The sequence below is a fragment of the Xanthomonas sp. LF06-19 genome, assembly GCF_034105425.1.
GTDB lineage: Bacteria > Pseudomonadota > Gammaproteobacteria > Xanthomonadales > Xanthomonadaceae > Xanthomonas_A > Xanthomonas_A sontii.
Map to the genome: position 1 here is coordinate 281,577 of NZ_JAXGGH010000007.1, position 57,671 is coordinate 339,247.

Sequence of the window (57,671 nt, forward strand, 5' to 3'; positions counted from 1 at the left end):
TTCGGGGGAAGGTGCCCCGAACGGGCGGATGAGGGTACGGGCGAAGCCTCGCAATGTCAGATCGGGCTAAGCGCTTCGCGCGCCGGACCCTCACCCCAACCCCTCTCCCGGCGGGAGAGGGGCTTTACGGCTCACTTCGCGGCCGGATTGAGGCTGTAGGTGCCGTGCAGGCTGGCTTCGGCCAGCACGTGGCCCTGCATCGCGCGCAAGGCGTCGGCGGCGGTGAAGCGTGCCGGCACGTCCAGGCGCGCCACGTCCAGGGCGAACAGGCGGAAGAAGTAGCGGTGCACGCGCAGGTCGTTGGCCGGCGGATACGGGCCGTCGTAGCCGTGGTAGTCGCCGCCCATCGCCGCGTCGCCGGCGAACCAGTCGGTGTAGCTGTTCAGCCCCTGCCGCGCGCCGTCCAGGCCGGGCGGTTGCTGCTTGCCCTTGGCCACTACGCCGTCGCTGGCGCTGCCTTCGGCGATCTCGCGCAGGTCGGCCGGCAGGTCCACCGCCACCCAATGCACGAATTCGGTGCGCGGTTGTTCGACCGGGATCTGCACGTCGTCGCGGCCGACCATCTCGGCCACGGTCGGCACGTCCGGATCAACGCACAGCAGCACGAAGGACTGGGTGCCGGCCGGCACCGCGTCCCAGACCAGGTGGGGGTTGCGGTTGCCGCCGAAGCCGTCGGCCTGGCCCATCGCGTAGGTCGCGGCGATGGGCTGACCCGGCTGGATGCTGTCACTGCGAAGACGCATGCGTGAATCTCCTTGGGGAATCAGGTTTCAGGGTAGCCAAGGCGCACCGCCACCGGCGTCAGCAGCGCGAACGCCGCGGACAGCGGGGCGGCGTAGGCGCGCCAGTGGCCGGCAGCCAGGCGTGGCGGGCCGACCGTGGCGATGGTCGGGAACGCCACGCCGAACGCCTGCTCCAGCGCCGCCGCCACGCCGGCCGGATCGTGCTCGGTCCCGTCCAGGCGCACCAGGTGGTGCGGATACAGATCCTGTTCGTGCAGGTCGGCGACCTGCGCCAGCACCGCCGCCAGCCACTGCGCACCGGTCTCCGGCGAGGCCAGGCCCAGCGGCGCCGGGGCACCGTTGGCCAGCCAGTCCAGCAGCATGTCGCGCGGGTCGCGCAGTACCACCAGCAGCCGCCCTTCCGGCAGGTGCGGGCGCAGCGCGCGCAGCAGCGCGTTGTCCCACCACAGCAGCCAGTCGACGATGTTGCCGTCGCCGACGCCGCGTGCCGGCAGTTGCGCGCGCCACTCAGCGACCAGCGCCGCACCGTCCAGGGCGCCGCTGTCCAGTTCCTCGACGCTGCGGAAGCGCTGCAGGCCGTCGGTCGGCGGCTGCGGACCGAAGCGGTCGCCGCGCAATACCGGGCTGGCCGCGTCGATCACCGCGATCACCCGCTCCACGCCGCTGCCCGGCGGACCCCAGACGAACAGCGGGCGGGCCTGGTTCTGCGGGTCGACAGTGCCCAGCGGCGGCCACTGCGCCGGGGCCTGGCCCAGCGGCGGCAGCGGCAGGCGGTGCGACAGCTGTTCCTCCTGGAAGGCCACCCAGGTCACCAGCGCGTCGTCCGGGCGCCCGGCCGCATCCTGCACCGCCGCCAGCCAGGGCCGCACCACGGTGCGGTCGCGTTCGGGCATGCGCTGCATCAGGCCGTGCACGTGGGCGATGGCGGCGTCGTGCTCGCCGCGCTCCAGCAGCGCCTCGACCAGGCGTTCCTCGCCGCTGAGCCGGCCCGGTTCCAGCGCCACGATGCGCTGCGCCACGGCCTCGCCCTGATCGCGCTCGCCGGCCATGTCGTGCACCCGCAGCTGCGCTTCCAGCGCCGGCACGTGCGCCGGCATCGCCGCCTGCCAGCGCGCGATCAGCGCGCGTGCCTCGGGGCCGCCCACCGGCTCCAGCGCCAGCCGCGCCAGCCACAGGTCGTGGGCGTCGGTGGTGGTGGCCAGCGCCGCTTCCAGGGTGGCGCGGGCATCGTCGATCGTGCCCAGGCGCTGCCAGGCGATCAGCGCCGCATGCAGGGTGCGGCGGTCGGCCGGGGCCACCGCCAGGGTGCGGCGCAGGTGGTCCAGCGCCTCGGCCGGGCGGTCGGCCTGCAGGGCGTACTCGCCGGCCAGCCGGCGCATGTTGGCGGTATCGCCGGACGGATCGGCCAGCACCGTCTCCAGCGCGGTGATGGCGTCGTCCAGGCGGCCCTGGCGGTAGGCCAACTGCGCGACCAGCGCCATCATCGCCGCGCCGGTGCCCGGAGTGAGCGCGGCGACGCGGCGGAATGCGGTCTCGGCGAAGGCGAAGTGCTGCTTGTCCAGATAGGCGAAACCCAGCGCGTAGAGCAGGCGGGGATCGTCCGGCAGCGCGTTGCTGGCGCGCGAGAGCAGCGCCAGCGCGCGGTCGGCGTCGCCGCGGCGCAGCGCCAGCATGCCGTCCACGCCGAGCAGTTGCGGATGCTCCGGCTGCAGGCGCGCGGCGGTGCGGCTGAGCCGCTCCACTTCGTCCAGGTCGCCGCGGCCCAGCGCCAGGTGCGCGCGCATCACGTAGGCGAGGAATTCGTTGGGATCCAGCGCCGCGGTCTGCGCCAGCGCGTTCTCGGCCTGGGCCAGGTCGTTGGCGCTGACCAGCATGCCGGCGTGCAGCAGGTGCAGGCTGGCGTCTTCCGGCGCCAGCGCGATCGCGCGGCCGATGCTGTCGAGGGCGGCGGCAGTCTCGCCGTGCTGCTGCTGCGCCAGCGCCAGCCAGCGGAAGGCCTGCGGGTCGTCGGCGGCCTCGGCGGCCCAGGTCTGGGCGAGACGCAGCGCGTCGGCGGTGTCCTGGCGGCGCAGGGCGTCGAGAATGGGCTGGTGCATGTAGGTCCGGCGTTGGGGCAAACCCGCATTGTAGCGGGAGCGCCCGGCCGCCCTGCGCGGGCACCTGCGTCCGCGCGGCGGGCACATCGGGCGCATCGGGCCTCGCTGGGAGCGGCCGTGTCGCCGACGCTGCCGGGGGACTGAGGCGACGCGCCTGCGAGGTTTGCCGAGCATGCCGGCCGCGTAGATGACCCGTGCGCCGGGCAGCGCTACGTGGTGGCGGCGGTGATGGTGCGGGAACGGCGGAAGGAGCATCGACGCGTGCCGCACCCGGGAATCCCGGTGCGCCCACCTTGCTGACCGCCTGCCGCACGCCGGCGCGGGCGAGATCGCCCGCCGGCCTGCGCGCAACGCCGGTCAGGCCTCCACCAGCCCCTCGGTCAGCCGTTCGGCCACCCAGCGTTCGGCGAAGCCGTCGCCGCGCGCGTTCTCGATGAAGCCGCAATGCCCGCCCCAGCGGGCGATCTCCAGCCGCGCGAGGTCGGGCAAGCGCCAGCTGCGGAAGTCGTCCAGCGGAATCACCGGATCGTCCTCGGCCATCAGGATGTCGGCCGGCACGCGCAGGCCTTGCAGGCGCTCGCCGGCGATGCAGTAGCTGTCGAAGTAGGCGTCCAGGCTGGCGAAGCCGGCGTGGCGCTCGGCCAGCCAGGCCATCAGCCCACGCATGTCCAGCGCCAGGGTGGCGTCGTCGTAGCCGTGGCGGTCGGGGAACAGTTCGCGCTTGCGCAGCAGCGACTCGCGCCACTTGCGGCGGAAATACCAGTCGTAGAACTGCGGGCCGTTCTCGATCCGCTGCATGGTGGTGGCCGGGTCCAGCAACGGGCACACCGCGGCCACGTGCTGCAGCGGCAGGCCCGCCGCCGGCGCGCGCAGCGCCAGGCGCAGGGCGAAGTTGCCGCCCAGCGAGTAGCCGGCGGCGAGCAGGGTCGGCGCCGGGAAGCGCCGCCACAGGTCGCAGGCGGCGTTGACCACTTCGTCCAGGCGCTCGGAGTGGAACAGGTCCACGTTGAGGTGGTGGGTGCCGCCGTGGTCGCGGAAGTTGAGCCGGAACACCTGGTAGCCCAGCGCCAGCATCTTCGCCGCGGTCAGGCGCATGTAGCTGGAGTCGGCGCTGCCTTCCCAGCCGTGCAGCAGCAGCACGGTGCCGCGCGGCGCTTCCCCAGCCGGCACGCTGAGCCAGCCCTGCAGGCGCACGCCATCGCCGCCGTCGAGGATGTGCGAGGTGGTGGTGGCGCCGCTGGCGGCGAGCAGTTGTTCGCCACGGCGCACGCGCAGCAGGCTGGAACCCAGTACCGATTGGACGTGCGGGTTGCGCAGCCAGCGAGGGGGGGAGTAATCGGTTGCGTTCATGGGCAGCGAGCTTGCACCCGTCGACTGGAGTAATCGGTCAGGCGCGGCGTGGTCGGTGTCCCGCTGTTCAGGGTTGTGCCATCGCCGTGACGATGCGCGCGCGCGAGATCTCGGCGATGCGCCGGCGCCCTTCCACGTCCTGCAGCCGGATCGGTTCCAGGAAATGCACCTCGGCCACCCGCCCCGGCTCGCCGAGCAGGCGCAGGAAGTTGGCGAAGAAACTCTCGTGAGGACCGAACGCGACGATCTGCTGCGCAGAGCCGCCGGCACCGTAGCGCAGCGCCACCGGCTGCACCGCCACCTCGGCCTCGACCGCGGCCTGGAAGATGCGCGCATGGAACGGCCCCACGTCCTGGCCGCCGCGGGTGCGCCCTTCCGGGAACACGCCGACCGAGCACCCGGAGCGCAGCCGCTCCAGCATCGCCTGCAGCACGCCGCCCAGCGACTCGGTGCTGCCGCGCTGGTGGAAGATGGTCTGCCCGCGCGCGGCCAGCCAGCCGACCAGCGGCCAGCCGGCGATCTCGCGCTTGGCGACGAAGCCCATCATGCGCTGGCTGTGCAGCATCACGATGTCGATCCAGCTGACATGGTTGGCGACGAACAGCACCGGATTGGGCAGCGGCGCGCCGATGCGGCGCACGCGCAGGCCGAAGATGCGCAGCAGCCAGGTCGACCACCAGCAGACCATGCGGTCGCCGAAGGATTCGGTGCCGGCGCGGCCGGGCGACAGCGCCATGCACACCAGCAGGAACGGCAGCGACAACAGCACGTGCAACGCCAGCAGCGGCACGCGGTAGCCGTAACGAACCCAGCGCAGCGCCCCACCGTATTGGCGCATGGCGGGTGGGGAGAACTCGCTCATTCGAACAAGGGTACCGGAAGCGGGGGCCTAGCGGACAATTGTGTCACCCCGAAGACGCGGCCGCAGACACGTCGCCCGTGACCGCCGAGGCAGGGTTCAGCCCGGGACCGGGCTCAGCCGCGGTCGACCACCGCCAGGGTCAGCCGCGACACGCACACCGGCTTGCCGGCCGCGTCCTCGATGTGGATCTCCCACACCTGCGTGGTCCGGCCCACGTGCAGCGGCCGCGCGGTGCCGGTGACCACGCCGCTGCGCGCGGCGCGCAGGTGGTTGGCGTTGATTTCCAGGCCAACGCAGATCCGCCCCGGCTCCACGCACAGGTTGCCGGCGGTGCTGCCCAGGGTCTCGGCCAGCACCACCGATGCGCCGCCGTGCAGCAGCCCGTACGGCTGCCGCGTGCGCGCGTCCACCGGCATCGTCGCCCGCAGCCAGTCCGGCCCGGCCTCGGTGAAGACGATGCCCAGGTGCGCGATCAGGGTGTCGCGGCAATCGGCGTTGAGGACGGCGAGATCGGCAGGTTCGCGGAAGGGCATGTGTTGGACTCCATGCAGGGGGAAGAATGTCGAAGTGCCGGGACTCGGGGCCCGGGACCCGGAACCCGGGAGAAGCAAGCGCCAAGGCATGCGCCGCATCCGGGCCGACTCCCCCAACCCCCGACGCACTGCACAGTGATGCGCCCGGCGTCCGCTTTTTGCTTATCCGGGTCCCGGGCCCCGGGTCCCGACCTTTCAGAGAATCGGCACCAGCCCCGAGCCGAACGCGGTCAACATCCGCACCAGCAGCCACTTCGGGCCGACGTTGACCTCGGGGAAGTCGCCGACCGCGCTGTAGCAGCGGTGGAAACCGGGGTCGCGCCGGGTCAGCGGCGCCGGGCAGTCGGGGCCGGGCTGGAATTCGTAGTCGGTGGCGTAGCGCCATGGCCAGAAGTCCAGCACCGGCAGCGCCTCGGAAACCTTGCCCATGCTGTAGTTCAGGCCCGACAGCACCGGCGGCTTGACCCGCGGCGCCACCACCCAGGAGTTCTCCGGCTCGATGTCGCGGCCGATGCTGGCCGCCAGCGCCTGCGCGAACGCCGGATCGTCGACGATCACCGCACCCTCGGTGTTGTAGGTCTCGCTGCGCGGGTCGAAGTTGTGGGTGCCGATCACGCCGACGCGGCGGTCCACCACCAGCGACTTGGCGTGCAGGCCCATGCGCGCGCCCTCGCGGGTCACCGGCAGCGGCCGGTTGGCGATGCGCCGGCTCAGGTACGATGGACGGGTCTCGGTGCGCAGCACGCGGCGCGCGACCTGGCTGCCGTCGCCGCGGCTGCCGGACGGCCCGCCACTGCCGCTGCCCAGCAGCGAACTGCGTCCGGCCGCGCTGCCGCCCAGCAACGTGGTGCGGCCGCGGCCGGGATCGCCGGCGCTCTCGCCTGCGTTGTCGCCGCTGGCCGGCGTGGCCGGCACCTCGCCCTGCAACGGCGCCGGCAGCAGGTTGGCGTAGTCCACCGGCGCATCCAGCGGGAACGGCTTGTACTCGTAGATGTCGAAGCCCAGTTCGCGCAGGTTGCGGCGCTTGTACTTGTAGGACAGTGCATACACCACCGGGTTGTCGGTGGCGGCCAGGCTGTTGGTGGCCACCACCACGCGCGGTGGCGGGGTGCGCTTGCGCAGGTCGCGGAAGATCTCCTGCGCGGGGTCCGACAGCACCAGGTACGGCGTCTGCAGGATGATCTCCTGGCGTGCGTCGGCAATCAGCCGGTCGAGCTTGGGCGCGGTGGAGATGGCCTTGGGGCCGTGCTCGCGGCGGTGCTTCTGCGGCAGGTCGGCGACGTAGTCCACATGCTTCACCGGCAGCGCCGGCAGCACGAAGGCGTTCTCCACGAAGGCCGGATCGGACGCCTCCTCGCTGACCCGCTGCACCCGCTCCGGGCGCAGGAACTGCGCCGGCGGCATCGCCGGCACGCCCTGGCGCAGCAGCAGCTTGCCGACGTCGTTGAGCCGCGCCACCGGCACGCTGCGCCGGGCCGCCCAGTAGGCGTCGAAATTGGCGGCCATCGACCGCGCCACCGGGCCGGCGACCAGCACGTCGCGGTCGCGGAAGTTGTACTCGGCGTCCCAGTCGAAATAGTCGTCCTGGTAGTTGCGCCCGCCGACCACGCCGATCGCATCGTCGATCACCAGCAGCTTGTTGTGCATGCGCTGGTTGAAGCGGCGGAAACAGCACAGCACGCTGGCGGCGTAGTGGAAGTAGTTGGGCTTGGCCAGGCCGAAGGTGGGGTTGTAGATGCGCAGCGAGAAGTTCTCGTGCGCGCCGGCCAGCGCGCCGAGGATCTGCAGGTCGGAGATCGCCGAGAGCTGGTCGATCAGCACGCGCACCTGCACGCCGCGCCGCGCCGCGGCCAGCAGCTCGTCCATCACCAGCCGCGCGCTGTCGTCCTTGTCGAAGATGTAGGTCTGCAGGTCGATGCTGCGGCTGGCGCTGCGGATCAGGTTGACCCGCGCCACCAGCGCTTCTTCGCCGTGGTCGAGGATGGTGGCGTAGTGGCGCGGCGCGCCGTCGCCGGACTGGGCGAAGGCCTTGCCGGCCAGCCCGCGCAGCGGCGAGGCCAGCGCGCAGTGGTCCCCGCGCGTGCAGTCGACCTGGCGGTCGCGCGCGGCCTCGGCGATCGCCACGGCGCGGCCGTGCTGCGCCTGCGACAGGCTCGCGCAGCCGCTGCCGAGCAGCAGCGCCACCACCACCAGCACCCGCATCAATTTCGATATCACCGAGTGGCCGCCTCGGTCAGGCGTGCGCGCAGCACGAAGGTGACCCGGTCGCTCAAGGCCAGATCCCACTTGTCCATTCCGTAACGTCCACGCAATACCGTACCGCGGCTGATGACGTCGCAATCATAGCCTGCGCGGGCGCATGCGGCCGGCATGACGGTCAGCGTCTCGGCGTGGCTGATCCCGCGGATGCTCAGGATGCCGGGGATCGGCCCGCCCTTGCCCAGCACCTGCGGCGAGAACGGCTGCGAGTCGAAGGACACGGTGGGGTAGCGCGGCGCGTCGAAGAAATCCTCGCCGCGCATCCAGCCGGTGTAGCGCGGCTTGCCGGGGATTTCCACGTAGGCGGTGAACAGGCGCAGGTGCACCTGATGGCGGCCGTCGGGCAACACGTGCACGGTGCCCTCGTAGCGCGGGAAGAAGCCTTCGATGCGCTGGCCGAAGCGGGTGCGGATCTCGAACCCGAAGCGCGACTGCGCCGGGTCCAGGGCGTATTCGCCGGGCGCCAGCAAGGCCGGCGTCACCTGCGCGTGGCCGACGGCGCACCACAGACACAACGGCAGCAGCGCGGCGCACAGCGCCGGCCGCAGGAGCCTGCGCAGCGGGCTCAGGGCCACCAGAACGCGGTCAAGCGCGCCACGCCCGGCTCGATCGCCGCGTCGTGCGGGACCCCGAGTACGGCGACGCTGGCGGTGGGCATGCCGCGGTAGTCGCCGGACTGGCCGCTGTGCATCAGTGCCGCCAGCCGCTCCAGGCCCGGGTTGTGGCCGACCAGCAACAGCCGCTCGACGTCGCGGTGGCCGTCCAGCAGATCGGCCAGGGTGCCCGAGGTCGCCTCGTAGATGCGCGGCTCCAGGCGCTGCTCGACGTAGCCGGTCAGCTCCAGCACCGCCTCCAGGGTTTCGCGCGCGCGCCGCGCCGGCGAACACAGCACCCGGTCCGGCACCAGCCGCTGCTCCAGCAGCCAGCGCCCGGCGGCTTCGGCCTCGGCCAGGCCGTGCGGCGACAGCGGCCGGTCGAAATCGGCCTGGCCGGTGTCGGCCGGTTCGGCGTGGGCATGGCGCAGCAGGATCACTTCTCGCAAAACGATGGTCATCGGTCAGGCCTTCTTGAGCCACTTGAGCAACGGTTCCCAGTCCTGCTGGTGGTCGCGGACCTGGACGGAGTGGTAATCGAACAGGCTGCGGCCCAGCCCCACCAGCACCACGTAGGCCTGGCTGTCGCGCAGTTGCGCCACCACCGGGTAGGGCCATTCGGCGAGCATCTGCAGCGCCTGCTGGGTGGCATTGGTCCAGGGCTTGCTGCGGTTGAGCACCAGCCCGACCGGCAGCTTGCGCTGGTGCACCCGCGGCACCTTGGCCAGGGTGTTGAGGAAGCCGACGGTGGCCTCGATGTCCAGCGCCGAGGGCATCACCGGCACCACCACTGCGTCGGCCTCGTCGAGGAAGTGGGTCAGGTCCTCGGCCATGGCGCCGGCGGCGGCGTCGACGATCACCCGCTGCGCGTCGTCGGGCAGCGCCGCGCGCCAGCTGCGCTTGCGGCTGGCGTCGATCGGCAGCACCGCGCTGTCCAGGCCGGCACGGCGTTCGGCCCAGCGGGTCGAGGAGCCCTGCGGATCGGCATCGGCCAGCACCGTGCGCTTGCCTGCCAGCGCGTAGGACGCCGCCAGGTGCGTGGCGACCGTGGTCTTGCCCACGCCGCCCTTGGAGCCGGCCACCAGGATCGTCTTCATGCACGCCTCGCTTCCGGGGGAAGAAGCCGGAGCGTACACCGGCCCTACGTCAGCCGGTAGTCAACGCGCAGCACGCCGCCAGCCGCCGGGCTTGCTATCGTGGCGGCCCCCTTCGCCTTCCGATGCCATGAGCGAGCTGCAGGACCTGGTCGCGCTGATCCGCGCCAACACGCCCCTGATCGTGATCGAGACGCAGGAGGAGGCGCGCATCGTCGACCTGTTCCGGCAGGCATTGATGCAGGTCTGGCGCGCCCTGCACCGCTGGTCGATCACCGAGGGCCTGCGCCGCATCGACCTGGACCGCGAGGACCCGCCGAGCGGGCCGCCGGACGCCAGCGCGGTGCTGCAGGCGATCAAGCAGGCCGATCAGCGCGGCATCTACCTGCTGCTCGACGTCACCCCGTACCTGGGCTACGCCAGCCACCAGCGCCTGCTGCGCGACATCGTCGAGCGCCGGCACTGCCAGCCGCACGTGCTGGTGCTGATCGGCACGCGGATCGAGCTGCCGGCCGAGCTGGAAGCGCTGGCGACCCGCTTCAATCCGCGCCTGCCCGACGCCAACGCCCTGCTGAAGATGGTGCAGGAGGAGGCTCTGGGCTATGCGCGCGAGTTCGGCGGACGCCGGGTCGAGGTCGACGGCGACGCGGTCAAGCAGATCCTGCGCAACCTGCGCGGGCTCAGCCTGATCGACGCGCGGCGCATCGCCCGGCAACTGATCTACGCCGACGGCGCGCTCACCGCATCCGATCTGCCGCAACTGGCCAAGCTCAAGTTCGAACTGCTCAACCGCAGCGGCCACCTGCAGTACGACAACGATGCCACGCGCTTCGAGGACGTGGCCGGCGCGCGCCGGCTCAAGCAATGGATCGCGCAGCGCCGCGCGGTGTTCGCCGGCACCGCGCCGCCGGGGCTGGACCCGCCCAAGGGCGTGCTGCTGCTCGGCGTGCAAGGCTGCGGCAAGTCGATGCTGGCCAAGGCCACCGCGGCGGGGTTCGGCGTGCCGCTGCTGCGCCTGGACATGGGCGCGCTGTACGCCAAGTATCACGGCGAGACCGAGAAGAACCTGCGCGACGCGCTGGCCGCGGTCGAGCAACTGGCGCCGTGCGTGCTGTGGATGGACGAGATCGAGAAAGGCCTGGCCAGCGGCGGCGAGGACGGCGGCGTATCGCGGCGCGTGCTCGGCACGCTGCTGACCTGGATGGCCGAACGCGGCAGCGCCGACGGCAGCGCCGCGGTGTTCATCGTCGCCACCGCCAACCAGGTGCACGAGCTGCCGGCGGAACTGCTGCGCAAGGGCCGCTTCGACGAGATCTTCTTCGTCGACCTGCCCGACCCGCAGACGCGCGTGGAGCTGTTGCGCCTGCACCTGACGCGGCGGCAGCTGCATGCGGACGCGTTCGCGCTACCGGCCTTGGCTGCCGCCGCCGACGGGTTCTCCGGTGCCGAGATCGAGCAGGCGATCGTCTCCGGGCTGTATGCCGCGCACGCCGAACAGCGGCCGCTGGATACCGAGCTGCTGATGCAGGAGATCCGCACTACCCGACCGCTGTCGGTGCTGATGGCCGAACAGGTGCAGGCGCTGCGCAGCTGGGCCAGCGGGCGGACGGTGCCGGCGGATTAGCGGCGGGCGGTTGGTGACAACGGGCGATGCCGCTATGCGAGGCTGCGCCCGACCCTCACCCCAACCCCTCTCCCGGGGGGAGGGGCTTTGATTTCTCCCTTCTCCCTCCGGGAGAAGGTGCCCCGCAGGGGCGGATGAGGGTACGACGCGCACGCCATGCCAGATCCCACCGGTCCAGGTACCGCGCCACGGCGCAGGCTCAACGCAACGCCCCCAACAACCACGCCCAGGCCGGCAAGGTCGCCAGCGACAGCAGAATCCCGTAGCCGACCAGGGCCGCGGCCAGGCGCGGCGCCAGGCGATGCGAGATCGCCAGCAGCGCGGCGGTGATCATGGTCGGCATTGCCGATTCCAGTACGTTGGCCTGCAGCGCCTGCCCGCGCAGGCCCAGCACCCACGACAACGGCCAGGCCAGGGCCGGCAGCGCCAGCAGCTTCAGCACCAGGCCGGCGGCCAACGGCGCCAATTCTTCGCGCGGCAACCGCAACTGGATCGAGAATCCCACCGCCAGCATCACCAGCGGCAGCATCGCATCGGCCAGGTGTTGCAGGCCGGAGGCGATCCACGCCGGCGGCTGCGCCGGCATCAGGGTCAGCGCGAACAGCAGCGCCCACAGCGGCGGGAACCGCGCCATGCGCAACAACGTCTGCCGCGGCGATGGCGGCGCCTCGCCGCTGTAGCGCGCCAGCACGTACAGGCCGAAGCTGGACAGCAGCACGAAGGTGCCGAACTGGTCGTAGACCACCGCATACGGCAAGGCCGCCTCGCCAAGCAGCGCGCGCACCATCGGATAGCCGATGAAGCTGGAATTGCCCAGCGCCACGCACAGCAGCAGCACCGCCTGCTGATCCCGGCGCAGCCGCAACGGCCGGCGCAAGCCCAGCATCGCCAGCGCGCTCACGCCGGTCAGCAGCCACGGCGTCAGCATCAATCCGAGCAGTTCCAGATTGAACTGCAGGCGCGGCACGTAGATCAGCACCGAGGCCGGCAGGCACAGGTACAGCACCACCCCGTTGAGCACCTCGGTGGTGTTGGCCGGCAGGACGCGCTGACGCGCGAACAGCTTGCCGAGCGCCAGCATGACCAACATCAGGGCGAACGCATCGAAAGCCATCGGCACAGCACGAAATCAGCGGGTACGCGGCATCATCGCATGGCATGTGCACGCAGGCCGTCGAGGCGTCGGCGACCGAAGCCGCACCTGGCCTGCGCCCAGCACGCGCCGGCGCTCCGCGCAGGCGCGACGACACGGTGCGCTGTGCGACCGGGCACACCCGGACCCTAGATTGCGCCGGCCACCCGCGCAGGCCGCGTCGTGCTCCTGGACCCGCGTGCCTCAGGGCCAGGCCGGCGGCGCGGCCTTCCAGGCGGCCTGCACCTCCGCCAGGGTCGCGCGCTCGTCGTCGCGCCAGGCCGGCAGCAACGCCGCGAAATCGGCATTGGCGCCCCACTTGTCCGGCCAGGTGCGCGCCGCCGCGGCGTACCACTTCACCGCCTCGTCCTTGCGCTGCAGGCGCCACAACGTCAGCGCCAGGGTCGGCGGCAGCCAGTCCGGCGCCGCCGGGCGGCCGTTGACCAGTGCGCTCCACTGCGCCAGCGCGCGCGCCGGATCACCCGCGCGCAGCAGGTCCCAGCCATAGTTCCACTGCACCTGGCGCCGCTGCACGCCGGCGGGCAGCCCGTGCAACGCGGCCTGGTACAGCTGTTCGCCCAGTTCCTGGCGGCCGCCGGCCATGGCGATGCCGGCCAGCTGCGCGCGCGCCTCGTTGGCGTTGGGATCGCGCTGCACCGTACTGGCCAGACGATCCACCAGGGCCTCGCCGCTGCCGGCGATGGCGGTGACCGGACGGGTGGTGCCGCGGTCTTCGTCGAAGTAGAACTCTTTCGGTGCCGGCAATGCCTGCGCCCGCACGCTGGCCGCGGTGGCCAGGCCGATGCAGGCCAGCATCGCGGCCACTGCGTATGTGTATGCCTTCACTGCTGCAATCCCCTGGAGTGATCCCCTCACCCGGGTCCCATCCTACCCCGCCACGGCCGGCGTGGACGAGAACGGGCGCAAAAATCGCCGCTGATACAATCGGGGCGATCGCGCGCGGCAGGCGCTGCGCGCCCGCCAGCCTTCCATTTCCGGGCAAGCCATGAACCGCATCGTCGATCCGCGTCCGTCGTCCTCCCTCGCCGCAGCGGCCGCCGACGGCGTGGACACCCGCTATACGCTGGAAGACAAGTACACCCGCACCGATGGCCGCATCTATCTGTCCGGGGTGCAGGCGCTGGTGCGGTTGCCATTGATGCAGCAACTGCGCGACCGCGCCGCCGGGCTGAACACCGGCGGCTTCGTCAGCGGTTACCGCGGCAGCCCGCTGGGCGGTTTCGACCTGGAACTGTGGCGCGCGCGCAAGCATCTGGACGCGGCCAACGTGGTGTTCAAGCCCGGACTCAACGAGGACCTGGGCGCGACCATGGTCTGGGGCACGCAGCAGACCAACCTGTTCCCCGGCGCGCGCGTGGATGGCGTGTATGCCATGTGGTACGGCAAGGGCCCGGGCGTGGACCGCTGCGGCGACGTGTTCAAGCACGGCAACGCCGCCGGCACCTCGCGCCATGGCGGCGTGCTGGCGCTGGCCGCCGACGACCACGCGTGCCGCAGCTCGACCCTGCCGCACGGCTCGGAGGACGAGTTCGTCAGCGCGATGATGCCGGTGCTCAACCCGGCCGGGGTGCAGGACATCCTCGACATGGGCCTGCTCGGCTGGGCGATGAGCCGCTACACCGGGCGCTGGATCGGCTTCAAGACCATCGCCGAGACGGTGGAGTCCTCGGCCTCGGTGCAGGTGGATCCGTTCGCGCGGCAGATCGTGCTGCCGGAGGATTTCGAGCTGCCGCCGGGCGGCCTGAACATCCGCTGGCCGGATCCGCCGCTGGACCAGGAAATGCGCCTGCATCGCTACGCGGTGCGCGCGGCGCAGGCCTTCGCCCGCGCCAACGGCATCGACCGCACGGTGATGGATGCGCCGCAGGCGCGGCTGGGCATCGTCACCACCGGCAAGAGCTACCTGGACGTGCTGCAGGCGCTGGAATACCTGGGCCTGGACGCGGACGCCTGCGCGCGCATCGGCATCCGCGTGTACAAGGTCGGCATGACCTGGCCGCTGGAGCCGCTGGGCATCGCCGCGTTCGCGCGCGGGCTGCAGGACATCGTCGTGGTGGAGGAGAAGAAGGCCTTCATCGAGCGGCAGATGAAGGAACAGTTCTACAACTGGCCGGCCAGCGCCGGCCCGCGCCCGAGCATCGTCGGCAAGTACGACGAGGCCGGCGAATGGATCCTGCCGTCCACCGGCGAACTGACCCCGGCCACCATCGCCGGGGTGATCGGCCGGCGCATCCTGCGCCTGCCGCAGTCGGCTGCGGTGAATACCGACTCGATCGAGCAGCGACTGCGCTGGATGGAGGCCAAGGAAGCGGAGATGGCGCTGCCGCGCGCCAATTTCCCGCGCGTGCCGCACTACTGCTCCGGCTGCCCGCACAACACCTCCACGGTGGTGCCGGAAGGCTCGCGCGCGCTCGGCGGCATCGGCTGCCACTACATGGTGACGTGGATGGACCGCGCCACCGACACCTTCACCCACATGGGCGGCGAAGGCGTCACCTGGGCCGGGCAGGCGCCGTTCACCGACACCCCGCACGTGTTCCAGAACCTGGGCGACGGCACCTATTTCCACAGCGGCTCGCTGGCGATCCGCCAGTCGATCGCCGCCGGCGTCAACATCACCTACAAGATCCTCTACAACGACGCGGTAGCGATGACCGGCGGACAGCCGGTGGACGGCACCCTCAGCGTGCCCGACATCGCCCGGCAGATGCGTGCCGAGGGCGTGCACACCATCGCCCTGGTCAGCGACGACATCGGCAAGTGGACGCGGCGCCGCGAGCTGTTCCCCAGCGACGTGGAGTTCCACGACCGCAGCGAGCTGGACGCGGTGCAGCGGCACCTGCGCGAGGTCAAGGGCACCAGCGTGCTGATCTACGACCAGACCTGCGCCACCGAGAAGCGGCGCCGGCGCAAGCGCGGCAAGCTGCCCGATCCGCCCAAGCGCGTGCTGGTGAACTCGCTGGTCTGCGAAGGCTGCGGCGACTGCGGCGAGAAGAGCTTCTGCGTGTCGTTGCTGCCGAAGGAGACCGAATACGGGCGCAAGCGCCAGATCGATCAGTCCAGCTGCAACAAGGACTACTCCTGCGTGTCCGGGTTCTGCCCCAGCTTCGTCACCGTGCACGGTGGGCAGCCGCGCAAGGGCCGCAAGGCCGACGCTGCGGCGCTGCTGGAGCAATTGCCGACACCAAGCTTCCGCAGCGACCTCAGCCAGCCCTGGAACATCCTCATCACCGGCGTCGGCGGCACCGGCGTGGTCACCATCGGCGCGCTGCTGGGCATGGCCGGGCACCTGGAGGGCAAGGGCGCCAGCGTGCTCGACCAGACCGGCCTGGCGCAGAAGGGCGGCGCGGTCACCACGCATATCCGCATTGCGCGGCAACCGGAAGACCTGCACGCGGTGCGCATCGCCGCCGGCGAGGCCGACCTGGTGCTGGGGTGCGACATGGTGGTGGTCAACGACTACTGGGCGCTGTCCAAGGTGCGCGGCGATCGCTCGCAGGTGGTGCTGAACAGCTACGAAGCGATGCCGGGCACCTTCACCACGCACCCGGACATGCAGTTCCCGGCCGCCGAGATCATTGCCGGCGTGCGCCTGGCGCTGGGCGGACGCGATCCGCTGTTGCTCGACGCCACGCAGCTGGCCACCGCCCTGCTCGGCGACGCCATCGCCAGCAACCTGTTCATGCTCGGCTACGCCTGGCAGCAGGGCCTTGTGCCCTTGTCGCACGCGGCGCTGATGCGCGCGATCGAACTCAACGGCGCAGCGGTGGCGATGAACCAGCAGGCCTTCGCCTGGGGCCGCCTGGCGGCGCTGGACCTGCCGGCGGTGCGACGCGCAGCGGGTCTCGCCGATCCGGCTGCGGACGAACGCGAACGCCAGGCGCCGGGGCTGCAGCAGCTGCCACCCGGCGAGTGGGAAGGCCACGAGGCCGGCGCCAGCGCCGCGCCGCGCAATCCCGCCAATCCGCGTCCGGCGCGCGAGCTGCCGGCCGCCGCCGACAGCGGCGAGGCCGGGCACGCGCCGCTGGACGACAGCCGCCTGTCGCGCTCGCTGCCCGAGCTGGTCGCGCGCCGCCACGCCTTCCTGGTCGACTACCAGGACGCCGCCTACGCCGCACGCTACACCGCGCTGGTGGAGCGCGTGCGCGCTGCCGAGCAGCGCGTGGCGCCGACCTCGACCGCGCTGACCGAAGCGGTGGCGCGCTACGCGTTCAAGCTGATGGCCTACAAGGACGAGTACGAGGTGGCGCGGCTGTACACCAGCGGCGCGTTCGCGCAGCAGTTGCAGGCACAGTTCGAGGGCGACTACCGCGTGCGCTTCCACCTGGCGCCGCCGCTGCTGGCGAAGAAGGACGCGCAAGGCCGGCTGCGCAAGCGCGAATACGGCCCGTGGATGTTCACCGCGTTCAAGTGGCTGGCCAAGCTGCGCCGCCTGCGCGGTGGCGCCCTCGACGTGTTCGGCTACAGCGCCGAGCGGCGCGGCGAACGGCAGTTGATCGCCGACTACCTCGCCACCGTGGACGAACTGCTGCAGCGGCTGCAGGCGGACAACCTGGCGCTGGCGGTGCAGATCGCCAGCATTCCGGAGCACATCCGCGGCTACGGCCACGTCAAGGAAGCGCACCTGCACGAGGCCAAGCAACAGGAAGCGCGGCTGCTGGCGACCTGGCGCAATCCGAAGGCGCTGCATATCGTGCAGGCGGCCTGAGCGGGAGACGAACGCCTGCCGCCGTGCAGCGGCGGCGCAATGGCAGTATCGAGGGCGTCTGACCGAACGCCGCGGCCGGCGCCGCGTTTTCTGCTCTCCCGCGTTCCCGGGCGTCCGTGCATCTGCCGCAGAAGCGGCTGCAGCCGCGACCCGACTCCAGCCGCACGCAGGACAGCAGCATCGCCAAGGGCGCCCAGCCTTGGGCATCATCCGCACGTTGCGTGGATCGCCAGCGATCCACGGCCGCATCAGCCTCGAAGGAACATCGCGTGAAGCGTTTGCTCAAACTCGCATGCGTGGCGCTGGTGGGCGCCATCCTGCTGTTCTACCTGCTGGCGGAGCACGCCGGCCCCTGGATCATGCCGCGGTTCATCACGATCCGTGTCGTGGCGGGACCCGATCGGCCACTCTCGGGCGCTAGGATCCGCGTCCAGCAGGACGTGTGGTCGATTCCGTGTCTGAGCTACATGGGGATCTCCGGCGCGAGTTGCGCGTCGGGCAAATGGACGGTCTTCCATGGCCGCCTGAATCGCAACGGCGAAGCGCGGGTGTTGGTCTTTCAGGCAGCCGGGCTGCGGGCGGATTCGTATATCGCCTGCATCAATGGGAACCAGTACGAGGGCTACTTCGCCTACACCGAGTGGCCAGAGCAACAGGACGTGCAGCGTCTCACCCTGGACTACAAGCGCCTGGAGCAACAACGAACAGGTTGCATGAACGGCTATGGAGAAGAACGGCTGGCGGCGCCGGCCTGGTGGGATGCCGCCTTGAAGGAAGATGCAGAGGCGGAGGCGGAGGCGGAGGAGGACGATTCGTCGCAATCGACGGCTCAACAACCTCCGGATAGCTCACCGACATCGGACGGACCGTAGGAACCAGGCTGCAGGCGCGGCTTCAGCCGCGACCTGCCATGTCACCAGGTGGCGATGCAGCCCATGCCCAACGGCTTGCAGCGCACCACTACCATGCAAATGGATCCCGGTCGATCGCGATGCTGTCGATGACGGAAGGGTCTGCGCGTCGGGATTGAAGTCCCTCCCACACGGTCGCTTGCGTACACTTCGCATACGACACAGCGGCCCTGGGCGAGCGGCCGCTGTGTCGTATCAGGATGCGATTCGATCGAGTGCCAGGTGGCAACTCGACCGAGTGCCATTCAACGCAACGAACGTCGAATCAGACCCGCGGATCAGGCGGGTTGCCGCGGCCCGGGCGATCGTAGCGATCCGAATCGAAGGCCTCGCGTACGGCCGCCTTGGCCTGTGCCCAGCTCAGCCGCGAGCGATCCTTGGCGCGCTCCCAGCCGCTTTCCAGGTCCGTGTCCAGGCGGTCGTCCCAGACCCGGTCGCGGTAGCGGCTGCGCGCCTGCACGCCGTAGCGGTAGGCCGGGCGGTAGTCGTCGTAGCTGCTGTCGGTCTCGCGGTAGTCCACGGTGTCGAAGCGATCGGCGTAGTAGCGGTCGCTGTCCTCGTAGGTGCGGTAAGTGGCGTCGGCACGCTCCCAGGAATCGCGCGCGGCCAGCCGCGCCTCGTCCCACTCCAGGCGCGAGTCGCCACGGCGCGTGCCCCAGTCGTGCGACAGCTCGCGCTCGTGTTCGTCCCAGGTGCGCGAGGGATACTGCTCGCGTGCCTGCAGGCCCAGGCCATAGGCCGCGGCGTAGTCGCGGTCGTAGTCGTAATCGGCCTTGGCGTAGTCGCGGTTGCGATACTCCTCGCGCCAGTACGCATCCTCGCCGGTGGGGTCGATGCGCTCGGCCACGCCCTTGCCTGCCGCCGCACCGGCCACCACCCCGACCGCCGCGCCGATCAAGGTGCCGAGCGGCCCGAACACGGTGCCGGCCAACGCGCCCGCGGCCACGCCGCCGGCGGTACCGCCAATGCCGACCCCGACCGGATGCGAACCCGGGGTGCCGGAAATCGGATCGCGATTGAGATCGCGGGCTTTGTCGTTGTTGTCCATGGGAACGCTCCGTGGCGAAGGAAGAAAGCACCGGCTGCAGGCCCGTTCGGCGGCGGCGGGTGTCGGCGCACAGTCGCAAGCGCGCGGTGAATCCGCCGTGGCACGGCGGTGAACCCGTGATGAGGGAGAGAGTGCGGCTTCGTCACCTGGACACAACGCCTACTGCGTCGCCCACCATGCAGCGCAGGCATGGAACCGGCCAAGACAGTGCTGCATCAAGCACGTCGGCGTATTCGGTACGACCACGCACTCCGCGTCGCTGACGCATGCACAGTCACGACATGGCTGACGCAGTCAGATTGGGCGCCCACGGCGTATCCGCCTGCGCGATCGCGCACCCGCACGACGCCAAGGCATCGCCGGGTGGCACTGCTGCCTCAGCCGCGCCGCCAGACCAGGCAGCGGTTGTTGGCCGGCATCGCCACGTCTTCCTGCAACGTCAGTCCCTGCGCCTGCGCCAGCGCGTCCACCGCCTCGGCATCGCGGATGCCGCTGGCCGGGTCGCGCGCCTTCAGCCACGCATCGAAGTCGCGATTGCTGTCGCTGGTGAAGGCGCCGCCGTAGTTGAAGGGGCCGTAGACCACCAGCATGCCGTCGGCGCTGTTTGCCAGCAGTTGGCCGACGCCGGCGAAGAACGCCTGCACCGCGTCCCAGCCCATGATGTGCAAGGTGTTGGAAGTGAACACCGCATCGTAGCCGGTGCGCGGCCACGGCCCCTCGCGCACGTCCAGGGCCAGCGCCGGCGGCGTGTTCGACAGCGCCGCCACCTCCAGCCACTGCGCGATGCCGGGCAGGTGCTCGGCGCGCTCGCTGCATTGCCAGGTCAGCTGCGGCAGCGCCGCGGCGAAATGCACCGCGTGCTGGCCGGTGCCGCTACCGATCTCCAGCACCTGGCGACGATCGGCGAACTGCCGCTGCAGCACCTGCAGGATCGGATCGCGGTTGCGGTCGCAGGACGGGGCGTAGGGTCGATCGCTCATCGTGGCGTGCACCTGTATGTGCCATTGCGCGCCACGACGGCACGCACCAGTGCGAATGGCAGCGGCTGACAGCTCATCCGCGCGAGCGCACGAAGATGCGCTTGCCGCCGCCCTCGTTGCCGCGCTCCTCCAGTTCGAAGTGCGACGACAGCCGGCGCAGCAGGTCGCTGAGCTTCTTGTGCCCGTACAGGCGCGGATCGAAATCCGGCCGCACCTTGTTCAGATAGCTGCCGACGCTGCCCAGCCCGGCCCAGCCCTGGTCGTCGGAGGCTTCCTCGATGGCCTGGCGCAGCAGGGTCAGCGGCGCCTGCTTGGTCTCGGTGGCGGCGGGCACGGGCTCGGGCTTGGCCGGCGTCGCGGCCGGCTTCTTGCGGCCCTTGGCCGCCGGCTTGGCAGCCGCAGCGGCGGGCTTGGCCGGCTCCGCCGAGCTGGCCTCGCTGCGCAGCACTTCGGTGTAGATGAACTTGTCGCAGGCCTGCACGAACGCATCCGGGGTCTTGCGCTCGCCGAAGCCGTACACGGTCGGTCCTTCCTCGCGCAGGCGTTGCGCCAGGCGGGTGAAGTCGCTGTCGCTGGAGACCAGGCAGAAGCCGTCGAAGCGGCCGGTGTAGAGCAGGTCCATCGCGTCGATGATCAGCGAGCTGTCGGTGGCGTTCTTGCCGCTGGTGTAGGCGAACTGCTGCACCGGGCTGATCGAGTGCTTCAGCAGCGCCTGCTTCCACTGAGTCATGCGCGTGCTGGTGAAATCGCCATAGATGCGCTTGACGCTGGCCAGGCCGTACTTGGCGACTTCGGCGAGCAGGCCTTCGATCACCGACGGCTGCGCGTTGTCGGCATCGATCAGCACCGCCAGCCGTGGCTGGTCGTCGTCGCTGTCGGAACGGTGGCGGGTTTTCATGGCGTGCACCTGCGGCAAGGAAAGATCGGGAGAAGCGTGGCGGCGGTCACCACTGTGCCAGCGCGCGCTGCCCACAGCCAGCGCAACGCGGCGACCGCCATGGCTCATCGCCCGGCCGGCAACGCCTCGTAGGCCTGGCGTACCGCGGCCTCGCCGTAGCGGCGCTCCAGCCGGCGCACGATGAAGTGGCCGCGCGCCATCGCCTGGAAGTGCGAGATGAACACCGTGTTGAGCAGCGCGCCGCTGGCCGCGCCGACCAGCGGCACCGCCTGCGCCGCCAGCTTCTCGCTGACCGTGACCGAGAACTTGGCGGCGATGCGCGACAGCAGCGACACCAGCACCGGCGCGCCCTTGCTGCCCAGGCCGTGCGCGGCGATGTACTGCGCCGCGGCGCTGAGCTGCTGCGCCATCGCCGCGCGCACCGCGAAGTAGCCCGATTCGCTGCCGTCGTCGCGGTGGCTGCGGCCGCCGTGCGCCAGCACCTCCAGGCAGGCCAGCGCGGTGGTCGGGTCGTCCAGGCGCTCGCCCTCGGCGCGGGCGATGTCGGCGATCGAACGCAGCATCAGGGTCGTGGTCAGCGGCAGTTCCACCACCAGCCCGGGCAGGCCGAAGAAGCCGCCGGCCGCACCGGTCGCCGCCACCGCGGCGCCATGCAGGCGCGGCCGTGCGCGTTCCGGCGCCTGCCCACGCAGGGTCAGCAGCGCCGAACGCAACGCCACCCGCAGCGCACGCTGGCTGACCGCATCGATGCGCGAGGACAGCAGTTTCGGCAGGCGCTTGTTGATCAGCGCCTCGATCGGCGCGCCCACCGCATTGGCGATCTTCGCCGCCAGGCCGGGGTGTTCCAGCAGGGCGCGCGCCTGGGCCAGGTCGCGGTGGTCGGCGGCATCCATCACGGGGACGGGCAATAGCGAGGTCATGGCTGAAGCTCGTGGCGAGGGAGGCGACAGCATGCACCGGGCCGCCCCGGCATGGTGTCGAGGGACGATGACCGGTGCGGGACGTTAAGGAATCGCGCGGCCGGAACGCGTGATCGGGATTGAGGCAGGCCCCTGCCGCACACCGCGCCTGCGTCTGGCCCACGCGGCGCCGGGCGCGGTCCAGACAGGACGGCCGGTCCACCACTAGGCCAAGCGTGGCGCCCTGGCCCCGGCGACATCGCGCCGGTCCACCGAACTGGCCATGGCCCAAGTTGGCAGGATCGGCGCTGCAGAGGCAGCCGTCATAGCGGCGGTTGCATGCCCCGCGACGCACGCTGTAAACCCGCTTCTCGTATCGCAGGCAACGACTGGCCGGCCAGACCAGCTACCCCTGCACGCACTGAGCCAGGTAGTCGCGCAGGCGCTCCTGCAGATGGGGCACGGCCTGGGGATGGGCGAGAAATTCGGCCACGGGCATCAGCAGCCACCCCCGGCCTTCATCGCCGAAGCGGATGCTGGCGATCTCGGCACAACTCAGGCGGCCAACGAACAACCAGCTCGGCAGGGACCCGGGCTGCAGGGACGGATAGCAGCGGCCCCAGGTCAGCCTGTCTTCCTCCAGCACTAGGCCGAACTCCTCCTGCAGTTCGCGCAGCGCGCAGCGCTCGGGGCTCTCGTCGTCCTCGCGGCCGCCGCCAGGCAGGTCCCAGAGTCCCGGCCAGGGAATCTCCGGCTTCACATCGCGCTGGTACACCAGCAGCGCGTCGTCGCACAGCAGCGCCAGCTTGGCGCCGTTGAACGGTTGCATGACGTCCTCCGCGGTAGGTAAAGGGCCAGTCTGAACGCGATGCACGCCTCGATGTGCGCCAGGCCACTTCGCGCGCGTCTCAACATATCCCACACGCCTAGATCCGCTCCAGCGCACGCTGGTGGGTACGCGGTCCGAACCGGCCCACCACCGTGGCGGCCATCAGCAGGCTGGCGGCGATGCAGGCGAGCACGCCGCGGTGGCCGGTGCGGTCCAGCAACATGCCGATCAGCAGGCTGCTGGCGGCCGTGGACAGGCGGCTGAAGGAGTAGCAGAAGCCGACCGCGCGGGCGCGCAGCGCGGTGGGAAACAGTTCGGCCTGGTAGCCGTGATAGGCGAAGCTCATCCAGGCATTGCAGAAGGTGACCGCCGCGCCGCAGGCGATCAGCAGCAGCGGCTGGCTCTGCCAGGCGAACAGCAGGCCGAACAGCATCGCGCCCAGCGCCGACACCACCACCTGCCACTTGTTCTCCCAGCGCTGCGCCACGCCGATCAGCAGCAGCGGCGCCAGTGGATACGCCAACGAGATGGCGAAGGCGTAGCCCAGGCCGTGCACGCTGTCGGCGCCCTGCCGCGCCAGCAGCGCCGGCAACCAGTTGCCGAAACCGAAGAAGCCGATCGCCTGGAAGATGTGGAAGCTCACCAGCATCGCCATGCGGCGCCGGTACGGGGGCTGCCACAGCGCGGACAGTTGCGGCGTCGGCGCGGCCGGCGCCGACGCCGGCTCGGGTGCGGGCAAAGGCCGCCCCAGGTCGGCGGTACAGCGCGCTTCCAGCCGCTGCAGCACCGCGTCGGCCTCGGCGTGGCGGCCCTGGGTGGCCAGCCAGCGTGGCGACTCCGGCAAACGGCTGCGCAGCCACCACACCGCCAGCGCGAAGCCACCGCTGAGCAGCGCCACCCAGCGCCAGCCGCTCAGGCCCAGCGGCGCGTGCGGCACCAGCGCCCAGGCGCTCAACGCCACCGCCGGCACCGCCAGGAACTGCAGGCAGAACGCCAGCGCGAACGCAGCGCCGCGCATCTGCCGCGGCACCATTTCCGACAGATAGGTATCGATGGTGACCAGTTCCACGCCCAGGCCGATGCCGACCACGCCGCGCCACAGGATCACCCCCAGCGCGCGGTGCTGCAGGCCCATCGCCACCGTGGCCACGCAGTACCAGAGCAGCGCGAAGGAGAACACCGCGCGGCGCCCGAAACGATCGACCAGCGGGCTGAGCAGGCTTGCGCCGAGGAACAGGCCCAGGAACGTCGCCGAGGCGAACGCGGCCTGGTCGGCGATGCCGAACACGCCGGCCGCGCCCTCGGCGAAGATGCCGTCGCGCAGCAGGCCGGGGCTGAGGTAGGCGGTCTGGAACAGGTCGTACAGTTCGAAGAAGCCGCCCAGCGCCAGCAGCGCGACCAGGCGCCACAGGCTGCGGGTCGGCGGCAGGCGCTCCAGGCGCGCCGCCACCAGGGCGACGGGATCGGAAGCGGCAACGGCGGCATCGCGCATGCGGGCAGGTCCTGGGGGAGGGATCGCGCCGCCGCATGCTGCCCGATCCGCCGCCGCGCGCGCCACCGCGTCGGGTCGAAACTGCCGACCGCGCCGCATCGGCGTTCAGCCGGATGTCGGCTTCGGCGCGGCCGGCCGCTGCGGGCGCCGATGGCGCGTCAGCGCAGGAACAGGATGTCCAGATCGCGCTCGGGCACGAAGTCGCGCTGGCGAAACTCGAAAGTGAGCGCATCGGTGCGCTGCAGGTCGCCGTCGAAGCACAGGCTGAGCAGGTCGCCGGGCGCGCGCTTCTTCAGGGTCAGGTGGAAGTCCTGGATTGGGCCCTTCCAGTTGGCGCCGGTGCGCAGCACGTAGCGCAGGTTGCTCCACTGCAGGCCGTTGGCGCCGGCGCGGCGACGCAGGCGCTGTTGGGTGGCGGCGTCCAGGCAGGTGGATTTGGCGTACTCGCCGATCAGGTCGCTGGCCGGCATCGGCACGCCGGTGGCGACGCTGGGCACGTAGCTGTGGCGGATCGCCACCGCGCCGCCGGCGGGAAAGCGCTGCTGCCAGACGAAGTACTCGCTGAGGGTGAAGCGCGGCTGCCCGTCGGCGTCGAACCAGCGCGCGGGCAACGGCGTGCGCCCGGCCGGGACGGTGCCGCCCTCGACATACTCGGCCAGGTCGTCCGGCGTCCAGCCGCTGGCCGCCCACGCGCGCGAGATGTCGCTGCCGTCCAGCTTCGCCACCAGCCGGCGCTCGGTGCGCACCGGCTTGCCGTCCACCCACAGCCTGAAGTCGGTGAGCGCGCTGTGGTCGGCCATGCCGAAGTACATCGGCGGCATCGGGAAGGCGATCGGCACCAGCAGCTCGCGCGTGCTGGTGTTGGTGAACACGTAGTCCACCTGCACCCGCTCCTCGCTGATGAACAGGTCTTCCTTGCTCATGCGGATGTCCGGCTGGCGGATCAGTTCGATGGAGCCATTGGCGTCGCCGATGCTGCTGTCGTTGGCGAAGGCGGCAGCAGCCGCGAACAGCAAGGACGACAACAACACGGGCAGCAGGCGGCGCGGCGAAACGTTGGCGGTCATGGAGTCGGAGGTCGGCGAGGGAAGGCACCGCGGCCGCAGCACGGCAACGGGCAACGGGCAACGGGCAACGGGCAACGGGCTGGCGCCATGGTAACCGCGGCGGCATGGCCTGCCGCATCGCGCCCTGCCGCTGCGTTTGCTACGGTAGCCGGCGCCGCCACGGTGGGAAGGCCATCGCCATGTTCAGAGCATTCGCAACGCTGGCGCTGCTGGCGTCCGCCGGGCTGGCCGCGGCGCAGGCACCAGGCCAGCGCAGCTACGCCAATCCGATCGACCTGGATTACCGCTACAACTTCGAGCAACTCAACGAAGGCATTTCCTATCGCACCGGCGCCGATCCGGTGTTCGTGCGCTTCGGCGACGCCTACTATCTGTTCCAGACCCTGGCCGACGGCTACTGGCGCTCCAGCAACCTGCTCGACTGGCAGTTCGTCACGCCCAGCCGCTGGCCGTTCGAGAGCATCGTCGCGCCGGCGGTGGTGGCCGACGGCGACCGCCTGGTGATCATGCAGTCGGCCTTCGAACCGCGCCCGCTGCTGCAGACCCGCGACCCGGCCAGCGGCAAGCTCGACTTCCTGACCCGGCTACTGCCCAAGCTGCCGCGCGCCCAGCCGATCGGCACCGAGATGAAGGGCCGCCCGCTCAGCGACGTGCCGCCCGGCCCCTGGGACCCGGACCTGTTCATCGACGACGACGGCCAGTGGTACCTGTACTGGGGCTCGTCGGACCGCTATCCGCTGTATGGCATCGCCATGGATCGCAACGCGCAGGGGTTCGCCTTCCGCGGCGTGCCGACGCCGCTGCTCGCGCTGGACCCGGCGCAGCACGGCTGGGAGCGCTTCGGCCCCGACCACCGCGGTGCCCGCTTCCCCGACGGCAGCCCGATCGGCAGCTACCTGGAAGGCGCGTGGATGACCAAGACCGGTGGCCGCTACTACCTGCAGTACGGCGCGCCCGGCAGCGAGTACAACGCCTACGCCAACGGCGTGTACGTCGGCGAGCACCCGCTCGGCCCGTTCGTCTATGCGGCGTACAACCCGGTGGCCTACAAGCCCGGCGGCTTCATGCAGGGCGCCGGCCACGGCTCCACCTTCCAGGACGCGCACGGCAACTGGTGGAACAGCGGCACCGCCTGGATTGGCGCCAACTGGACCTTCGAACGGCGCATCGTGCTGTTCCCCGCCGCGTTCGCCGCCGACGGACAGATGCGCGTGTCCACCCGCTTCGGCGATTTCCCGCACTGGATGCCGGACGGCCCGGTGGCCGACCCGGAGGCGCTGTTCACCGGCTGGATGCTGCTGTCCTACCGCAAGCCGGCCACCGCCTCGTCCACCTTGGACGGCTTCGCCGCCGACCGCGCCACCGACGAGGACCCGCGCAGCTACTGGGTGGCCGCACGCAACACGCCCGGCGAGACCCTCACCGTCGACCTGGGCGGGGAACGCAGCGTGCGCGCGGTGCAGGTCAACTTCGCCGACTACCGTGCCGGCCGCTACGGCGATGCGCCGGACATCTACACCGCGTTCCGGCTGCAGCACTCGCGCGACGGCCGCCACTGGCTGCCGCTGGCCGAGGTCGGCGACGGCGCCGACCGCCGCGACCGGCCCAACGCCTACCTGCAATTGCCCGCGCCGGTGCGCACCCGCTACATCCGCTACGTGCACGGCCACGTCGGCGCCGCCCACCTGGCGATCAGCGACCTGCGCGTGTTCGGCAACGCCGACGGCGCCCCGCCGTCGGCGCCGACCGGCGTTGTCGCGCAGCGCGATGCCGACCGCCGCAATGCCCGCGTGCACTGGCAGGCGGTGCCCGGCGCCGTCGGCTACAACGTGCGCTGGGGCCTGCGCGCCGACCGCCTCAACCTGACCTACCAGGTGTTCGCCGACCATGGCACCGACCTGGAGATCCGGGCGCTGAACCGCGACCAGGACTACGTGTTCGCCGTCGAAGCCTTCGACGAGCGCGGTGTCTCCCCGCTGAGCGCCCGCATCGCCGTGCCATGAAGCCATCACCGCCTTCCCGTATGCTTGGCCCCACCTCGACCGCGCGCCGGCGATGCGGCGCGCGGCAGGATCGGTTGCCGATCGAAGGAGAAGGACGATGCACCAGCACCAGGGAACCCAGCGCCAGCGCCGGCTGCGCGCCTGGCTGATCGCCGCGATGGTCGCCGGCGTGTGCGGCAGTGCCGCCGCGCAGCAGACCGACCCGCGCGATGCGCAACTGCAGCAACAGCAGCGCCTGCTGCAGCAGCAGGCCCAACAGATCCAGCAGATGCAGCAGCAACTGCAGCAGATGCCGCCGGCCGGCGCCGAAGCCGCTGCACCTAGCGATGGTCTGTCCGCCGCCTACCACGACTGCCGCAAGCAGGCCCAGGGCCTGGACGAGAACCGGCGCTGCATCCAGCGCGAACAGCGCGTGCAGCAGGAGCGCCTGGACCGCGCCTACGACAAGCTGCGCTACCGCATCAGCGGTACCGACCGTTCCCGCCTGATGGACGCGCAGTACACCTGGCAGCAGTCCAACGACCAGGCCGCACAGCTCGACCGTGCGTTCGGCGCACGCGGCCAGGAGGCGGGCCTGCAAAGCGCCGAAGCCACCCTGCGCCGGATCAGCTCCCGCGCCGACGAACTGGAAGGCTATACGCGCGGCGGGCGTTGAGGGTGCGGTCGCGTCAACCCTCCACCACACCCTGCGATCCGTCGAAGACGCCCGTGTACGCCTACGACATCGAACCCGGAGATTGGCACGACGGCGCGCCCGCTCCCGACAGCGACGGCTGGTGCTTCGGCCTGCCGCCGGGCATCGCCGCGGCGCAATGGCCGCTGGATCCGTGGAGCGGCTATCCGATGCAGCACGGCTTCACCCTGCGGCTGCCACCGGACTACCGCGTGCACGGCCCGGACATCGTCGCGGTGTCGTTCTTCGCCACCGCGCCGGACCATAACGACGGCGGCCCGGCCGGAACAGTGGACGGGATGCACGCCGCGATCACCACGCCTGCGCAGGCGCTGGCCGACCCGGCGCTGCAACCGTTCCGCGAACGCGCGCTGCAGGCCCACCCGCGGCTGCGGCGCATGCAGGACCTGCTGGACTGCGCCTATGCGCTGATCCTGCTGCGGCAGGAAGAGGTGGATGGCGCGCCATGCCGGCCGCCGCCGCTGGTGGACAGCCCGTTGCTGCAGCAGACGCCGCCGCCGGAATGGTTGCAGGTCGGAAGCGCGACAGTATGCGAAGCGTGGGACGCGCGTAGCGTGCCGCTGCCGCAGGCGCCGGACCGTTTCGCCCTGCATCGTCCGCTGCGGCTGCGCCGGCGCGAGCACGATCCCAATGCCGGGGTACCGCCGCGCGAGACGTTCGGCGACGCGCCCGATCCCGGCGGCTATCAGCCGTTCTACTACTGGCAGGACGGCGTGGTCAGCCGCGAGCACTACCGCGAACACGACTGGGCCGCCGGCCACGCCATCAACCACCTCGGCGGCACCATGCGCCCGATACAGGGCATCCCGGACTTCAGCCCGTACTACATCGAGTTCGACGAGGCCTTCGGCGGCTACAACTTCGGCGGCGGCGTCGCGCAACTGGACATCCAGGACCTGCGATTGGACTGGGCCTGCGGTTGAGGTCGCCGAGGTGGGCGACGCTTGTGCGGCGGCGCGCTCACTGCCCCGCTGCGCAGCCCCCGCCCTGTTCCGCGCACACCTTCATGGCGCGTTGCAGTTCGGCCTCGCTCAGCTGTGGAGGTGGCCGCGCGACGGCAGCCTGGACCTGGTCGGGGCCGCCGGTCAGCGCGTGCAGGCCCTTGGCCGCCTTGCCGGCCAGGTAGTAGACACCGAGCGCGATGTAGCCGCCGCTCTGGCTGACCTGCTCCACCGAGGGCGGCGGACGCCAGTCCTTGTCGAAGCGGTTGGGTGGCGGCGACACCGGATTCTTGAAGCGGTACAGGTCCAGCGGCTCGCCCTCGTCCGGCGGCAGCGCGCGCACTTCGCCCAGGGTCTGGATGTCGGGCTGCGCGGCGGCATCGGATGTGGACGGCGTTGCGACCGAGGGCGGCGGCGCAGCGGCCGGTGCGGCCGGTGCGGCCTGTTGTGCCTGCACATTCGCGCAGGTCGCCAGCAAGGCGATTGCCAGCATCGTGCGCAGGCGCCGGCCGGTCGGTTCCGCTGTGTGCATGCTGTCCATGACGCCCGAGCTTACGGACGCGGCACGGCCATCTCTAGCGCATCGGCGCCACCGTTCACGTCGCCGACAGCGGGCGCAGGCACAGCCAGATCGCGCACCAGTGCGCCAGTGCGCCGCCCAGCACGTGCGCATGCCAGATCGCGCGGTTGTAGAGCATCGACTTGCGCACGTAGAACGCCACGCCCACCGTGTAGATCGCCCCGCCGGCAGCGATCAGCCACAGCACCGGCGTGTCCAGCCCGGCCACGATCGGCTTGACCGCCGCCATCCCCGCCCAGCCCAGCAGCAGGTAGATCGCCACCCAGAAGCCCTTGGCGATGCCCGGCAGGAACAGCTTGGCGAACACCCCGAACAGCGCCACGCCCCACACCGCCAGGGTCATCGACCAGACCCAGGCGCCGGACAGCGCCAGCACGAAGAACGGCGTGTAGGAGCCGGCGATCATCACGAAGATGCCGGCGTGGTCGAGCTTGCGCAGCACCGGCTGGCGCTGCGGCGGGGCGAAGTTGTACGCCGCCGAGCAGGCGAACATGGTCAGCAGCCCCAGCGCGTAGATGCTGGTGGCCACGATCAGCGCGTCGTTGGCATGGGCGCGCCAGACCAGCAGCGCGCCGCCGACCACGGCCAGCAGCAGGCCGGCGGCATGCACGAGCAGATCGGCGCGGCGCGCGGCGGCGGTGCGGTAGTGCGGGGCTGGCGAGGAAGTCGATGCGGACAAGGCGATCTTCGGCACTCCGGGAAGCGGTGCCTTGGTGCTGGGGGACGCACAGGATACGCGCGTAGCGGCTGATCCCTGCTTCGCCACGCGCAGCATCCTGCCAAGACCGCGCTGGCGATTACTTACCGAGCGGATAGCGCGTGTCCAGATCGTCGAGTGCGCGCTTGTTTCCTGCCGGCGAAGGATGGCTATCGGCACCTTCGCGCTCCAGTGCCTGCTCCCATTGCCGCACTTGATCCTTCAGCTTACGCGCATAGGTCTTGAGCTGGGACGGGGTGACGCCGCCCTGCTCCTGCCAAAAGGCGGCTTCGACCGACGTGCGGAACGTGCCATCCGCGTACACCCACAGAGCGCGACCGATGGTGCTGTCGTCGCCACTACGTTTGCCCAACGCCTGCGCGTCTGCGTCGACGCGGATAGTGCCGTGGATTTCGAACGCCAGCCGATGCGCATCGGCAAATGTCACCTTCAGATGCGCATGCAGGTTGCCGGAAGACGGCAGCGCCTTGGTGACATCCTTGATGTAGACGTTGGCGTCGACCGACGCCTTGTTGCTGAAGCCGTTATCCTGCAGAAATTCGGCGGTGACCATGGCATTCGCTCCTGAGTGTGTGAACGGGGTCCGTCATTGCACGACGGGTAGCGAAAGCCTCGCGCCTCGCGCGGAACGCGGCCATCGGCACAAGCCTGATCTGCGTAGTACGCGCTGCCGAGGGCGTGTCATCGGCGCAGACGGCCGCTGTGTCGGTACAGACGCGCAGGGCCGGCACGCATCGCCAATAGGCTGCCGCATGCAGTGCGAACAGCGATGCGTTCCGCATGCAATCGCCCAGCCTGAATCCGCTCAGCCTGCCCGTCTCGCCTCGACGGCGCCCGTCTCATACCCTGAGACGCGATTTCGCTTCCCTGTTCCGCTTTGAGAGCCGTGCCGATGCCCGCCCACGCCCTAGCCCCGCGCACCGAGGACGCCGAGCGCGCCCTGTCCACCACCGACGGGATGCCCTCGCGCGATGGCGCCCTGCTCAGCGCGCGGCTGGAGCGCCGCTACCACGACCGCATCACCGGCAGCTTCACCATCCCCGGCCAAGCCGGCCGCTACGCGCCGATCCCGGACGACGTGCCGCCGGCGCTGGCCGCCGCGTTGCGCGAACGCGGCATCGCGCAGCTGTACAGCCACCAGGCCGAGGCCTGGGACGCGGCGCAGCGCGGCGAGCACGTGGCCATCGTCACCCCCACCGCCTCGGGCAAGTCGCTGTGCTACACGCTGCCTGTGGTGGCCGCGGCGATGACCGCGCAGGCCAAGGCGCTGTACCTGTTCCCGACCAAGGCGCTGGCGCAGGACCAGGTGGCCGAGCTGCTGGACCTCAACCGTGCCGGCGACCTGGGGGTGAAGGCCTTCACCTTCGACGGCGACACCCCCGGCGATGCGCGCCAGGCGATCCGCCTGCACGGCGACATCGTGGTCAGCAACCCGGACATGCTGCACCAGGCGATCCTGCCGCATCACACCAAGTGGGCGCAGTTCTTCGAGAACCTGCGCTACGTGGTGATCGACGAGATCCACACCTACCGCGGCGTGTTCGGCAGCCACGTCGCCAACGTGCTGCGCCGGCTCAAACGCATCTGCGCGTTCTATGGCGTCACGCCGCAGTTCATCCTGTGCTCGGCCACCATCGGCAACCCGCGCGCGCACGCCGAGGCGCTGATCGAGCAGCGTGTGCACGCGATCACCGACTCCGGCGCGCCCAGCGGCGACAAGCACGTGCTGCTGTGGAACCCGCCGGTGGTCAACGCCGACCTGGGCCTGCGCGCCTCGGCGCGCTCGCAGAGCAACCGCATCGCGCGCATCGCCATCAAGTCCGGGCTCAAGACCCTGGTGTTCGCGCAGACGCGGTTGATGGTGGAGGTGCTGACCAAGTACCTGAAGGACATCTTCGACCACGACCCGCGCAAGCCGCCGCGCATCCGCGCCTACCGCGGCGGCTACCTGCCCAGCGAGCGCCGCGAGGCCGAGCGGGCGATGCGCGCCGGCAGCATCGACGGCATCGTTTCCACCTCGGCGCTGGAACTGGGCGTGGACATCGGCGCGCTGGACGTGGTGGTGCTCAACGGCTACCCCGGCAGCGTCGCCGCCACCTGGCAGCGCTTCGGCCGCGCCGGACGTCGCCAGCAGCCGGCGCTGGGCGTGCTGGTGGCCAGTTCGCAGCCGCTGGACCAGTACGTGGTGCGGCACCCGGACTTCTTCGCCGATGCCTCGCCGGAACACGCCCGTATCGCCCCGGACCAGCCGCTGATCCTGTTCGACCACATCCGCTGCGCCGCGTTCGAGCTGACCTTCGTCGCCGGCGAGGCGTTCGGCCCGGTCGACCCGGCGGTGTTCCTGGAGGCGCTGGCCGAGAGCGAAGTGGTGCACCAGGAAGGCGACCGCTGGGAGTGGATCGCCGACAGCTACCCGGCCAATGCGGTGAGCCTGCGCTCGGTGGCCGACGGCAACTTCGTGGTGGTGGACAAGACCGACGGCAAGCAGCAGATCATCGCCGAGGTGGACTATTCGGCCGCCGCGCTGACCCTGTACGAAGGCGCCATCCACATGGTGCAGAGCACGCCCTACCAGGTGGAAAAGCTCGACTGGGAAGGCCGCAAGGCCTACGTCACCCGCACCCACGTGGACTACTACACCGACAGCATCGACTTCACCAAGCTCAAGGTGCTGGACCGCTTCGACGGCGGCGCGGCCGGGCGCGGCGACGCGCACCACGGCGAGGTGCACGTGGTGCGGCGCGTGGCCGGCTACAAGAAGATCCGCTACTACACCCACGAGAACATCGGCTACGGCCCGGTCAACCTGCCCGACCAGGAACTGCACACCACCGCGGTGTGGTGGCAGTTGCCGCAGGCGACCCTGCTCAAGGCGTTCGGCAGCAAGCAGGACGCGCTGGACGGTTTCCTGGGCGCGGCCTACGCGCTGCACGTGGTGGCCACGGTGGCGGTGATGGCCGACGCACGCGATCTGCAGCAGGCGGTGGGCGACGGCGACGGCGCCTGGTTCGCGGTGGCCGACGCCAAGGGCCGCGGCCAGTTGCGCGGTGGCGACAGCGGCGAGCCGGCCAGCGTCGAACTGCAGCAGTTCGTGCCCACCGTGTACCTGTACGACAACTTCCCCGGCGGCGTCGGCCTCAGCGAGCCGTTGTGGCGGCGCCAGGCCGAACTGGTGCAGCGCGCGCGCGAACTGGTGCAGGGCTGCGACTGCGTGGCCGGCTGCCCGGCCTGCGTCGGCCCGGTGCTGGCCGCGCAGGAGGAAAGCGCGACCACGCCGCGGGCGCTGGCGTTGCGCGTGCTGCGCTTGTTGCTCGACGGCGAGGACGACACGGCGCTGGACGCGCACGGCGCAACCACGATCGCCATTGATGCCGATGCCGATGCGCTGCCGGAGTGGAGCGCATGAGCATCAGCCTCGAACGCCTGCGCGCGCTGCGCCGGCAGGCCGGCGACGCCAGCGCCGAGCGCGCGCCGGCGTCCTCCGGCCATCGCATCGCAGCCGACGCGTCTGCCGCGCCACGCGCAGGCACTGCCGCGGCGACGTCCACGCAAGCGCCGCGGCAGGCAGCGCCGCAGCCGCGCGAGATCGTATCGCAGGCAACTGCAACGCCGGCCCCACGCACGCCACCCGCTCCCCCGCGCAGCGGCGGCGCCGATACCGCGGTAGCGCCGCCCATCGCCATCGCCCCGTTCGACCGCGGCGGCACCGATGTGTCCGCGCTGCGGCGCCTGCTCGGCCTGCGCGAGCGCGCCGTCGCGCCCGCCGCGGCAGTGGTCGCACGCAGGCCTGCCCTCGCGCCGGACCGGCATCTGCCCGGTGTGGAGATCGCACCCGGGCTGCACCTGATCGAGGCGTTCCTGCCGCAGCCGATCCCCGCCGGTGCGCTGTCGCTGGCCTTCGCCCGCCGCGAGGATGCGGTGGACCCCACCGACCTGCTGTTCTTCGACACCGAGACCACCGGCCTGGCCGGCGGCACCGGCACCCGCGCCTTCATGATCGGCGCGGCCGACTGGACCGTGCATCCGGCCGACGGCCCGGGCCTGCGCATCCGCCAGTTGCTGATGGCCACGATGGGCGCGGAGAAGGCGATGCTGGAGGCCTTCCGCGCCTGGCTGCGGCCGGGCACGGTGCTGTCCAGCTACAACGGCCGCTGCTACGACGCGCCGCTGCTGAAGACCCGCTACCGGCTGGCGCGCTGCGCCGATCCGCTGTCGGCGCTGGACCACGTGGATCTGCTGCATCCCACCCGCCGCCGCTACCGCGGCACCTGGGAGAACTGCAAGCTCGCCACCATCGAGCGGCAGTTGCTGCGCGTGGTACGCGAGGACGACCTGCCGGGCTCGGAAGCGCCGGCCGCGTGGCTGGGCTACCTGCGCGGCGGCAACGCGCGCAACCTGCGCCGCGTCGCCGCGCACAACCACCAGGACGTGGTCACGCTGGCGCTGCTGCTGCAGCGCCTGGTCGCCGCCGAGGCCGAGGAACGCGCGCTGGCGACTGCGGCGTCGGCGTAGGCGCTGCGCACGCCGCCGGCGACATCACTCCAGCCGCTGCGCACTGCCGGCGGCGATGGCCGCATCGAACAGGCGGTCGACCTCGCGATCGAGCTGCGCGCTCAGTTCGCCCTGGCGTGCGCCCAGTTCGCCCTGCTGCCGGCCCAGCGCGGCCTGCTGTTCGCCGAGCGTGCGCATCTTCGCCGACAGCGCGTCCTGGCGCTGCGCAAGCGCTGCCTGTGCATTCGCCTGCGCCTTGGCAGCGACGGCGTCCATGTCGATGCGCGCCAGCGCCCGCGCTGCGGCCTCCTGCGCCAGCTTGCCCTGTTCACGGCCCAGCTCGCCCTGCTCGCGGCCCAGCGCTCCTTGGCGCTTGCCGAGCTCGCCCTGCTGCGCGCCCAGCTTGCCGATTGGCTCGAACAGCGCGTCGAAGCGGGCCAGCAGCGCAGGATCGTGCACCACGTAACGCTTTCCGCCGCGGCGGAACCACAGGCCATCGCCCTGGGTCTCGCGCTTCATGCTGGCGAGTTCGTCGCTGCTCCCACTCATCGTCGAATGGTTGCCCTTGACCCGGACATACGACTGTTCGATTTTGCCGTTGTGGGTTTTCTGCATCGATCGCGTGCTGATCCGCGAGCCGATGGCCGGCGGCGGCGCGGGGACCGCCGGGACCGCCGGGACCACCATTGCAGGCCGCGCAGGCGGCGCAGGCGGCGCGGGCGGCGGCGGCGGTACTGCGGGCACGTTGGCGGCGCGGGCGGCGGCACCGGCGTCCCCCATGTCGACCGCATCGGCCGCCTCCGCGGCCGCCGCGTTCGCGGCTTCCATCTCAGGCTCCTGCGCCGCTGCGCTCGCGTCGGCTGCCTGCTTCGCTGCATCTGCAGCCGCCATGGCAGCCTGCGCCTCCGCCGCCGCAAGCGCCGCTTCGCGGGCCGCGTCATCGGCAGTGTATTCGCTCGGTGGCGCCGCGGCCTGCGCCTGGGAGGCGGGAGCCGGCTTGCCGGCGGCAGGCAGCGCATGGCCGGGCTGGGCCACCAGGCGCAGCGGCGCCACGCCGAGCACGGCCACCGCGGTCAGGATCAGGGCCGCGCCCAGGCGCGGAAAAGCGGACGTGGTCTGCAGCATCTGCAATCTCCGTTTCAGGCTCAGGAAGGTCGGCGAAGCGCTGGCCAGGCCGGCGCTGGGCCGCGGTGCCACACCCAGCTGCACCAGCAGCCGCGCGTAGTCGTGACGGCAATGGCGGTGGCCGGCGACCACGGCGGCGTCGCAGGCCGCCTCGCGGGCCAGGGCGTACTCGCGGTTGGCCAGGTGCACCAGCGGATGGAAGAAGAACAGGTGCTGCGCCACCGCCGGCAGCAGCCCCCACCACAGGTCGCGGCGCTGCAGGTGCACCAGTTCGTGGGTCAGCGCCATGTCCAGATCGTCGGCGCGCAGGCTGTCCATGCGCCGCGCCGGCAGCAGCAGCACCGGCTGCCACGGCCCGATCAGTTGCGGCGAATCGATGCGCTCACACAGCCGCAGCTGCGGCGGCTGGCGCAGGCCGTGGGCCTCGGCCGCCAGGCGCAGCGCACCGAGCAGGGCGGTGTCGGTGCACGGCGCCGCCGCGCGCGCACGCTGGCGGCTGCGACGGTAGGCCAGGACGCTGTGCGCGGCGCAGACCAGCACGCCGGCCAGCCACAGCGCCACCAGCGCCTGCGCCCACGGCCAGGCGGCCAGGGATGTCGTGGCCGGGGGTGCGGCGATCGCCGCGGTGGCAGCGGTGGCGTTGACGTTGATCTGGGCAGGCATCGCAGCGGACACGCGCGGCATCGCAGCGCCTGCCGGCGTCGCCGACACCGTGGCGACGGCCGCCGGTGCCGCCGCCACCGGCGCCGGCGCGGCCGGCAGCACCGGTAGCTGCACCGCCCCGGCCCACAGCAGGCCCAGCACGCTCTGCGCGGCGACCAGCCACCACAACCGACAACGCGTCGCCGCCGGCAGGGTCGGCAGCCAGCGGCACAGCGCCCAGATCAGCGCGACCAGCACCAGCGTCTGCACACTGGTCGCCAGCAGCCGCGACAACAGAGTCTCGAACACGTCCGTCCCCACCAGGCTGTGCATGGCTCAGTCCTCTCGCCGTTGCGATTGCAGTTTGGCCACCAGGGCCTCGAGTTCGACCAGTTCCGTGTCGCTGACCTCGGCGCGCTGCGACATCCACGCCACGAACGGCGAGACCGAGCCCTGCAGGGTCTTCTCGACGAAGCTGCCGACCGCGCTGCGCACCACGTCGTCCTGGCCGCTGGTGGCGGCATAGCGGTACACGCCCTGCACCTGGCGGCGACGCAGATAGGCCTTGGCGCGCAGGCGCTCCATCATGGTCAGCACGGTCGAGCGCGCCAGCCCGCGCGCCTCGCCGAACCCGGCGGCGACCTCCCCGACACTGGCATCGCCGTGTTCGGCGATGTACTGCAGCAGGGCCAGTTCCTGGTCCCCGATCGATTTGCGGCGCATCCGCCCACTCCAATGACTACACGTGTCGGCAAAGCTACCCATGGCGACAGCTGTCGTCAATAGGTCGCAGGTCATGGGCGGCAGGCGTCTGCAAGCCTGGCGATGGCGCCCCTCCGCGAAGCCAGTCGCACCCGGCGCCTGCCGGTGGAGCCGCGTCGGTCCTGAGCATTCGGCCCCATGTCTCGCGCACGCGTGCAACGGCATGAGGTCGGCCCCCCGGCCACCGTGCATGCACTCGCCGTAGACGTCGGCGCTGATCCATCCTCGTTCGCGCAGCGGCACCAGCGCCCTATACCCAGGTATCGCATCGCATACGCGCAGCAGGCAGCGCTGTACCAACGCGCAATGGTGCAAGCGCACATGCGATGCAAGAATTTCCTGCATCGCTTCACGCCGCTGTATTCACCGCGGAAGCGCGCTGCCGCAGCTGCGCCGTTCGCCTCCATCGATCCGGAGCGGGCCGCCGCACCGCCGGCGCACTGTCATCGCAAACGCACAGCCAGCCGGACGCCGCCGCGAACAGGCGGCCCTGCGCTGGGTGCGCGCGTGCGCCACCGCTTCCTACTCCACGCCGGATCCGACCATGCATGCGACCTCCTCCTGTCTCCGCGCCGCCGCCCTGCCGATCTCTGCACCGCATCGCCTCAGGCACGCGGGCGCACCGTCGTTGCTGTCCGCGGCACTGGTCGCCTGCCTCGCCGCCTCCACGGCACACGCCACGGAGGCGGCTGCCAACAGCAACGCCGACACCACGCCGACCACGCTGTCCGCGCTGGACGTGGTGGCCTCGCCGCATGCGGCCGCAGTAGCGCCCACCCAGGTGGTGGGCCCGAACCGCTACGTCATCAATGCCGGCGACATGGACGCCGACCTCGCCGGCAGCAACGGCCTGGCGCGGCTAAAGACCGTGCCCGGCGCCAGCTACACCGCCACCGACGGGCTGGGCCTGGACGTCTCCGCCACCAGCCTGTTCGTGCGCGGGTTCCGCATGAACGAAATGGGCATCACCTTCGAAGGCGTGCCGTTGAACGACAGCGGCTTCCTGTCGTTGACCGGCACCAGCGTGGTCAACGTCGGCGTGCCGGACGCCATCGGCACCATCACCGTCAGCCCCGGCGCGGCACCGGTGAGCGTGTTCTCCAGCAGTGCCAACGGCGGCGCGCTGGAGTACCGCCTGGGCGAGCCGAAGGACACGCCCGGCCTGCGCCTCAAGCAGGGCGTGGGCAGCGACGCGACCCGGGTCACCACGGTCTCGGCGCAGAGCGGGCAACTCGGCGCCAACGGCCCGAAGCTGCAGGTCGACCTGCAACGGCTGGGCGCGGACAAGTACCAGGGTGGCGGCACCCAGCGCTTCCTGCGCGGCGACCTGAAGGCGACGCAGGACGTGGCCTGGGGCACGTTCACCGTGTTCCTGTCGGCCAGCCACGCCGCGATGTGGGGCTACAACAACCTGTCCTTCGACATGCTCGGCAAGCTGGGCTGGCGCGCCGACAGTCTCTATCCCGACTACGCCAGGGCCTATGCCATCGCCCTGCCGCAGAACGCCGCCGCGTCTTGCGGCGCCTACCGCTGCGGCGCGCTGGCCGGGCTGCTGCCGTACGACACCGGCCAGGTCACCGACGACCGCATCGCCTCGCTCGCGCACGACTTCCGCATCTCCGACGCGCTCAGCGGGCGGGTGCAGCTCTACAGCGCGCGCAGCCGCACCCACGCCACGCTGAGCGATCCGACCACGCCCTCGCCCGACGCTGCGCCGTTCTCCGAGCAGGTGCAGGCGCCGCACCTGCAGCGCAGCGGCGGCCTGCTCAGCCTGACCTATGTGCATGGCCGGCACACGCTCAGCGCCGGCCTCTGGCAGGAGCACAGCAGCGCCGACGCGGCGACGTCCTGGTACACCGAACCGCTGCTGGGGCAGGGCCGGCCGCTGCGCACCACCGGGCCGTGGGATGTGTACGGCCTGGCGTTCAAGACCGACAACGTCTCGCAGTGGACCACCCGCGCGCGCCAGGCCTACCTGCACGACGACATCGCGCTGAGCGACACGCTGGTGCTGGGCCTTGGCGCCAAGGCAGTGGATTTCCGCACCAGCGGCGGCGGTGTCGGCGATGCGCCGGACCGGCCGGCGGCCGGTACGCTGCGTGCCAGGAGCGCGTTCCTGCCGCATCTGTCGCTGTTCTGGAGCCCGACCGCGCAGACCGATGGCTTCATCGACCTGGGCAGCGCGATGAACGGCTTCCGCGTCGCCCAGCGCGGCAACATCGGCTATACCGCCTCGGCCTGGACCGTCCCCGACCAGGCCACGTTCGACCGCCTCGCCCGCCACCTGCAGCCGGAACAGGACTGGAACCTCACCCTCGGCGGCACCCATCGCTTCGACCACGCCACCGTCACCGCGGACGTGTTCTACGGCGACATCCGCCATCGCCTGCTGTCGGCCGCGGTCGGCACCCAGTTCGCGCAGGCCAACACCGTGCAGGTGATGCCGAAGATGCACACCTTCGGCGCCGACCTGGGCGTGACCGTCGACCTCACCCCGCACCTGCAGTTCTACCAAGGCGTGGCGCTGGCGCGCTCGGTCTACGACCGCGACGTGGTCGTCGACGACAACGTCTATCCGATCCAGGGCAAGGCGCAGCCGGGCTATCCGCAACTGTCGCTGGTCAGCGACCTGTCGGCGCATGTGCGCCACTGGCGCTTCGGCGCCACCAGCACCGAGTACCTGCATCAGCCCTTCACCTACGAGAACGACCTGCGCGTACCGGCGTTCTGGCAGGTCAACGCGTATACGGCCTACACGCTGGGCGCCGACAGCCCGCTACCCGGCCTGGAACTGCGCCTTGACATCAGCAATCTGCTCGACCGCCACAACATCGGTACCGCCAACATCGCCGGCTCGGCGTTCGCCGGCGACTACCAGACGCTGCAGCGCAGCGCACCGCGGCAACTGCTGTTCAGCACCTCGCTGGCGTTCTGAGTGGGAGGCGCGCATGCATGGGGCAGACACGGCGTTCACGGCAGTGCCACGCCGGCGCGACTAGAAGTTTGCGCAACGGTCCGCCGACGCATGCCGCGTCCGTCGGCTTCGCCGCCGCGCTGCAGCGCGCCCTCCACGACCGCAGCGGCCTCTGGACGACAGGACTTCGGCATGAGCGACGACACCCGCAACACCGGTTCGCCCGATCGCGACCGCATCAACCTCCACGAAGACGACGAAGTGCGCGACTGGACGCAGGCGCTGGGCGTCTCCGCCGACGAGCTGCGCGCCGCTGTGCAGGCGGTAGGCAGCAGCGCCGCCGCGGTCCGCGCGCACCTGCGCACGTGACGCGGGCCGGGCCCGCGCCATGAGCCTCGCCGACTACCGCCGCAAGCGCCGCTTCGACAAGACCCGCGAGCCGGAGCCGGGCAAGCCGGTGCCGGCGGGGAAGCGGCCGATCTTCGTCGTGCAGCTGCACCACGCCAGCCGCCGCCACTACGATTTCCGCCTGCAGGTCGGCGATGCGCTGAAGAGTTGGGCGGTGCCGAAAGGGCCGAGCTACGACCCCAAGGTCAAGCGCATGGCGGTGGAAGTGGAAGACCATCCGCTCGACTACGCCACGTTCGAGGGCGAGATCCCGCAGGGCGAATACGGCGGCGGCCACGTCGCCCAGTTCGATCACGGCGTGTGGAGCAGCGCGGACGATCCGGAGGCGCAACTGGCCAAGGGTCATCTGCGCTTCGAACTGTTCGGCGACAAGCTCAAGGGCGGCTGGCACCTGGTGCGCTCGGGCAAGCCGGCGCGGCAGCCGCAGTGGCTGCTGTTCAAGGAGGACGATGCCTTCGCCGGCGACCTGGAGGCCGACGACCTGCTGGCCGATGTCACCGCGGCGCCGGCGCAGGACGTCAAGCGCGCCGGCGCCGGCAAACCGGACAAGCGCAAGGTCACGGTGGTGGCGCCAGTGCGCAAAGGCCGCTGGACGAACTGGGCCAAGTTGGCCGAGGCGCTGCCCGGCGCGGTGTCGGCGGCGGCGCCGGACGGACCGTTCGCGCCGCAGCTGGCCCGGCTGGGCGACGCGCCGCCACAGGGCGCGCAGTGGATCCACGAGATCAAGTGGGACGGCTACCGGATCCTGGCCACTGTCGCCGACGGCGTGGTGCGGCTGTGGTCGCGCAACGCGATCGAGTGGACCGACAAGATCCCCGAGATCCGCGATGCCATCGCCGCGCTGGGCCTGCGCTCGGCGGCGCTGGACGGCGAACTGATCGCCGGCAAGGGCACCAAGGAGGACTTCAACCTGCTGCAGGCGGTGCTGTCCGGCGAGCGCCAGGGCACGCTGGCACTGGCCCTGTTCGACCTGCTGCACCTGGACGGCATCGACATCGCCGCCGCACCGCTGTCCGAGCGCAAGGCGTTGTTGCAGCGGCTGCTGCAGGGCGCCGATGCGCACCTGGCCTTCAGCTCGCACATCGACGGCGACGGCGAAGCCGCATTCCAGCTCGCCGGCGCGCAGCACTTCGAGGGTATCGTCTCCAAGCGCGCCGACCGCGGCTACCACGGCGGCCGCAGCGACGACTGGCGCAAGACCAAGCAGCTGCGCTCGGACGAATTCGCGGTGGTCGGCTACACCGCACCCAAGGGCAGCCGCAGCGGCTTCGGCGCGTTGCTGCTGGCGCGGCTGGATCCCGAACATGGCTGGCTGTACGTCGGGCGGGTCGGCTCCGGCTTCTCCGACGCGCTGCTGCGCGAGCTGACCGCACTGATCGGCAAGGCCGGCAGCGCCACGCCCAGCGTGCACGTGCCGACCACCGAGACCGACCTGCGCAGCGCGCGCTGGTTCGCGCCGCGCTTCGTGGTGGAGGTGTTCTACCGCGGCATCGGCGGACAGCAGTTGCTGCGCCAGGCCTCGCTGAAGGCGGTGCGCCCGGACAAGGACATCGCCGACCTGCGCGATGCCGACGCACCGGCACCGCGCGCGGCGGCGGCGCGGGCGAGGCCGCCGGCCAGGAAAGCCAGGGCAGATGCAACGGTCAAAGCCACGAAGGCGACCAAGGTGGCGAAGGCGGCGAAGGCGAGCGAGACCAAGACCAGCGGTCCCCGGCGCAGCAAGCGCGACGTCGCGACCACGGGCACCGCGCGCACGCCGCCGACGCTGTCCAGCCCGGGCCGCGTGGTCTTCCCCGACATCGGCGCGACCAAGCGCGAGGTCTGGGACTACTACAGCGCGGTGATGGATCACCTGCTGCCGGAGATCGCCGGTCGCCCGCTGTCGATCATCCGCTGCCCCGCCGGTGCCGAACGCGCGTGCTTCTTCCAGAAGCACCACACCGCCGGATTGGAACTGGTGTCGTCGGTGCGGTTGAAGGAAGAAAGCGGAACCCAGGCCGAGTACCTGGTGGTCGAGGATGCGGCTGGGCTGCTCGAACTGGTGCAGTTCAATGCGTTGGAGTTCCACCCGTGGGGCGCGCATGCCGCGTCCCCGGAGCGTGCCGACCGCGTGGTGTTCGACCTGGACCCGGGGCCGGATGTGCCCTTCGCCGAGGTCAAGCGCGCGGCCACCGACATCCGCAAGCTGCTTGCGCAACTGGAGCTGGAATCGTTCCTGCGCGTGTCCGGCGGCAAGGGCCTGCACGTGGTGGTGCCGCTGGCACCGGGCTGCGACTGGGACCTGACCAAGCGCTTCGCCCACGGCTTCGCCGACGCACTGGCGCAGTCGCAACCCGAGCGCTTCCTCGCCACCGCCAGCAAGCGCCTGCGCAACCAGCGCATCTTCGTCGACTATTTGCGCAACGGCCGCGGCGCCACCGCGGTGGCCTCGTACTCGCTGCGCGCCCGCGCCGGCGCCCCGGTGGCGATGCCGCTGGCCTGGAGCGACCTGCCCAGGCTGCACCGCGCCGACGCCTTCAAGCTGCGCGACGTCCCGGCCAAGCTGAAACGGCGACGCAAGGATCCGTGGGCCGGCATCGATGCGCTGAAACAGAACCTGTCGCGCTGGGCCGAAACGGAGTGAGCAAAGCCCCTCTCCCCCCGGGAGAGGGGTTGGGGTGAGGGTCGGGGCGCGAAGCGACTCGCTGAGATTGAACACGAGCGACCGCACCCTCATCCGCCCCTGCGGGGCACCTTCTCCCGAGGGGAGAAGGGAAAAGCCGAGCCCCTCTCCCATCGGGAGAGGGGTTGGGGTGAGGGTCCGACGCGAAGCGACGCGCTGAGATCGAACACGAGCGACCCGTACCCTCATCCGCCCCTGCGGGGCACCTTCTCCCGAGGGGAGAAGGGAAAAGCCGAGCCCCTCTCCCATCGGGAGAGGGGTTGGGGGTGAGGGTCCGACCGCCAGCCAACTCACCCGCCAAGCCACTCACCCACTAGCCCGTCGGCCCACCCATCACCGGCAGGATCGCGCCATTGATGTAGCTGGCGGTGATCGGCGAGGCCAGGAACACGTACGCCGGCGACAGCTCCTCCGGCTGCGCCGGGCGTCCCATCGGGTTCTGCTTGCCGAACTCGGCCACGTCCTCGGCGGGCTTGTCGGCAGGATTGAGCGGCGTCCACACCGGCCCCGGCGCGACCGCGTTGACGCGGATGCCGCGCGGCTGCAACTGGCTGGCCAGGGCCATGGTGAAGGCATGGATCGCGCCCTTGGTCGCCGAATAGTCCAACAGCGACTTGCTGCCGAACAGCCCGGTCTCCGAGCCGCTGTTGACGATCGCCGAACCACGCTTGAGATGCGGCAGCGCCGCGCGCGCCATGTGGAAATAGCCGGCGATGTTGGTCTGCAAGGTCTCCTGCAGATGTTCCTCGCTCAGGTCCTCCAGCGCATCGCAATGCAACTGGAACGCGGCGTTGTTGACCAGCACATCGAGCCCACCGAAGGCTTTGACGGTCTGCGCCACCGCGTCCTCGCAGAACGCTGGATCCTTCACGTCGCCGGCGATGGTGATGCAGCGGCGGCCTTCGTTCTCGACGTGCTGGCGGGTGACCTGCGCATCCTCGTGTTCGTCCAGGTACAGCACCGCCACATCCGCGCCCTCGCGCGCGAACAGCACCGCCACCGCGCGGCCGATGCCCGAGTCGGCACCGCTCACGATCGCGCTCATGCCGCGCAGCTTGCCGCTGCCCACGTATTCCGGCGCCTCGAAGCGCGGCTGCAGCGCCAGCTCGTGCTCGTTGCCCGGCTTGGCCAGGTGCTGCCTGGGCATGCGTTGCGGCTGCTTGCGCGGCCCGGCCTGGCCTGCGTCGCCCGGCTTGGCGCGCTTGGGCTTGGGCTTGGGCTTGGCGTCGCCGGCATCGACCGCGCGCTGCAGCGCGCGTTGCTGCTGCACGGTCTTGGCGCTGGACGACGCCGTGGCACTACTGCGCTTGGACGGGGCGGACTTGGTGGCGGCAGGACGCTTGCGGGAGGCCATCGGCAATACTCCGGATGCGGGAGGAGGACGCGGTCGCGCAACCCTCCTCGAAGGGAAGGAACGGGCGTCGCTCAGGCGCGGTCGGCGAGACCGCTGACGCCGGCGTGCTGGGCGCAGTGCGCGCAGCAGAACATGCGCTCGCCGGCCTGCACGCCGTGGCCGACGATGCGGCACTCGCAGTGGCTGCAGCGCGGGGCGAAGGCGTGGATGGCGCACTCGAACGAATCGAAGGTACCGCTGCGCGCGCCCTGGGTCAGGGTGAAGGCCTGGTCGTAGTCGTTTCCGCAGACATCGCAGGTGGCCATGATCGGCTCCGGTTGCTGGGGGAATCCCGAGTCTGTCCCCGCCGGCGGCCACGACCGGTGAAACCGCCGGCGCGATCTCTTCATGCGGCGCAAACATGCGCCGCGACAGGCTCGCGCCATCGATCGAAGGAGACGCCCCATGATCCGCCACCCGCTCGCCCGCCTCGCCCCGTTCGCCGCCGTGCTGTTGCTCGGCGCCTGCAGCACCACCCAGGTGGCGCAGGTGCAGCCGATCGATGGCGTCATCTCCGGCCAATGCCATATCGACAAGGTGCGCGGCGCGGTCGGCCTGGCCGCCTCGCGCATGACCGTCGAACGCGCCCGCGTCGACAGCGACAGCCTCAAGGTGCAGGTGGTCAAGAGCAGCGTCAGCGACAACGGCGCCACCGCCAGCGGCGTGGACAGCGCCAACCGCGGCGCGCGCGAGACCGGCGGCGACCGCCTGACCGTCGAGATCGGCCCGACCAACAACATCACTACCGTGTATTGCGGCTGATCCGCGTCGCCGGGCCCGCCCGCCGCGCCCGCGGCGGCGCGGTGCTCAGGCGCGCTTGCGTGCGGGAGTTGCGGTCTTGCGCTTGGCGCGGGTACCGCTGCCCTGCGCGCCCGCCGCAGCGCCCTTGCGCGCAGCACGTGCGCCCTTGCGCAGCGGCGGCGCCTTGGCCGAGCTGCGATCGGCGGCCTTGGCCGCCTTGCGTGCCGCGGTGCGTGCCCGCCCCAGGTACTTCAGCGTGATCAGATCCCACTGCCGTTCGCCGCGCACGCCCTCGCACAGGCCGTGCAGGCGCCCGCAGCGCCAGCCGTCGAATACGCACGGGTCGATATAGGCCTTGCGGCACACCGCCGGGGTGTTGCCGAGCGCCTCGGCCACCTCACGGATCACCGCGTTCTGCGCCTGCGCCAGCGCGCGCTCGCCGCCGGTGTCGGGCAGCGGCAGCGCGGCCAGCCGTTGCAGCGCGGCACGGGTGCCGCCCCAGGTGCGGAAGTCCTTGGCGGTGAAGCTCTCGCCCATCGCCTCGCGCAGATAGTCGTTGACCTCGCCGGAGTCCACCGGCTGCAGCTGGCCGTCGTCGTCGCGGTACTGGAACAGCGCCTGCCCCGGCAATTGCTGGCAGCCACGGATCAGCTTGACCAGGTGCACGTCGTCGACCTCGATGTCGTGCTCCTGGCCGCCCTTGCCGCGGAACTGCAGCCGCGCACGGCCGCCCTTCACGAACGCCAGGTGGCGATTGCGCAGCGTGGTCAGGCCGTAGGAGCGGTTGCTGCGCGCGTATTCGGCGTTGCCCACGCGCACCAGGGTCTCGGCCATCAGCGCCACCACCATCGCCAACACCTTGTCGCGCGGGTAGCCAGGCAGGGCCATGTCGCGGCGCAGGCGCCGGCGCAGCCGCGGCAGGGCCTGGCCGAAGGCGACGATGCGCTCGAACTTGCCGTCGCCGCGCACCTGCGCCCAGTCGGCATGGTAGCGGTACTGCTTGCGCCGGCGCGCGTCGCGGCCGGTGGCCTGCAGATGGCCGTTGTCGCGCGTGCAGATCCACACTTCGGTGTAGGCCGGCGGGATCGCCAGTTGGCGGATGCGCTGCAGGGTGGCGGCGTCGCGCACCGCGCTGCCGTCGGGCAGACGGTAGCCGAACCCCTTGCCGGCGCGGCGGCGGACGATGCCCGGCTCCTGATCGCTGACATAGACCAGGCCCGCGCTGCTGGCGGCCTGGCGGGACTGGCGGGCACGCGCCGCCTCGGCCGCGGCGGTGGAACGGGACGCGTTGGACATCGGACCTCCGGAAGCCGGAACCGCGGCCCGCGCCGCCGATTCCACGAGCATCGATTGTCGGCAGCGCCGCGGCTAGGCCGCGTGAGCGATTGCCGCCTGCGGCATATCGGTCCACCGCTGCGGAAGTACTGCGGTCCTTGTGGGAGGGACTTCAGTCCCGACGCCCGACGCTGTCTGCGCGCCTTGGACATCACGCGTCGCAGCTCAAGCCATTCCCACAAGGCGTGTCGGCGTGCCGGTTAACGCCTGGCGAACGCGCGGTGTCCGATCCTGTCGCCACCGGAACCTGCGCTGCGCCGGCGCCTGCCGTCGCCCGGCGAGACGACGGCGACGCAAAGCGCATCACACGCTCTATGCTTCACCCCTCTTCCCTCCAGCCATAGGAGCCCCGATGAGCAACCTCCTTTCCTCCCGTGCGTCCACGCGTGCCGGCCTGCTCGGCACGGCCTGCCTGGCGCTGGCCCTGGCCGCCTGCGGCGCGCCGCCGCCGGACGAGCAGGAACAGGTGAGCGCCAAGGCCCAGGCCGCCGCGCAGCAGGCCGCCGCGCCGGACCCGGCCAACGCACCGGACGCCCCGCCGGTGGGCACCTGCGATGCCTCGCAGGCGCAGGGCCTGGTCGGCCAGACCTTCGCGCCGGCGCTGCTGGACCAGGCGCGCAGCGACACCGGCGCCAAGACCGCGCGCGTGCTCAAGCCGAACCAGGCAGTGACCATGGAGTTCAACGGCGAACGGCTCAACATCGAGGTCGACGAGAAGAACCAGATCACCGGCGTGCGCTGCGGCTAGGGCCTGTCCTCATTCCCGGGCAGGTCGCGCCACCCTTGCGCGCGCCCGGGGCAAGGAAGTGCGAGGGAGTGGACGTCTGTCCATGACGGGCAATGACACAGTCCCGGGCACGCACAAGGACAGGCCCGGGGGCGCCGCCAGGACGCCCGGCGCGGCGGCGGCGACAGCGCCGCCGCCAGCGCTGAAGTTGCAGGTGTAACGGTGTATTGCGGCACCGCACCAACTATGTTTTAGTCGGGATTCCGGTGACCTCAAGAAGCGCTCCAGGACAGAGCGGGGGCGAGTGTCGCCGCGTTCCTTCGGATCGCTTTCAGAGGCAGACATGGCCCCCCGCAACCGCCACGGGCTCTACGACCCCCAAGACGAGCGCGATGCCTGTGGTTTCGGCATGGTCGCGCAACTCGACGACCAACCTTCGCGGGCACTGGTGGATACCGCCATCGCCGCCCTGTCGCGCATGACCCATCGCGGCGGCGTCGCCGCCGACGGCCTCACCGGCGACGGCTGCGGCCTGCTGATCCGCAAACCCGAGCCGTTCCTGCGCGCGCTGGCGCGCGAGGCCGGCATCGCGGTCGGCGCGCGCTTCGCTGCCGGCAACGTGTTCCTGCCGCGCGACGATGCCGACGCCGCCGCGCGCTGCCGCCAGGTGCTGGAGGAAGAACTGCGCCGCGTCGACGTGCAGCCATGCGGCTGGCGCCTCACCCCCACCGACGATGCGGTGTGCGGGCAACTGGCCAAGGACACCCTGCCGCGCATCGAGCAGGTGTTCGTCGACGCCGGTGCCGAGCAGAGTGAAGACGCGTTCGCCCTGGCCCTGTTCCTGGCCCGCCGCCGCGCCGAGCAGCGCCTGCGCGAGGTCGCCGATTTCTACGTCACCACGCTCTCGCCCAACGGCATCAGCTACAAGGGCATGGTGCTGCCGGACAAGCTCAGCACCTTCTACCCGGACCTGCAGCGCAACGACCTGGCCTCCAGCGCCATCGTGTTCCACCAGCGCTTCTCCACCAACACGCTGCCGCGCTGGCCGCTGGCGCATCCGTTCCGCCTGCTCGCGCACAACGGCGAGATCAACACCATCGAGGGCAACCGGCACTGGGCGCAGGCGCGCAGCAAGGTGTGGAAGACCCCGCGTTTCGACATCGCCGAGCTGGACCCGGTGATCTCGATGCATGGCTCCGATTCGCAGAGCCTGGACAACATGCTCGAGCTGCTGGTCGCCGGCGGCATGGATCTGCTGCAGGCGCTGCGCATCCTGGTGCCGCCGGCCACCCAGTCGCTGGAGTTCAAGGACGCCGACCTGGCCGCCTTCTACGAGTTCTACGGCCTCAACACCGAGCCGTGGGACGGCCCGGCCGGCATCGTCGCCTGCGACGGCCGCTACGCCGCATGCATGCTCGACCGCAACGGCCTGCGCCCGGCGCGCTGGATGCTGACCTCCGACCGGCATTTCCTGGTGGCCTCCGAAGCCGGCGTGTGGGAACTGCCGGCCGAGCGCGTCACCCGCAAGGGCAAGCTCGGCCCCGGCGAGATGATGGCCATCGACCTCAAGCGCGGCGACCTGCTCGATTCGGACGCCATCGACCGCATCAACCGCGGCCGCGCCCCGTACAAGCAATGGCTGCAGCAGGGCGTGACCTACCTGCAGACCGAACTGATCGACCCCTCGCTGGTCGAGGAGCCGTTCGACGAGCGCACCCTGCGCAGCTACCACAAGCTGTTCCAGCTCAGCACCGAGGAAGTGGAGCAGGTGCTGCGGCCGCTGGCCGAGACCGAGCAGGAAGCCACCGGCTCGATGGGCGACGACACGCCGATGGCGGTGCTCAGCCGCCACACGCGGCCGCTGTACGACTACTTCCGCCAGGCCTTCGCCCAGGTCACCAACCCGCCGATCGACCCGCTGCGGGAAGACTGCGTGATGTCGCTGACCACCCAGCTCGGCAAGGAGACCAACATCTTCCATGCCGGCCCGGAGACGGTGAACCACGTCATCCTCAACTCGCCGGTGCTCAGCCAGCGCAAGCTGCGGCAGTTGCTGAAGATGCCGCAGTACCTGACCCGCAACGCGCAGATCGACCTGTCCTACAGCGTCGAGGAAGGCCTGGAGGCCGGGCTCAAGCGCATCTGCGCCGAGGCCGAACAGGCCGCGCGCGACGGCAAGGTCATGCTGCTGCTGACCGACCGCTACCCGGTGCCGGAGCGGCCGATGGCGCATGCGCTGCTGGCCACCGGCGCGGTGCACCATCACCTTTCGCGGGTGGGCCTGCGCTGCGACGTCAACCTGATCATCGAGACCGGCACCGCGCGCGATCCGCACCACATGGCCTGCCTGCTCGGCTTCGGCGCCACCGCGGTGTATCCGTACCTGGCCTACCAGACCCTGTTCGACCTGGGCCGGCGCGGCATCCTGCTGCTCAAGAGCGGCGGCGAGCAGACCCAGATCGGCCGCAAGTACCGCAAGGGCATCTACAAGGGCCTGTCCAAGATCATCTCCAAGATGGGCATCTGCACCATCGCCAGCTATCGCGGCGCGCAGCTGTTCGAGATCGTCGGGCTGGATCCGGACGTGGTGGCGCTGTGCTTCCCGGACACCGCCGCGCGCATCGGCGGCGTCGGCCTGGCGCGGCTGGACACCGAGGCGCGGCAGCTCGCCGCGCGCGCCTGGAACGACCTGCTCAAGCCGGAAGTGGGCGGCCTGCTCAAGTACGTGCACGGCGGCGAGTACCACATGTACAACCCGGACGTGGTGCTGACCCTGCAGCGCGCCACCCGCAGCGGCCTGCAGGCCGACTGGGACGCCTACGCCGCCGCGGTGCACGGGCGCCCGGCCTCGGCCCTGCGCGACCTGCTGCAACTCAAGCGCGCGGCCACGCCGACGCCGCTGGACGAGGTCGCCCCGGCCGAGGACCTGCTGCGCCGCTTCGACACCGCCGCGATCAGCCTCGGCGCGCTGTCGCCGGAGGCGCACGAGGCGCTGGCGATCGCGATGAACCGCCTCGGCGGGCGCAGCAATTCCGGCGAAGGCGGCGAAGACCCGGCGCGCTACGGCACCGAGAAGCGCTCCAAGATCAAGCAGGTGGCCTCCGGCCGCTTCGGCGTCACCCCCGAATACCTGGTCAACGCCGAGGTGCTGCAGATCAAGGTCGCGCAGGGCGCCAAGCCCGGCGAAGGCGGCCAGCTGCCCGGGCACAAGGTCAACGAACTGATCGCGCGGCTGCGCTACGCCAAGCCGGGCATCGGCCTGATCTCGCCGCCGCCGCACCACGACATCTACTCGATCGAAGACCTCGCGCAGCTGATCTACGACCTCAAGCAGGTCAATCCGAGCGCGCTGGTGTCGGTGAAGCTGGTTAGCCATGCCGGCGTGGGCACCATCGCCGCCGGCGTGGTCAAGGCCGGCGCCGACCTGATCACCGTGTCCGGCCACGACGGCGGCACCGGCGCCAGCCCGGTCAGCTCGATCCGCTACGCCGGCGTGCCGTGGGAACTGGGCGTGGCCGAGTCGCACCAGGCGCTGGTCGCCAACGACCTGCGCGCGCGCACCATCCTGCAGACCGACGGCGGCCTGAAAACCGGCCTGGACGTGGTCAAGGCGGCGATCCTGGGTGCGGACAGCTTCGGCTTCGGCACCGGGCCGATGATCGTGCTCGGCTGCAAGTACCTGCGCATCTGCCACCTCAACAACTGCGCCACCGGCGTGGCCACCCAGGACGAGCGCCTGCGCGCCAACCACTTCGTCGGCCTGCCCGAGCGCGTGGAGAACTTCTTCCGCCTGCTGGCCGAGGAAGTGCGGCAGTGGCTGTCGTACCTGGGCGTGCGCTCGCTGGACGAGATCGTCGGCCGCACCGAACTGCTGCAGCAACTGGACATCTCGCCGCGCGAAGGCGTGCGCGTGGACCTGTCGCGGCTGCTCAAGGACGTGCGCCACGATGGCGGCCACTGCGCCGCGCAGCGCCTGTACGAATCGCCGGACAGCCTGGCCACGCAGATGGACGGCCTGCTCGCCGACGCCATCGCGCACAAGCGCGGCGGCGACCATCGCTTCCTGATCCACAACACCGACCGTTCGATCGGCGCGCGCCTGTCCGGCGCCATCGCCCGCGTCCACGGCAACCACGGCATGGACGATGCGCCGCTGACCCTGCGCTTCCGCGGCTCGGCCGGGCAGAGCTTCGGCGCGTTCAACGCCGGCGGCCTGCACCTGGAGCTGGAAGGCGAAGCCAACGACTACGTCGGCAAGGGCATGGCCGGCGGCCGCCTGGTGGTGCGTCCGCCGCGCGGCGCGCGTTTCGAGGCGCGCAGCACCGCGATCATCGGCAACACCTGCCTGTACGGCGCCACCGGTGGCGAACTGTACGCTGCCGGCCGCGCCGGCGAGCGCTTCGCGGTGCGCAACTCCGGCGCGCTGGCGGTGATCGAGGGCGCCGGCGACCACTGCTGCGAGTACATGACCGACGGCATCGTGCTGGTGCTGGGCAAGGTTGGCCTGAACTTCGGCGCCGGCTTCACCGGCGGCCTGGCCTACGTGCTCGACGTGGACCGCGACTTCGTCGACCGCTACAACCACGAACTGATCGACATCCACCGCATCTCCGCCGAAGGCTTCGAGAGCCATCGCCAGCACCTGCACAAGCTGATCAGCCGCCACCGCGAACTGACCGGCAGCATCTGGGCGCAGCAGATCCTCGACGAGTTCCGCGACTACGTCGGCAAGTTCTGGCTGGTCAAACCGAAGGCGGCGAGCATCGAGTCGTTGACCGAATCGCTGAGGCGCGCCGCTTGATGGCGGCACGCCGGGAATCGGGAATGGAGAATCGGGAATGGTAAAAGCCCGGCTCTCCCAGTTTCCGATCGCGCGCGCAGATTCGCTTTTGCCATTCCCCATTCCCCATTCGCGATTCCCAGCCCTATGAGCCGCAAGCACGCCTTCCAGTTCCTCGACCTGCCCCGGCAGATGCCGCAACGCATTCCGGTGGAACTGCGCACCTCCGGCGACTGGAACGAGCTGTACGGCAAGTTCGACAAGGCCGATGCGCAGTACCAGGCCGGGCGCTGCCTGGATTGCGGCAACCCGTACTGCAGCTGGAAGTGCCCGGTGCACAACGCCATCCCGCAGTGGCTGCAGCTGGTGCAGGAAAACCGTATCGAAGAGGCCGCGGCGCTGTGCCACAGCACCAATCCGCTGCCGGAGGTGTGCGGCCGGGTGTGCCCGCAGGACCGCCTGTGCGAAGGCAGCTGCACGCTGGAGGAATTCGGCGCGGTCACCATCGGCGCGGTGGAGAAGTACATCGTCGATACCGCGCTCAATAACGGCTGGCGCCCGGATCTGAGCCAGGTCGAACCCACCGGCAAGCGCGTGGCGGTGGTCGGCGCCGGGCCGGCCGGGCTGAGCTGCGCGGACCGCCTGGCCCGCGCCGGCATCCAGGCGGTGGTGTACGACCGCTACGAGCAGATCGGCGGGCTGCTGCAGTTCGGCATCCCCAGCTTCAAGCTGGACAAGAGCGTGATCGGCAAGCGCCGCGAAGTGCTCGAAGGCATGGGCGTGCAGTTCCGCCTGGGCGTGGAGATCGGCCGCGACGTGAGCCTGGAGCAGTTGCTCGAGGAGTACGACGCGGTGTTCCTGGGCACCGGCGCCTACCGCTACACCGACGGCGGCCTGCCCGGCCAGGACCTGCCCGGCGTGCTGCCGGCGCTGCCGTTCCTGGTGCAGAACAGCCGCATCGTCGGCGGCAACGATCCCTGGGGCCGGCCGATCGCCGGCTGGGAAGACAAGATCGCGCTGCCCGACCTGAGCGGCAAGCGCGTGGTGGTGCTGGGCGGCGGCGACACCGGCATGGACTGCGTGCGCAGCGCGATCCGCCTGGGCGCGGCCAAGGTCACCTGCGCCTACCGCCGCGACGAGGCCAACATGCCCGGCTCGGCGCGGGAGGTGGCCAATGCGCGCGAGGAAGGTGTGCGCTTCCTGTTCAACCGCCAGCCGCTGGCGGTGGAAGCCGATGCCGCCGGCAACCTGGTCGGCGTACGCGTGGTGCAGACCCGTCTGGGCGAGCCGGATGCGCGCGGGCGCCAGGCCGCGGTGCCGGTGGAAGGCAGCGAATCGCTGCTGGACGCGGACGTGGTCATCATCGCCTTCGGCTTCTCGCCGAGCGTGCCGGACTGGCTGGCGGCGCAGGGCGTGGAAGGCACCGCCAACGGCCGCATCCTCGCCGGCGGCAGCGAGCCCGACGGCAGCGGCCGCCTGCCGTACCAGACCACCAACCCGAAACTGTTCGCTGGCGGCGACGCCGTGCGCGGCGCCGACCTGGTGGTGACTGCGGTGGCCGAAGGCCGCGACGCGGCAGCCAGCATCGCCGAATGGATCGGCAACCGCCTGCCGGTGACGACCCAGGCTGCGGCCTGAGCGACGCTGCGAGGCTGCTGCAGCGTTCGGTTAGTTCGGCGGCGCCGGCAATACTTGCTCGACTGGGCGATGCGACCTTCGGCCGCATCGCGAACCGCTGCGCTGCGCATTCGCCGAAAGTCGAGGTCGCCTGGAGCCGCCGGCCTCCAGCAACGTCGCCAGCGCCAGCGCTGGCCTCGGCATGGACCTCGTCGAACGCTACCGCCTCGGCACCGCCGCCGCCGGCAGCGATCGCCTTTACCAACGCCACCACCGCCGCGGCGCAGGTTGCGTCGTTGGCCTCTAGCGAACGCCTTCTCCACCGCTCGTCCTTCGCTGCGCGCCCAACCTGGCGCGCCGGCGATGGAAGCATGGCCGCGACCTCGATCACGCCGCTGCCGACGGCTGCACCACGCACCTGATGTGACGCCGCCGACGTCCGCGCGCAGCGTGTCCGCGCCAGGTGAATGCCGGGCTAACACGAGTGCGTGCAGGCTGGCGATCACGGGGGCGATCCTTGCACGCTTGCGCCTGCCGCTCTGCGCTCCCCCGACGCGGACGGCGCCTCCCCTCACTCCAGGAAGCTCCCCCATGCCGCTTTCCTCGTCGTGTTCCCCGCGCTGGCGTTCCCTGCCGCTGGCACTGCTGCTCGCCACCGTCGCCTGCAACGCCGCCGCCGAAGGCCGCAGCGTGCTCAAGTACGCCGGCGTCAACCTGTCCGGCGCCGAGTTCAACTCCGGCAAGAAGCCCGGTGTGCTGTACAAGGACTACACCTACCCGACCGCCGGCGACTACAGCTACTTCGCCAGCAAGGGCATGAACACCATCCGCCTGCCGTTCCTGTGGGAGCGCCTGCAGCCCACCGCCAAGGGCGAGTTCGACCCGGCGCAACTGGCGCTGTTGAAGAAGGCGGTGGAGCAGGCCAAGGCCAACCACCTGTACCTGATCCTGGACCCGCACAACTACGCCAAGTACAACGGCGCGCTGGTCGGCAGCGAGGGCGCCCCGGACGAGGTGTTCGCCGACCTGTGGCGGCGCCTGGCCAAGGAGTTCAAGAGCGACGACCACGTCATCTTCGGGCTGATGAACGAGCCCAACGCAGTCTCCTCGACCGACTGGGCCAGCGCGGCGCAGGCGGCGATCGATGCCATCCGCAAGGCCGGCGCCAACAACCTGATCCTGGTGCCGGGCACCGCCTACACCGGCGCGCACAGCTGGCGCAGCACGGCCTACGGCACGCCGAACGCGGTTGCCCTGCAGCCGCTGAAGGATCCGCGCAACCGCATGGCGTTCGAAGCGCACCAGTACCTGGACCGCGACAACAGCGGCACCAAGGGCGAGTGCGTCAGCGCCACCGCCGGCGCCGAGAAGCTGGCCGGGTTCGTCAGCTGGTTGCGCGAGAACAAGAAGGTCGGCTTCATCGGCGAGTTCGCCACCGCGAATACGCCCACCTGCAATCAGGCGCTGGAGAACATGCTTAGCTACATACAGAAGAACGACGACGTGATCCTGGGCTGGACCTGGTGGGCGGCCGGCGCATGGTGGAAGCCCGACTATCCGTTCAACGTGCAACCCGGCAAGGACGGCAGCGAGAAGCCGCAGATGGAGATCCTGTCCAAGTACGCGCGCGAGATCACCGGCAAGAAGTGAGCCGTCGCTGCCGGCGCCGCCTGTCGGCAACGCGGCAACACGCCATGCAACGTGTGCGACGCGCACGCCTGGCATAGCGCATGCAGCGCGATCCAGTACCGGTTCGCGCTGCCAATCGCCGCACAGATCCATGCATGCGCGCACGCAGCGCATCGCCTCGTCCTCGGCAATGCACTACGGTGTCCGCACACCGTAGTCATCAGCCTGGTCTGGCATCTCCTCGGCCGGGTTCCCCCTCTGATGCCGAAGGAGACTCACCATGATCGCGCGCACCTTGCGGCGGCGGTCGCGGCACGCCCGGCGTGCCGCGCTGCTGCTGTGCCTATCCGTTCCGCTGTCGTCGCTGCAGGCGCAGCAGTCGCTGCGCTTCGCCGGCGTCAACCTGTCCGGTGCCGAGATCGCGCCGTCGAAGATTCCCGGCATCGTCGGAGTCGACTACACCTATCCGCGCAGCAGCGACTACACCTATTTCGCCGGCAAGGGCATGAACCTGCTGCGCCTGCCGGTGCGCTGGGAACGCCTGCAGCCGCAACCGCGCGGCCCGCTCGACGCCGCGCAACTGGCGCTGATCGACGACGCCGTGCAGCAGGCCAAGGCGCAGGGCATGTACGTGATCGTGGACATCCACAACTACGCGCGCCGCGACGGCCGCCTCATCGGCAGCAGCGGCCTGCCGGTCGCCGCCTTCGTCGACCTGTGGCAGCGTCTGGCGCGCGCCTACGGCAGCGACAATGCGGTGGTATTCGGGCTGATGAACGAGCCGCACGGCATCAGCCCGACCGCGTGGGCCGCCGCCGCGCAGGCCGCGGTCGATGCGATCCGCGCCACCGGCGCCAGCAACCTGGTCCTGGTACCGGGCGCGCTGTGGACCGGCGCGCATAGCTGGTACACGCCAGTGGACGGCACCTCGAACGCCAGCGCGCTGGCCACGCTGCACGACCCGCTGCAGCGCGTGGCGATCGAAGTGCACCAGTACCTGGACGCCGATTCCAGCGGCACCAGCCCGGTCTGCGTGAGCGACGACATCGGCGTCCAACGCCTGCGCGCCTTCACCGACTGGCTGCAGCAGACCGGCCATCTCGGCTTCCTCGGCGAATTCGCCGCCGCCGACAATCCCACCTGCCGGCGCGCGCTGGACGGCATGCTGGCCGACATCGCGCAGCACCCGACGCTGTGGCTGGGCTGGAGCTACTGGGCCGGCGGCGCCTGGTGGCGCGCCGACTATCCTTTCAATGTGCAACCCGACGCCGACGGCCACGACCGTCCGCAGATGGCGATCCTCGCGCCCTGGGCGCAGCGCATCACGCGCTGAGCGCGGTGCATGCGTGACAACGCCGTGGCGCAGGCCGACAACTAGGCACCTCCAAGTCACGTCGGGACATGTCTGCGAGGGACGGCGCGTGCCCTTTCACCGGCTCAGCGGCAGCGGACTTTTGCCTGGGCACGCGCCGTTGCGGGTTTAAGCCTCTGCTACAGAGCAACGTGCATCCGCCGGGTTGTACGCAAGCAGGTGATTCGAGGTGCCCGCATGGCGTGCGACGTGCAATGCGTCGCATATTTCCGATGACCTCGATCGCTCTGGCATGACGGTTGCAGCGTGGTGCACGGCCGCGCACGCCGCATCGTGGCGTCGCCTGCCGCTCTTTCCCCACGAAGGATCCGTCATGCCACGCTATTCCCGTTTTTTCCGCTCCCCGCAATGGCGGCAGCGCGCCGTGCTGTGCCTGCTCGTGGCCGCCTGCGCGCCGTTCGCAAACGCCCAGCAGACGCTGCGCTATGCCGGCATCAACCTGGCCGGCGCCGAGTTCAACTCGGCGAAGAAGCCCGGCGTGCTGTTCAAGGACTATGTGTATCCCACCGACGCCGACTATGCGTACACCGCGGCGCAGGGCATGAACATCGTGCGCCTGCCGTTCCTGTGGGAGCGGCTGCAGCCGCAAGCCAACGGCCCGCTCGACCCCGCGCAACTCGACGCGCTGCGCACCGCGGTCGAACGCGCCAGGCGCTACAACCTGCAACTGATCCTCGACGTGCACAACTACGCCAAGTACGACGGCGTGCGCATCGGCGGCGACGCGGTACCGGCGGCGGCGCTGGCCGATCTGTGGCGGCGCCTGGCGCTGGTGTTCGGCAACGATGCCAGCGTGGCATTCGGGCTGATGAACGAGCCCAACGGCCTCGCCTCCGGCGATTGGGCGGCCATCGCGCAGGCGTCGATCGATGCGATCCGTGGCACCGGCGCCGACAACCTGATCCTGGTGCCAGGCACCGCCTTCAGCGGCGCGCACAGCTGGAACAGCACCTGGTACGGCGTGTCCAACGCGCAGGGCTTGCTGACGGTCCACGACC

The 57,671-nt window shown here is 70.8% G+C and carries 42 protein-coding genes and 2 pseudogenes (1 of these 44 only partly in view); 18 read left to right on the plus strand and 26 right to left on the minus strand.

Annotated elements, in window-relative coordinates:
- Positions 1-131: 131 nt before the first annotated feature.
- The 9 genes from SLW55_RS15530 to SLW55_RS15570 form a co-directional block, all read right to left on the minus strand.
- Positions 132-743: a YbhB/YbcL family Raf kinase inhibitor-like protein gene (locus tag SLW55_RS15530; protein WP_284468123.1), complete on the minus strand. Its 612-nt coding sequence runs from the start codon at positions 741-743 to the stop codon at positions 132-134.
- 20 nt (positions 744-763) lie between these two features.
- Positions 764-2,839, minus strand: coding sequence for a tetratricopeptide repeat protein (locus SLW55_RS15535; protein WP_320745363.1), 2,076 nt, complete (start codon positions 2,837-2,839; stop codon positions 764-766).
- A 357-nt stretch (positions 2,840-3,196) separates the two neighbouring features.
- Positions 3,197-4,189: an alpha/beta fold hydrolase gene (locus SLW55_RS15540; protein ID WP_017915141.1), complete on the minus strand. Its 993-nt coding sequence runs from the start codon at positions 4,187-4,189 to the stop codon at positions 3,197-3,199.
- Between the two features lie 67 nt (positions 4,190-4,256).
- Complete coding sequence (locus SLW55_RS15545) at positions 4,257-5,051, minus strand: lysophospholipid acyltransferase family protein (RefSeq protein ID WP_026143382.1); 795 nt, start codon at positions 5,049-5,051, stop codon at positions 4,257-4,259.
- A 113-nt stretch (positions 5,052-5,164) separates the two neighbouring features.
- Complete coding sequence (locus SLW55_RS15550; protein WP_017914155.1) at positions 5,165-5,584, minus strand: hotdog fold thioesterase; 420 nt, start codon at positions 5,582-5,584, stop codon at positions 5,165-5,167.
- A gap of 195 nt (positions 5,585-5,779) precedes the next feature.
- Complete coding sequence (locus tag SLW55_RS15555) at positions 5,780-7,798, minus strand: phospholipase D family protein (protein WP_152237352.1); 2,019 nt, start codon at positions 7,796-7,798, stop codon at positions 5,780-5,782.
- Positions 7,798-8,352, minus strand: a complete 555-nt coding sequence (locus SLW55_RS15560) for a YceI family protein (RefSeq protein WP_226977881.1) — start codon at positions 8,350-8,352, stop codon at positions 7,798-7,800. The genes SLW55_RS15555 and SLW55_RS15560 overlap by 1 nt, the downstream gene beginning before the upstream one ends.
- A gap of 56 nt (positions 8,353-8,408) precedes the next feature.
- A complete protein-coding gene (locus tag SLW55_RS15565; protein ID WP_010340932.1) occupies positions 8,409-8,885 on the minus strand; it encodes a histidine phosphatase family protein in 477 nt (158 codons plus the stop codon).
- A 15-nt stretch (positions 8,886-8,900) separates the two neighbouring features.
- Positions 8,901-9,533 carry a ParA family protein gene (locus tag SLW55_RS15570; protein ID WP_017913046.1) on the minus strand — a complete coding sequence of 211 codons (633 nt, stop codon included), beginning with the start codon at positions 9,531-9,533 and terminating at the stop codon, positions 8,901-8,903.
- Positions 9,534-9,660: 127 nt separating this feature from the next.
- Here SLW55_RS15570 and SLW55_RS15575 point away from each other — a divergent pair, with 127 nt between their 5' ends.
- Complete coding sequence (locus tag SLW55_RS15575; protein WP_152237342.1) at positions 9,661-11,154, plus strand: AAA family ATPase; 1,494 nt, start codon at positions 9,661-9,663, stop codon at positions 11,152-11,154.
- A 199-nt stretch (positions 11,155-11,353) separates the two neighbouring features.
- Here SLW55_RS15575 and SLW55_RS15580 read toward each other — a convergent pair whose 3' ends face one another.
- Together SLW55_RS15580 and SLW55_RS15585 are read right to left on the minus strand one after the other, a co-directional pair.
- Entirely contained in the window at positions 11,354-12,268 is a 915-nt protein-coding gene (locus tag SLW55_RS15580) for an AEC family transporter (RefSeq protein WP_295939227.1), read from the minus strand.
- 222 nt (positions 12,269-12,490) lie between these two features.
- Entirely contained in the window at positions 12,491-13,102 is a 612-nt protein-coding gene (locus tag SLW55_RS15585) for a tetratricopeptide repeat protein (RefSeq protein ID WP_267108550.1), read from the minus strand.
- A gap of 190 nt (positions 13,103-13,292) precedes the next feature.
- On the opposite strand from SLW55_RS15585, the gene SLW55_RS15590 reads away from it, so the two are divergent.
- Together SLW55_RS15590 and SLW55_RS15595 are read left to right on the plus strand one after the other, a co-directional pair.
- A complete protein-coding gene (locus tag SLW55_RS15590; protein WP_320745364.1) occupies positions 13,293-17,015 on the plus strand; it encodes an indolepyruvate ferredoxin oxidoreductase family protein in 3,723 nt (1,240 codons plus the stop codon).
- 269 nt (positions 17,016-17,284) lie between these two features.
- A complete protein-coding gene (locus SLW55_RS15595; protein ID WP_295959072.1) occupies positions 17,285-17,887 on the plus strand; it encodes a hypothetical protein in 603 nt (200 codons plus the stop codon).
- 304 nt (positions 17,888-18,191) lie between these two features.
- Here SLW55_RS15595 and SLW55_RS15600 read toward each other — a convergent pair whose 3' ends face one another.
- The 7 genes from SLW55_RS15600 to SLW55_RS15630 form a co-directional block, all read right to left on the minus strand.
- Positions 18,192-18,974, minus strand: coding sequence for a hypothetical protein (locus tag SLW55_RS15600; protein ID WP_010340940.1), 783 nt, complete (start codon positions 18,972-18,974; stop codon positions 18,192-18,194).
- Between the two features lie 377 nt (positions 18,975-19,351).
- On the minus strand, positions 19,352-19,954 hold the full coding sequence (locus tag SLW55_RS15605; RefSeq protein ID WP_148829944.1) for a DUF938 domain-containing protein: 603 nt from the start codon (positions 19,952-19,954) through the stop codon (positions 19,352-19,354).
- Positions 19,955-20,027: 73 nt separating this feature from the next.
- Entirely contained in the window at positions 20,028-20,852 is an 825-nt protein-coding gene (locus SLW55_RS15610; protein WP_043095422.1) for an NYN domain-containing protein, read from the minus strand.
- Positions 20,853-20,956: 104 nt separating this feature from the next.
- On the minus strand, positions 20,957-21,772 hold the full coding sequence (locus tag SLW55_RS15615) for an EcsC family protein (protein WP_198527688.1): 816 nt from the start codon (positions 21,770-21,772) through the stop codon (positions 20,957-20,959).
- Positions 21,773-22,157: 385 nt separating this feature from the next.
- The gene (locus SLW55_RS15620) at positions 22,158-22,580 is read right to left on the minus strand and encodes an NUDIX hydrolase (protein ID WP_017910776.1); all 423 of its coding nucleotides are present in this window, start codon (positions 22,578-22,580) and stop codon (positions 22,158-22,160) included.
- Positions 22,581-22,677: 97 nt separating this feature from the next.
- A complete protein-coding gene (locus tag SLW55_RS15625) occupies positions 22,678-24,072 on the minus strand; it encodes an MFS transporter (RefSeq protein ID WP_320745365.1) in 1,395 nt (464 codons plus the stop codon).
- A gap of 158 nt (positions 24,073-24,230) precedes the next feature.
- Positions 24,231-25,139: a DUF4424 family protein gene (locus SLW55_RS15630; RefSeq protein ID WP_320745366.1), complete on the minus strand. Its 909-nt coding sequence runs from the start codon at positions 25,137-25,139 to the stop codon at positions 24,231-24,233.
- A 179-nt stretch (positions 25,140-25,318) separates the two neighbouring features.
- Here SLW55_RS15630 and SLW55_RS15635 point away from each other — a divergent pair, with 179 nt between their 5' ends.
- The 3 genes from SLW55_RS15635 (at position 25,319) to SLW55_RS15645 (ending at position 28,759) form a co-directional block, all read left to right on the plus strand.
- A complete protein-coding gene (locus SLW55_RS15635) occupies positions 25,319-27,142 on the plus strand; it encodes a family 43 glycosylhydrolase (protein WP_320745367.1) in 1,824 nt (607 codons plus the stop codon).
- Between the two features lie 97 nt (positions 27,143-27,239).
- Complete coding sequence (locus tag SLW55_RS15640; protein ID WP_267117179.1) at positions 27,240-27,797, plus strand: lysozyme inhibitor LprI family protein; 558 nt, start codon at positions 27,240-27,242, stop codon at positions 27,795-27,797.
- Positions 27,798-27,850: 53 nt separating this feature from the next.
- Positions 27,851-28,759: a hypothetical protein gene (locus SLW55_RS15645; protein WP_295842152.1), complete on the plus strand. Its 909-nt coding sequence runs from the start codon at positions 27,851-27,853 to the stop codon at positions 28,757-28,759.
- A gap of 37 nt (positions 28,760-28,796) precedes the next feature.
- Here the strand turns inward: SLW55_RS15645 and SLW55_RS15650 are convergent, their stop codons facing one another.
- The 3 genes from SLW55_RS15650 to SLW55_RS15660 all read right to left on the minus strand — a co-directional run bounded on the left by SLW55_RS15650 (position 28,797) and on the right by SLW55_RS15660 (position 30,628).
- Positions 28,797-29,309, minus strand: a complete 513-nt coding sequence (locus SLW55_RS15650) for a hypothetical protein (protein ID WP_295965852.1) — start codon at positions 29,307-29,309, stop codon at positions 28,797-28,799.
- 64 nt (positions 29,310-29,373) lie between these two features.
- Positions 29,374-30,036 carry a hemolysin III family protein gene (locus tag SLW55_RS15655; protein WP_153751676.1) on the minus strand — a complete coding sequence of 221 codons (663 nt, stop codon included), beginning with the start codon at positions 30,034-30,036 and terminating at the stop codon, positions 29,374-29,376.
- Between the two features lie 118 nt (positions 30,037-30,154).
- Positions 30,155-30,628 carry a hypothetical protein gene (locus tag SLW55_RS15660; RefSeq protein ID WP_017911660.1) on the minus strand — a complete coding sequence of 158 codons (474 nt, stop codon included), beginning with the start codon at positions 30,626-30,628 and terminating at the stop codon, positions 30,155-30,157.
- Positions 30,629-30,967: 339 nt separating this feature from the next.
- Here SLW55_RS15660 and SLW55_RS15665 point away from each other — a divergent pair, with 339 nt between their 5' ends.
- A complete protein-coding gene (locus SLW55_RS15665; protein WP_150410059.1) occupies positions 30,968-33,481 on the plus strand; it encodes a DEAD/DEAH box helicase in 2,514 nt (837 codons plus the stop codon).
- 299 nt (positions 33,482-33,780) lie between these two features.
- Positions 33,781-34,587: pseudogene (locus SLW55_RS15670) on the plus strand (ribonuclease H-like domain-containing protein); the annotation flags it as partial.
- An 897-nt stretch (positions 34,588-35,484) separates the two neighbouring features.
- On the opposite strand, the pseudogene SLW55_RS15675 reads toward SLW55_RS15670, so the two are convergent.
- Both SLW55_RS15675 and SLW55_RS15680 read right to left on the minus strand, forming a co-directional pair.
- Positions 35,485-36,666: pseudogene (locus tag SLW55_RS15675) on the minus strand (M56 family metallopeptidase); the annotation flags it as partial.
- 3 nt (positions 36,667-36,669) lie between these two features.
- Positions 36,670-37,056, minus strand: a complete 387-nt coding sequence (locus SLW55_RS15680; protein WP_320745368.1) for a BlaI/MecI/CopY family transcriptional regulator — start codon at positions 37,054-37,056, stop codon at positions 36,670-36,672.
- 583 nt (positions 37,057-37,639) lie between these two features.
- Between SLW55_RS15680 and SLW55_RS15685 the strand changes: the two genes are divergently transcribed.
- The 3 genes from SLW55_RS15685 to ligD all read left to right on the plus strand — a co-directional run bounded on the left by SLW55_RS15685 (position 37,640) and on the right by ligD (position 43,040).
- Positions 37,640-40,030, plus strand: a complete 2,391-nt coding sequence (locus tag SLW55_RS15685) for a TonB-dependent receptor (protein WP_320745369.1) — start codon at positions 37,640-37,642, stop codon at positions 40,028-40,030.
- Between the two features lie 171 nt (positions 40,031-40,201).
- Complete coding sequence (locus SLW55_RS15690) at positions 40,202-40,378, plus strand: DUF3606 domain-containing protein (protein ID WP_267085368.1); 177 nt, start codon at positions 40,202-40,204, stop codon at positions 40,376-40,378.
- A gap of 19 nt (positions 40,379-40,397) precedes the next feature.
- Positions 40,398-43,040 (plus strand): DNA ligase D, encoded by a 2,643-nt coding sequence (gene ligD, locus SLW55_RS15695; RefSeq protein WP_320745370.1) that lies wholly within the window; start codon positions 40,398-40,400, stop codon positions 43,038-43,040.
- Positions 43,041-43,392: 352 nt separating this feature from the next.
- Here the strand turns inward: ligD and SLW55_RS15700 are convergent, their stop codons facing one another.
- A complete protein-coding gene (locus tag SLW55_RS15700) occupies positions 43,393-44,433 on the minus strand; it encodes an SDR family oxidoreductase (protein WP_295946427.1) in 1,041 nt (346 codons plus the stop codon).
- A 71-nt stretch (positions 44,434-44,504) separates the two neighbouring features.
- Positions 44,505-44,738, minus strand: a complete 234-nt coding sequence (locus SLW55_RS15705) for a hypothetical protein (RefSeq protein WP_010342266.1) — start codon at positions 44,736-44,738, stop codon at positions 44,505-44,507.
- A gap of 139 nt (positions 44,739-44,877) precedes the next feature.
- On the opposite strand from SLW55_RS15705, the gene SLW55_RS15710 reads away from it, so the two are divergent.
- Positions 44,878-45,234: a hypothetical protein gene (locus tag SLW55_RS15710; RefSeq protein ID WP_267085371.1), complete on the plus strand. Its 357-nt coding sequence runs from the start codon at positions 44,878-44,880 to the stop codon at positions 45,232-45,234.
- Between the two features lie 45 nt (positions 45,235-45,279).
- Here SLW55_RS15710 and SLW55_RS15715 read toward each other — a convergent pair whose 3' ends face one another.
- Entirely contained in the window at positions 45,280-46,509 is a 1,230-nt protein-coding gene (locus SLW55_RS15715; RefSeq protein WP_152181285.1) for a DNA topoisomerase IB, read from the minus strand.
- Positions 46,510-46,900: 391 nt separating this feature from the next.
- Here SLW55_RS15715 and SLW55_RS15720 point away from each other — a divergent pair, with 391 nt between their 5' ends.
- From SLW55_RS15720 to SLW55_RS15745, 6 genes are all read left to right on the plus strand, one after another.
- Positions 46,901-47,296 carry an I78 family peptidase inhibitor gene (locus SLW55_RS15720; RefSeq protein WP_148829055.1) on the plus strand — a complete coding sequence of 132 codons (396 nt, stop codon included), beginning with the start codon at positions 46,901-46,903 and terminating at the stop codon, positions 47,294-47,296.
- Positions 47,297-47,618: 322 nt separating this feature from the next.
- Positions 47,619-52,076 carry a glutamate synthase large subunit gene (gene gltB, locus SLW55_RS15725; protein WP_267093260.1) on the plus strand — a complete coding sequence of 1,486 codons (4,458 nt, stop codon included), beginning with the start codon at positions 47,619-47,621 and terminating at the stop codon, positions 52,074-52,076.
- 126 nt (positions 52,077-52,202) lie between these two features.
- Positions 52,203-53,693 (plus strand): FAD-dependent oxidoreductase, encoded by a 1,491-nt coding sequence (locus SLW55_RS15730; RefSeq protein WP_043094028.1) that lies wholly within the window; start codon positions 52,203-52,205, stop codon positions 53,691-53,693.
- Between the two features lie 570 nt (positions 53,694-54,263).
- Positions 54,264-55,322 (plus strand): glycoside hydrolase family 5 protein, encoded by a 1,059-nt coding sequence (locus SLW55_RS15735; RefSeq protein WP_320745371.1) that lies wholly within the window; start codon positions 54,264-54,266, stop codon positions 55,320-55,322.
- A 259-nt stretch (positions 55,323-55,581) separates the two neighbouring features.
- Positions 55,582-56,634 (plus strand): glycoside hydrolase family 5 protein, encoded by a 1,053-nt coding sequence (locus SLW55_RS15740; protein WP_320745372.1) that lies wholly within the window; start codon positions 55,582-55,584, stop codon positions 56,632-56,634.
- A gap of 352 nt (positions 56,635-56,986) precedes the next feature.
- Positions 56,987-57,671: the 5' portion of a glycoside hydrolase family 5 protein gene (locus SLW55_RS15745; protein ID WP_267103127.1), read on the plus strand. The gene runs 371 nt beyond the window's last position; 685 of the gene's 1,056 nt are visible here — the first part of the coding sequence; the start codon lies at positions 56,987-56,989; its stop codon lies beyond the right edge, outside the window.

What these genes read in the sequence shown, in the direction of transcription:
- SLW55_RS15530 (WP_284468123.1), bottom strand. Translation starts at nt 743, where the DNA reads ATGCGTCTTCGCAGTGACAGCATCCAGCCGGGTCAGCCCATCGCCGCG.
- SLW55_RS15535 (WP_320745363.1), bottom strand. Translation starts at nt 2,839, where the DNA reads ATGCACCAGCCCATTCTCGACGCCCTGCGCCGCCAGGACACCGCCGAC.
- SLW55_RS15540 (WP_017915141.1), bottom strand. Translation starts at nt 4,189, where the DNA reads ATGAACGCAACCGATTACTCCCCCCCTCGCTGGCTGCGCAACCCGCAC.
- SLW55_RS15545 (WP_026143382.1), bottom strand. Translation starts at nt 5,051, where the DNA reads ATGAGCGAGTTCTCCCCACCCGCCATGCGCCAATACGGTGGGGCGCTG.
- SLW55_RS15550 (WP_017914155.1), bottom strand. Translation starts at nt 5,584, where the DNA reads ATGCCCTTCCGCGAACCTGCCGATCTCGCCGTCCTCAACGCCGATTGC.
- SLW55_RS15570 (WP_017913046.1), bottom strand. Translation starts at nt 9,533, where the DNA reads ATGAAGACGATCCTGGTGGCCGGCTCCAAGGGCGGCGTGGGCAAGACC.
- SLW55_RS15575 (WP_152237342.1), top strand. Translation starts at nt 9,661, where the DNA reads ATGAGCGAGCTGCAGGACCTGGTCGCGCTGATCCGCGCCAACACGCCC.
- SLW55_RS15580 (WP_295939227.1), bottom strand. Translation starts at nt 12,268, where the DNA reads ATGGCTTTCGATGCGTTCGCCCTGATGTTGGTCATGCTGGCGCTCGGC.
- SLW55_RS15585 (WP_267108550.1), bottom strand. Translation starts at nt 13,102, where the DNA reads ATGCTGGCCTGCATCGGCCTGGCCACCGCGGCCAGCGTGCGGGCGCAG.
- SLW55_RS15590 (WP_320745364.1), top strand. Translation starts at nt 13,293, where the DNA reads ATGAACCGCATCGTCGATCCGCGTCCGTCGTCCTCCCTCGCCGCAGCG.
- SLW55_RS15600 (WP_010340940.1), bottom strand. Translation starts at nt 18,974, where the DNA reads ATGGACAACAACGACAAAGCCCGCGATCTCAATCGCGATCCGATTTCC.
- SLW55_RS15605 (WP_148829944.1), bottom strand. Translation starts at nt 19,954, where the DNA reads ATGAGCGATCGACCCTACGCCCCGTCCTGCGACCGCAACCGCGATCCG.
- SLW55_RS15610 (WP_043095422.1), bottom strand. Translation starts at nt 20,852, where the DNA reads ATGAAAACCCGCCACCGTTCCGACAGCGACGACGACCAGCCACGGCTG.
- SLW55_RS15615 (WP_198527688.1), bottom strand. Translation starts at nt 21,772, where the DNA reads ATGACCTCGCTATTGCCCGTCCCCGTGATGGATGCCGCCGACCACCGC.
- SLW55_RS15620 (WP_017910776.1), bottom strand. Translation starts at nt 22,580, where the DNA reads ATGCAACCGTTCAACGGCGCCAAGCTGGCGCTGCTGTGCGACGACGCG.
- SLW55_RS15625 (WP_320745365.1), bottom strand. Translation starts at nt 24,072, where the DNA reads ATGCGCGATGCCGCCGTTGCCGCTTCCGATCCCGTCGCCCTGGTGGCG.
- SLW55_RS15630 (WP_320745366.1), bottom strand. Translation starts at nt 25,139, where the DNA reads ATGACCGCCAACGTTTCGCCGCGCCGCCTGCTGCCCGTGTTGTTGTCG.
- SLW55_RS15635 (WP_320745367.1), top strand. Translation starts at nt 25,319, where the DNA reads ATGTTCAGAGCATTCGCAACGCTGGCGCTGCTGGCGTCCGCCGGGCTG.
- SLW55_RS15640 (WP_267117179.1), top strand. Translation starts at nt 27,240, where the DNA reads ATGCACCAGCACCAGGGAACCCAGCGCCAGCGCCGGCTGCGCGCCTGG.
- SLW55_RS15650 (WP_295965852.1), bottom strand. Translation starts at nt 29,309, where the DNA reads ATGCACACAGCGGAACCGACCGGCCGGCGCCTGCGCACGATGCTGGCA.
- SLW55_RS15660 (WP_017911660.1), bottom strand. Translation starts at nt 30,628, where the DNA reads ATGGTCACCGCCGAATTTCTGCAGGATAACGGCTTCAGCAACAAGGCG.
- SLW55_RS15665 (WP_150410059.1), top strand. Translation starts at nt 30,968, where the DNA reads ATGCCCGCCCACGCCCTAGCCCCGCGCACCGAGGACGCCGAGCGCGCC.
- SLW55_RS15680 (WP_320745368.1), bottom strand. Translation starts at nt 37,056, where the DNA reads ATGCGCCGCAAATCGATCGGGGACCAGGAACTGGCCCTGCTGCAGTAC.
- SLW55_RS15685 (WP_320745369.1), top strand. Translation starts at nt 37,640, where the DNA reads ATGCATGCGACCTCCTCCTGTCTCCGCGCCGCCGCCCTGCCGATCTCT.
- SLW55_RS15690 (WP_267085368.1), top strand. Translation starts at nt 40,202, where the DNA reads ATGAGCGACGACACCCGCAACACCGGTTCGCCCGATCGCGACCGCATC.
- ligD (WP_320745370.1), top strand. Translation starts at nt 40,398, where the DNA reads ATGAGCCTCGCCGACTACCGCCGCAAGCGCCGCTTCGACAAGACCCGC.
- SLW55_RS15700 (WP_295946427.1), bottom strand. Translation starts at nt 44,433, where the DNA reads ATGGCCTCCCGCAAGCGTCCTGCCGCCACCAAGTCCGCCCCGTCCAAG.
- SLW55_RS15705 (WP_010342266.1), bottom strand. Translation starts at nt 44,738, where the DNA reads ATGGCCACCTGCGATGTCTGCGGAAACGACTACGACCAGGCCTTCACC.
- SLW55_RS15710 (WP_267085371.1), top strand. Translation starts at nt 44,878, where the DNA reads ATGATCCGCCACCCGCTCGCCCGCCTCGCCCCGTTCGCCGCCGTGCTG.
- SLW55_RS15715 (WP_152181285.1), bottom strand. Translation starts at nt 46,509, where the DNA reads ATGTCCAACGCGTCCCGTTCCACCGCCGCGGCCGAGGCGGCGCGTGCC.
- SLW55_RS15720 (WP_148829055.1), top strand. Translation starts at nt 46,901, where the DNA reads ATGAGCAACCTCCTTTCCTCCCGTGCGTCCACGCGTGCCGGCCTGCTC.
- gltB (WP_267093260.1), top strand. Translation starts at nt 47,619, where the DNA reads ATGGCCCCCCGCAACCGCCACGGGCTCTACGACCCCCAAGACGAGCGC.
- SLW55_RS15730 (WP_043094028.1), top strand. Translation starts at nt 52,203, where the DNA reads ATGAGCCGCAAGCACGCCTTCCAGTTCCTCGACCTGCCCCGGCAGATG.
- SLW55_RS15735 (WP_320745371.1), top strand. Translation starts at nt 54,264, where the DNA reads ATGCCGCTTTCCTCGTCGTGTTCCCCGCGCTGGCGTTCCCTGCCGCTG.
- SLW55_RS15740 (WP_320745372.1), top strand. Translation starts at nt 55,582, where the DNA reads ATGATCGCGCGCACCTTGCGGCGGCGGTCGCGGCACGCCCGGCGTGCC.